Annotated in this window: 51 protein-coding genes and 2 pseudogenes; 41 read left to right on the top strand and 12 right to left on the bottom strand. The window is 66.6% G+C overall.

The window, feature by feature from the left end; genetic code table 11:
- Window positions 1-89: 89 nt before the first annotated feature.
- Genes A5707_RS13130 through A5707_RS13120 form a run of 3 tightly spaced genes read right to left on the bottom strand, consistent with a single transcriptional unit; the run spans window position 90 to window position 2,211 of the window.
- Complete coding sequence (locus A5707_RS13130) at window positions 90-1,055, bottom strand: alpha/beta fold hydrolase (protein WP_065014899.1); 966 nt, start codon at window positions 1,053-1,055, stop codon at window positions 90-92.
- Window positions 1,042-1,644, bottom strand: a complete 603-nt coding sequence (locus A5707_RS13125) for a DinB family protein (RefSeq protein WP_065014907.1) — start codon at window positions 1,642-1,644, stop codon at window positions 1,042-1,044. The genes A5707_RS13130 and A5707_RS13125 overlap by 14 nt, the downstream gene beginning before the upstream one ends.
- 12 nt (window positions 1,645-1,656) lie before the next feature.
- On the bottom strand, window positions 1,657-2,211 hold the full coding sequence (locus tag A5707_RS13120; protein WP_065014898.1) for a nucleotidyltransferase: 555 nt from the start codon (window positions 2,209-2,211) through the stop codon (window positions 1,657-1,659).
- Between the two features lie 18 nt (window positions 2,212-2,229).
- Here A5707_RS13120 and A5707_RS13115 point away from each other — a divergent pair, with 18 nt between their 5' ends.
- The 4 genes from A5707_RS13115 to rplL all read left to right on the top strand — a co-directional run bounded on the left by A5707_RS13115 (window position 2,230) and on the right by rplL (window position 5,324).
- Window positions 2,230-3,006, top strand: a complete 777-nt coding sequence (locus A5707_RS13115; protein ID WP_065014897.1) for an endonuclease/exonuclease/phosphatase family protein — start codon at window positions 2,230-2,232, stop codon at window positions 3,004-3,006.
- 7 nt (window positions 3,007-3,013) lie between these two features.
- Window positions 3,014-3,928 carry an ROK family protein gene (locus A5707_RS13110; RefSeq protein WP_065014896.1) on the top strand — a complete coding sequence of 305 codons (915 nt, stop codon included), beginning with the start codon at window positions 3,014-3,016 and terminating at the stop codon, window positions 3,926-3,928.
- A 370-nt stretch (window positions 3,929-4,298) separates the two neighbouring features.
- A complete protein-coding gene (gene rplJ / locus A5707_RS13105) occupies window positions 4,299-4,895 on the top strand; it encodes a 50S ribosomal protein L10 (RefSeq protein ID WP_065014895.1) in 597 nt (198 codons plus the stop codon).
- A gap of 33 nt (window positions 4,896-4,928) precedes the next feature.
- Complete coding sequence (gene rplL / locus A5707_RS13100) at window positions 4,929-5,324, top strand: 50S ribosomal protein L7/L12 (protein WP_065014894.1); 396 nt, start codon at window positions 4,929-4,931, stop codon at window positions 5,322-5,324.
- A 27-nt stretch (window positions 5,325-5,351) separates the two neighbouring features.
- Here rplL and A5707_RS13095 read toward each other — a convergent pair whose 3' ends face one another.
- On the bottom strand, window positions 5,352-6,047 hold the full coding sequence (locus A5707_RS13095) for a TetR/AcrR family transcriptional regulator (protein WP_065014893.1): 696 nt from the start codon (window positions 6,045-6,047) through the stop codon (window positions 5,352-5,354).
- A gap of 69 nt (window positions 6,048-6,116) precedes the next feature.
- On the opposite strand from A5707_RS13095, the gene A5707_RS13090 reads away from it, so the two are divergent.
- From A5707_RS13090 to A5707_RS13050, 9 genes are all read left to right on the top strand, one after another.
- On the top strand, window positions 6,117-7,622 hold the full coding sequence (locus A5707_RS13090; protein WP_065014892.1) for a carotenoid oxygenase family protein: 1,506 nt from the start codon (window positions 6,117-6,119) through the stop codon (window positions 7,620-7,622).
- A 124-nt stretch (window positions 7,623-7,746) separates the two neighbouring features.
- A complete protein-coding gene (locus A5707_RS13085; protein WP_065014891.1) occupies window positions 7,747-8,817 on the top strand; it encodes an ABC transporter ATP-binding protein in 1,071 nt (356 codons plus the stop codon).
- A gap of 400 nt (window positions 8,818-9,217) precedes the next feature.
- The gene (locus A5707_RS13080; protein ID WP_082969439.1) at window positions 9,218-12,718 is read left to right on the top strand and encodes a DNA-directed RNA polymerase subunit beta; all 3,501 of its coding nucleotides are present in this window, start codon (window positions 9,218-9,220) and stop codon (window positions 12,716-12,718) included.
- Between the two features lie 39 nt (window positions 12,719-12,757).
- A complete protein-coding gene (locus A5707_RS13075) occupies window positions 12,758-16,708 on the top strand; it encodes a DNA-directed RNA polymerase subunit beta' (protein WP_065014890.1) in 3,951 nt (1,316 codons plus the stop codon).
- Between the two features lie 162 nt (window positions 16,709-16,870).
- Entirely contained in the window at window positions 16,871-17,623 is a 753-nt protein-coding gene (locus tag A5707_RS13070) for a deoxyribonuclease IV (RefSeq protein ID WP_065014889.1), read from the top strand.
- Window positions 17,624-17,687: 64 nt separating this feature from the next.
- Window positions 17,688-19,316 carry an acyl-CoA dehydrogenase family protein gene (locus tag A5707_RS13065; RefSeq protein WP_065014888.1) on the top strand — a complete coding sequence of 543 codons (1,629 nt, stop codon included), beginning with the start codon at window positions 17,688-17,690 and terminating at the stop codon, window positions 19,314-19,316.
- On the top strand, window positions 19,313-20,251 hold the full coding sequence (locus tag A5707_RS13060; protein ID WP_065014887.1) for a crotonase/enoyl-CoA hydratase family protein: 939 nt from the start codon (window positions 19,313-19,315) through the stop codon (window positions 20,249-20,251). Before A5707_RS13065 ends, A5707_RS13060 begins: the two co-directional genes overlap by 4 nt.
- 14 nt (window positions 20,252-20,265) lie before the next feature.
- The gene (locus A5707_RS13055; RefSeq protein ID WP_156657873.1) at window positions 20,266-20,988 is read left to right on the top strand and encodes a PaaX family transcriptional regulator C-terminal domain-containing protein; all 723 of its coding nucleotides are present in this window, start codon (window positions 20,266-20,268) and stop codon (window positions 20,986-20,988) included.
- Complete coding sequence (locus tag A5707_RS13050; RefSeq protein ID WP_065014885.1) at window positions 20,985-21,749, top strand: crotonase/enoyl-CoA hydratase family protein; 765 nt, start codon at window positions 20,985-20,987, stop codon at window positions 21,747-21,749. The genes A5707_RS13055 and A5707_RS13050 overlap by 4 nt, the downstream gene beginning before the upstream one ends.
- Here A5707_RS13050 and A5707_RS13045 read toward each other — a convergent pair.
- Window positions 21,746-22,177 (bottom strand): DUF3060 domain-containing protein, encoded by a 432-nt coding sequence (locus A5707_RS13045; protein ID WP_065014884.1) that lies wholly within the window; start codon window positions 22,175-22,177, stop codon window positions 21,746-21,748. The genes A5707_RS13050 and A5707_RS13045 overlap by 4 nt on opposite strands.
- Window positions 22,178-22,204: 27 nt before the next feature.
- The gene (locus tag A5707_RS13040; protein ID WP_065014883.1) at window positions 22,205-22,582 is read right to left on the bottom strand and encodes a DUF3060 domain-containing protein; all 378 of its coding nucleotides are present in this window, start codon (window positions 22,580-22,582) and stop codon (window positions 22,205-22,207) included.
- 247 nt (window positions 22,583-22,829) lie between these two features.
- Here A5707_RS13040 and A5707_RS13035 point away from each other — a divergent pair, with 247 nt between their 5' ends.
- The 7 genes from A5707_RS13035 to A5707_RS13005 all read left to right on the top strand — a co-directional run bounded on the left by A5707_RS13035 (window position 22,830) and on the right by A5707_RS13005 (window position 30,325).
- Window positions 22,830-23,465, top strand: coding sequence for a TetR/AcrR family transcriptional regulator (locus A5707_RS13035; protein ID WP_065014882.1), 636 nt, complete (start codon window positions 22,830-22,832; stop codon window positions 23,463-23,465).
- A gap of 247 nt (window positions 23,466-23,712) precedes the next feature.
- Window positions 23,713-24,087: a 30S ribosomal protein S12 gene (rpsL, locus tag A5707_RS13030; RefSeq protein ID WP_003923350.1), complete on the top strand. Its 375-nt coding sequence runs from the start codon at window positions 23,713-23,715 to the stop codon at window positions 24,085-24,087.
- Window positions 24,087-24,557, top strand: coding sequence for a 30S ribosomal protein S7 (gene rpsG, locus A5707_RS13025; RefSeq protein ID WP_036352615.1), 471 nt, complete (start codon window positions 24,087-24,089; stop codon window positions 24,555-24,557). Before rpsL ends, rpsG begins: the two co-directional genes overlap by 1 nt.
- Before the next feature lie 85 nt (window positions 24,558-24,642).
- Entirely contained in the window at window positions 24,643-26,751 is a 2,109-nt protein-coding gene (gene fusA / locus A5707_RS13020; RefSeq protein WP_082969435.1) for an elongation factor G, read from the top strand.
- Window positions 26,752-26,857: 106 nt separating this feature from the next.
- On the top strand, window positions 26,858-28,048 hold the full coding sequence (gene tuf, locus A5707_RS13015; RefSeq protein WP_065014881.1) for an elongation factor Tu: 1,191 nt from the start codon (window positions 26,858-26,860) through the stop codon (window positions 28,046-28,048).
- A 205-nt stretch (window positions 28,049-28,253) separates the two neighbouring features.
- Window positions 28,254-29,081, top strand: a complete 828-nt coding sequence (locus tag A5707_RS13010; protein ID WP_065014904.1) for a mycofactocin-coupled SDR family oxidoreductase — start codon at window positions 28,254-28,256, stop codon at window positions 29,079-29,081.
- A gap of 32 nt (window positions 29,082-29,113) precedes the next feature.
- On the top strand, window positions 29,114-30,325 hold the full coding sequence (locus tag A5707_RS13005; protein WP_065014903.1) for an NAD(P)/FAD-dependent oxidoreductase: 1,212 nt from the start codon (window positions 29,114-29,116) through the stop codon (window positions 30,323-30,325).
- A gap of 82 nt (window positions 30,326-30,407) precedes the next feature.
- On the opposite strand, the gene A5707_RS13000 is transcribed toward A5707_RS13005, so the two are convergent.
- Together A5707_RS13000 and mftR are read right to left on the bottom strand one after the other, a co-directional pair.
- Entirely contained in the window at window positions 30,408-31,457 is a 1,050-nt protein-coding gene (locus tag A5707_RS13000; RefSeq protein WP_065014880.1) for a DUF2332 domain-containing protein, read from the bottom strand.
- Window positions 31,454-32,050, bottom strand: a complete 597-nt coding sequence (gene mftR, locus A5707_RS12995; RefSeq protein WP_197495321.1) for a mycofactocin system transcriptional regulator — start codon at window positions 32,048-32,050, stop codon at window positions 31,454-31,456. Before mftR ends, A5707_RS13000 begins: the two co-directional genes overlap by 4 nt.
- Before the next feature lie 115 nt (window positions 32,051-32,165).
- Between mftR and mftA the strand changes: the two genes are divergently transcribed.
- The 7 genes from mftA to mftG all read left to right on the top strand — a co-directional run bounded on the left by mftA (window position 32,166) and on the right by mftG (window position 38,667).
- A complete protein-coding gene (gene mftA, locus A5707_RS12990) occupies window positions 32,166-32,261 on the top strand; it encodes a mycofactocin precursor MftA (protein ID WP_082969434.1) in 96 nt (31 codons plus the stop codon).
- A complete protein-coding gene (mftB, locus tag A5707_RS12985; RefSeq protein ID WP_065014878.1) occupies window positions 32,246-32,560 on the top strand; it encodes a mycofactocin biosynthesis chaperone MftB in 315 nt (104 codons plus the stop codon). Before mftA ends, mftB begins: the two co-directional genes overlap by 16 nt.
- Entirely contained in the window at window positions 32,557-33,723 is a 1,167-nt protein-coding gene (gene mftC / locus A5707_RS12980; RefSeq protein ID WP_065014877.1) for a mycofactocin radical SAM maturase, read from the top strand. The genes mftB and mftC overlap by 4 nt, the downstream gene beginning before the upstream one ends.
- Window positions 33,724-33,725: 2 nt before the next feature.
- On the top strand, window positions 33,726-34,919 hold the full coding sequence (gene mftD, locus A5707_RS12975; RefSeq protein WP_065014876.1) for a pre-mycofactocin synthase MftD: 1,194 nt from the start codon (window positions 33,726-33,728) through the stop codon (window positions 34,917-34,919).
- A gap of 133 nt (window positions 34,920-35,052) precedes the next feature.
- Entirely contained in the window at window positions 35,053-35,811 is a 759-nt protein-coding gene (gene mftE, locus A5707_RS12970; RefSeq protein WP_065014901.1) for a mycofactocin biosynthesis peptidyl-dipeptidase MftE, read from the top strand.
- Window positions 35,808-37,220 (top strand): mycofactocin biosynthesis glycosyltransferase MftF, encoded by a 1,413-nt coding sequence (gene mftF / locus A5707_RS12965; RefSeq protein ID WP_065014875.1) that lies wholly within the window; start codon window positions 35,808-35,810, stop codon window positions 37,218-37,220. Before mftE ends, mftF begins: the two co-directional genes overlap by 4 nt.
- Window positions 37,221-37,227: 7 nt before the next feature.
- Window positions 37,228-38,667, top strand: coding sequence for a mycofactocin system GMC family oxidoreductase MftG (mftG, locus tag A5707_RS12960; protein ID WP_065014874.1), 1,440 nt, complete (start codon window positions 37,228-37,230; stop codon window positions 38,665-38,667).
- On the opposite strand, the gene A5707_RS12955 is transcribed toward mftG, so the two are convergent.
- Window positions 38,590-40,248 (bottom strand): MFS transporter, encoded by a 1,659-nt coding sequence (locus tag A5707_RS12955; RefSeq protein WP_065014873.1) that lies wholly within the window; start codon window positions 40,246-40,248, stop codon window positions 38,590-38,592. The genes mftG and A5707_RS12955 overlap by 78 nt on opposite strands.
- Before the next feature lie 84 nt (window positions 40,249-40,332).
- On the opposite strand from A5707_RS12955, the gene A5707_RS12950 reads away from it, so the two are divergent.
- The gene (locus A5707_RS12950; protein ID WP_065014872.1) at window positions 40,333-41,004 is read left to right on the top strand and encodes a TetR/AcrR family transcriptional regulator; all 672 of its coding nucleotides are present in this window, start codon (window positions 40,333-40,335) and stop codon (window positions 41,002-41,004) included.
- Here the strand turns inward: A5707_RS12950 and A5707_RS12945 are convergent.
- Window positions 40,970-42,220 carry a cytochrome P450 gene (locus A5707_RS12945; RefSeq protein WP_065014871.1) on the bottom strand — a complete coding sequence of 417 codons (1,251 nt, stop codon included), beginning with the start codon at window positions 42,218-42,220 and terminating at the stop codon, window positions 40,970-40,972. The genes A5707_RS12950 and A5707_RS12945 overlap by 35 nt on opposite strands.
- A 222-nt stretch (window positions 42,221-42,442) precedes the next feature.
- On the opposite strand from A5707_RS12945, the gene A5707_RS12940 reads away from it, so the two are divergent.
- Complete coding sequence (locus A5707_RS12940; protein WP_065014900.1) at window positions 42,443-44,002, top strand: carboxylesterase/lipase family protein; 1,560 nt, start codon at window positions 42,443-42,445, stop codon at window positions 44,000-44,002.
- 26 nt (window positions 44,003-44,028) lie between these two features.
- On the opposite strand, the gene A5707_RS12935 is transcribed toward A5707_RS12940, so the two are convergent.
- Complete coding sequence (locus tag A5707_RS12935) at window positions 44,029-44,505, bottom strand: hotdog fold domain-containing protein (RefSeq protein WP_065014870.1); 477 nt, start codon at window positions 44,503-44,505, stop codon at window positions 44,029-44,031.
- 417 nt (window positions 44,506-44,922) lie between these two features.
- On the opposite strand from A5707_RS12935, the gene rpsJ reads away from it, so the two are divergent.
- From rpsJ to A5707_RS12875, 12 genes and pseudogenes are all read left to right on the top strand, one after another.
- Window positions 44,923-45,228 carry a 30S ribosomal protein S10 gene (rpsJ, locus tag A5707_RS12930; RefSeq protein WP_003873519.1) on the top strand — a complete coding sequence of 102 codons (306 nt, stop codon included), beginning with the start codon at window positions 44,923-44,925 and terminating at the stop codon, window positions 45,226-45,228.
- Between the two features lie 14 nt (window positions 45,229-45,242).
- Complete coding sequence (gene rplC, locus A5707_RS12925) at window positions 45,243-45,896, top strand: 50S ribosomal protein L3 (RefSeq protein WP_065014869.1); 654 nt, start codon at window positions 45,243-45,245, stop codon at window positions 45,894-45,896.
- Window positions 45,896-46,546 carry a 50S ribosomal protein L4 gene (gene rplD / locus A5707_RS12920; RefSeq protein WP_065014868.1) on the top strand — a complete coding sequence of 217 codons (651 nt, stop codon included), beginning with the start codon at window positions 45,896-45,898 and terminating at the stop codon, window positions 46,544-46,546. The genes rplC and rplD overlap by 1 nt, the downstream gene beginning before the upstream one ends.
- Window positions 46,546-46,848 carry a 50S ribosomal protein L23 gene (gene rplW, locus A5707_RS12915; protein WP_065014867.1) on the top strand — a complete coding sequence of 101 codons (303 nt, stop codon included), beginning with the start codon at window positions 46,546-46,548 and terminating at the stop codon, window positions 46,846-46,848. Before rplD ends, rplW begins: the two co-directional genes overlap by 1 nt.
- Before the next feature lie 25 nt (window positions 46,849-46,873).
- A complete protein-coding gene (rplB, locus tag A5707_RS12910; RefSeq protein ID WP_065014866.1) occupies window positions 46,874-47,713 on the top strand; it encodes a 50S ribosomal protein L2 in 840 nt (279 codons plus the stop codon).
- Between the two features lie 9 nt (window positions 47,714-47,722).
- Complete coding sequence (gene rpsS / locus A5707_RS12905; protein WP_045373356.1) at window positions 47,723-48,004, top strand: 30S ribosomal protein S19; 282 nt, start codon at window positions 47,723-47,725, stop codon at window positions 48,002-48,004.
- A complete protein-coding gene (gene rplV / locus A5707_RS12900) occupies window positions 48,001-48,576 on the top strand; it encodes a 50S ribosomal protein L22 (protein ID WP_065014865.1) in 576 nt (191 codons plus the stop codon). The genes rpsS and rplV overlap by 4 nt, the downstream gene beginning before the upstream one ends.
- Window positions 48,576-49,412 (top strand): 30S ribosomal protein S3, encoded by an 837-nt coding sequence (rpsC, locus tag A5707_RS12895; protein WP_065014864.1) that lies wholly within the window; start codon window positions 48,576-48,578, stop codon window positions 49,410-49,412. The genes rplV and rpsC overlap by 1 nt, the downstream gene beginning before the upstream one ends.
- Before the next feature lie 3 nt (window positions 49,413-49,415).
- Window positions 49,416-49,832, top strand: a complete 417-nt coding sequence (gene rplP, locus A5707_RS12890; RefSeq protein ID WP_065014863.1) for a 50S ribosomal protein L16 — start codon at window positions 49,416-49,418, stop codon at window positions 49,830-49,832.
- Window positions 49,832-50,074 carry a 50S ribosomal protein L29 gene (gene rpmC, locus A5707_RS12885; protein WP_065014862.1) on the top strand — a complete coding sequence of 81 codons (243 nt, stop codon included), beginning with the start codon at window positions 49,832-49,834 and terminating at the stop codon, window positions 50,072-50,074. The genes rplP and rpmC overlap by 1 nt, the downstream gene beginning before the upstream one ends.
- A complete protein-coding gene (gene rpsQ, locus A5707_RS12880) occupies window positions 50,074-50,454 on the top strand; it encodes a 30S ribosomal protein S17 (RefSeq protein ID WP_065014861.1) in 381 nt (126 codons plus the stop codon). Before rpmC ends, rpsQ begins: the two co-directional genes overlap by 1 nt.
- A gap of 84 nt (window positions 50,455-50,538) precedes the next feature.
- Window positions 50,539-50,757 (top strand): annotated as a pseudogene (locus A5707_RS12875) (hypothetical protein); the annotation flags it as partial.
- Here A5707_RS12875 and A5707_RS23330 read toward each other — a convergent pair.
- Window positions 50,736-50,939 (bottom strand): annotated as a pseudogene (locus tag A5707_RS23330) (sulfatase-like hydrolase/transferase); the annotation flags it as partial. The pseudogenes A5707_RS12875 and A5707_RS23330 sit on opposite strands and share 22 nt — an antisense overlap.

The raw sequence follows: 50,939 nt of genomic DNA, 5'->3' as shown, positions 1-50,939 counted from the left end.
TCCGGAACCAACCACCGCGAAGCGGCCCTGTCACGCCGACACACCGCAACGCAGCACCATCACCCTGACACTGAGCGCAAACCCGGGAATTATGTCGGCGTGTCGCCCGGGGACGCGCACGCTCGCGGCAACACGGTGGGTGCCTGCGCGAAGTTCTCCGTGAGCGTCTCGACGATCGGCCGCCACACCGGTTCGGGCAGGTCGTGGCCCATGCCGTCGACCACCACGAACCGCGCGCCGGGAATGGCCGCGGCCACCGCCTGCCCGTTGCGCGGCCGCAGCATCGGATCCGCCGATCCGTGCAGCACCACTGTCGGCGCGGTGATCGCCTTGCTGTAGGCCAGCAGGCTGCCGGTGCCCAGCACCGCGTCGACATGGCGTCGCATGCCCGCCGGATAGCTGCCCCGTTCGGCCAACCGCTGGACCCGCTTGCGCAGGTCTGCATGCGAGGGCAGGAAGTTGGGGCCGTTGAGCGCTGCGATGTTGCGCACCTCGAACGCCAGTCGCTGCTCGGCGGATGCCTGCTTACCCGGCGCGTCGAACGCCAGCTTGAGCACCGACCAGGCCGGCGGCGCCGCGAAGAACCGCTTGCCGGTGGTCGACATGATGATGCCCAGCGACGCCACCCGGTCCGGCTCGGTGGCCGCCAGGATCTGGGCGATCATCCCGCCCATCGACGCGCCGACGACGTGCGTGCGGCTGATGTCGAGGTGGTCGAGCAGCGCGACGGCGTCCTCGGACATGTCGCCCAGCGTGTAGGGCACCGCGCTGGTCTTGCCGACCAGGTAGCGCCAAGCCCGCCGGTAGGACGTGCCGTCGGCCCGCCGGCCGTGCAGCTTGGCCGACAGCCCCGTATCGCGGTTGTCGAACCGCACCACGCGGCAGCCGGCGTCGAGCAACTGCGCGCAAAATCCGTCGGGCCACATCGGCAGCTGCGCGCCCAGGCCCATGATCAGCAGCACCGGCGGATCGGTGGGGTCGCCGAGGTCTTCGTAGTAGATCTCGATCACACCGTCCGGAGTTTCGCGGCGCGCGACGCCGCTACGGGTCAGCACGCTTCTGCCACGGTGTCACCCACGGGCGTGGTTCCCACTTCTCCAGGCCGGCGATCAGTTCGTACATGGTGGCGCCGTCGATGCTTTCCCGGATGATGTCGGCGTGCCCTGCGTGCCGGGCCAACTCGTTGATCACGTGCAGGATCACCCAGCGCACCGACCAGGCCTGCAGGTTCTTGGGGAACCACGGAATGTCTTGCGGAACCGGCACTGGGGCGTCGAGGTCGGCGGTGTCGACGAGCCGCAGCGATTCCGCGTTCTGCGCCTGGAAACCGTCCAGCAGCCCGGCCAGTGTCTCGTCGGGTTGCATCACGTGCTGATCGCCGAACTCCTTGGCGATCTCCTCGAACGGCCGTGTGTCTTTGGGCGGGGCGCCCGGCGCGGCAGCGACCCGAGCCATCCAGGACCGCTGCAGACCGGTGGCGTGCTTGACCAGCCCGCCGATCGACAGCGCGCTCACCGACGGCGTGGCTCGCGCCTGCTCGTCGGACAGACCGTAGGACACCGCGAAGTAGGCGCTTTGGTGATAGGCCAAATATTCGCGCAGCGCGCTGCGCTCGTCAGCGACCGGTGGAGCCAGGGCGGGCATGGGTAGTCCCTATCACGTCGTGACGCCCAGGCGGTCCACGAGGACCAGAAACGCGACCGCGAAGTCGTTGCCGACGGTGTCTGCGCGCACCCGGTCCCAGTCCAGCTGCTCACGAACGGCGCGGACGGCGGGCAGCAGCGACGCGAAATCGCAATGGTGTTCGGTCAGCGCGCAGAGCTTTTGGATCATGACCTGCGTCGGTGACAACACCGGCATCCGGAGTGCCAACACGTCGCGGCTGGCGGCCGAATCGATCAGGTCCCCGTTGACCGGCACCCCGTTGATCCGGTGCAGCACATCGACGACCGCGCCGTCGAGGCAGGCCTTGAACAGCCAGTCCTCGGGTGTGCGGTCGACGGCGAACCCCGCGTCGGCCAGGGTCTGCGCGGCGGCGTCGGCGTCGGACTCCGCGACGGCGAAATCGACGTCGTGCACGGGTTCCGGTGCGCCGTAGACCCACAGCGCGTAGCTGCCGGCGAGCGCGAACCGCGGTCCGTGCGCCTTGAGCGCCGACGCCGCGCGGCGCAGTGCCTCGCGCAACTGTTCATTGGATGCGAACGCGGTCATGTTGGGTAGGTACTACCCATGCGGATGGCTACCTTCAACATCCTGCACGGTCGCAGCATCCACGACGGCGAAGTCGACGTGGACCGGCTCGCCGACTGCGTGCGCCGGCTCGAGGCCGACATCCTGGCCCTGCAAGAAGTCGATTGCGACCAGCCCCGCTCGGCGATGGCCGATCTGACCGCGGTGGCCGCCGAGGCGATGGGTGCGGTCAGTCATCGATTCGTCGCCGCGATCTCCGGCACGCCCGGCGCGACGTGGATGGCCGCCACCGGCGACGAGCAGCCGGGCACCGCGGCCTACGGCATCGCGCTGCTGTCCCGGTTTCCGGCGCTGAGCTGGCAGGTGCTGCGGCTGCCGCGGATCCCGGTGAAGTTTCCGATGTATCTGCCGGCGCCGCGACGGGTGCAGGTGATCGACGAAGAACCCCGCGCGGCGGTGATCGCCCGCCTCGACACCGACCTGGGCGAGCTGACCGTGGCCAATACGCACTTGTCGTTCGTGCCCGGCTGGAACCGGCTGCAGTTGCGGCGGCTGATCCGGGATCTCCGCGGCTTCGAGGGCCCGCGGGTGCTGATGGGTGACCTGAACATGGGCCCGGCCACGCCGCAGCGCCGCACCCGGCTGCGCCCGCTGGCCTCGGTGCTGACGTTTCCCGTCGATGCCCCCGATCGCCAGCTCGACCACATCCTGACCGACGACAGCCAACTGGTGGTCCAGGCGTGTTCGACGCCCGCATTGCCGATCTCGGATCACCGGCCGCTTGTCGTCGACGTCTCGCGCCGCAACCGGCAATGATCGCGTCATGCTCACACTGTCCCTCGACATCGGTGGTACGAAGATCGCCGCCGGGCTCGTCGACCCCGATGGCGCGCTGGTCCACGCCGACAGTCGGCCTACTCCGAATGGCCAACGCGCAGAAGATGTTTGGGCTCTGGTTCAAACGCTGATCAGCGAGGCGGTCGAGGTCGCCGACGGCGCCGTCGGGGCGGTCGGCATCGGGTCGGCCGGCCCGATCAGCCTGGCCGGCGGCACGGTGAGCCCGGTCAACATTGGCTGCTGGCGTGATTTTCCGCTGCGCGACCGGGTCGCGGCCGCGGTGCCGGGCGTGCCGGTGCACCTGGCCGGCGACGGACTGTGCATGGCGCTCGGCGAGCAGTGGCGCGGCGCCGGGCAGGGCGCCCGCTTTCTGCTTGGCATCGTCGTCTCCACCGGCGTGGGCGGGGGACTGGTACTCGACGGTGTCCCGTATCAGGGTCGCAGCGGCAACGCCGGGCATGTCGGACATATGGTCGTCGACACCGGCGGCATGCCGTGCTCGTGCGGGGGCCGCGGGTGCGCCGAGACCATCGCGGCCGGCCCGTCGATGACGCGGTGGGCCCGGGCCAATGGCTGGGCCGGCGACGACGCCATGGCGCTGGCCGAGGCGGCCGCCGCCGGTGAGCCGGTGGCGCTGCAGGCGTTCAGCCGCGCCGCGGACGCGCTGGCCGCGATGATCACCTCGGTGGCCGCGGTGTGCGACCTCGACCGCGTCGTGGTCGGCGGGGGAGTGGCCAAGGCCGGCGAGGTACTGTTCGCCCCGCTGCGGGCGGCGCTGCGTGATTACGCCGGCTTGGACTTCCTCACTGGGCTACGGGTGGTGCCCGCTGCGCTCGGCGGCGATGCCGGGCTGGTCGGGGCGGCCCGGCTGGTCAGGCTCGGCGCGAGTGGCCACTTATGACACGCTCCGAGGCTTTTCGCGTGACATAACTGGCCGCTCGACGCCGTGCCCGCGGTGCTGCTGGCGGCACGCTGGGACCGGCTGCACCGGCTGCGAGTGACGCTGCTGGGCGCGCTGTTCGTTCTGCTGACGGTCGGCTGTTTTGGCTGATGGCAGATGGCCACGCTATTGTGGTGGCCGATCCACCCAAGACCGTTGGTCACCGAGCAATCGGTTGAAGGTCCGGGAACTCCCCGGCGGCCCACGCAGGAGGACGAGGCAACCGTACGTCGGCGCGCGCCGACGCAATGTTCACGCCCCGACCGCATCCTGCGTCGGGGCGTTCGTGATTTCCGGGCCGTCGCGCGAAGGACCCTTCAAGGAGGCATGCATGGCCCGGGCTGACAAAGCCGCCGCCGTCACGGATATCGCCGAGCGCTTCAAGGCATCCACGGCGACCGTGATCACCGAGTATCGCGGTTTGACAGTGGCCCACCTGGCCGAGCTCCGCCGCTCGCTGGGCGACTCCGCCAGCTACCGCGTCGCCAAAAACACCCTGGTCAAGCAGGCTGCGTCGGAGGCAGGCGTCGAAGGACTCGACGAGCTGTTCGTCGGGCCGACCGCGATCGCGTTCGTCACCGGCGAAGCCGTCGACGCCGCCAAGGCCATCAAGACCTTCGCCAAGGAACACAAGGCGCTGGTCATCAAGGGTGGCTACATGGACGGTCACCCGCTGACCGTCGCCGAGGTCGAGCGGATCGCCGACCTGGAGTCCCGCGAGGTGCTGCTGGCCAAACTGGCCGGCGCGATGAAGGCCAACCTGGCCAAGGCCGCCGGGCTGTTCAATGCGCCGGCGTCGCAGGTGGCCCGGCTCGCTGCCGCGCTGCAAGAAAAGAAGGCGGCCGAGGCACCCGCCGAGGCTCCCGCCACCGAAGCCACCGAAACCACCGAGGCACCCGCCGCCGAGGCCACCGAAACCACCGAATAAGCCCCGTACCCACACCAAGGAAGGACACCCACTATGGCCAAGCTCTCAACCGACGAGTTGCTCGACGCGTTCAAAGACCTGACGCTGCTGGAGCTCTCGGAATTCGTGAAGAAGTTCGAGGAGACCTTCGAGGTCACCGCCGCTGCTCCGGTCGCCGTCGCGGCCGCGCCCGGCGGTGCGGCCCCGGCTGCCGGCGGCGAAGCCGCTGAGGAGCAGTCGGAGTTCGACGTCATCCTCGAGGCCGCCGGTGACAAGAAGATCGGTGTCATCAAGGTCGTGCGTGAGATCGTCTCGGGCCTGGGCCTCAAGGAGGCCAAGGACCTGGTCGACGGCGCGCCCAAGCCGCTGCTCGAGAAGGTCGCCAAGGAGGCCGCCGACGAGGCCAAGACCAAGCTCGAAGCCGCCGGCGCCACGGTCACCGTCAAGTAATTCGGTTCGCGACAGCCCCCGGAAGCGCTACGCTCCGGGGGCTTCGCGTATTGCCGAGCGCTGCGACTGCTCGACCAGTTCGGGCGAATCACCCAGCGCGACAAGAAGATTCTTCGTCATCGCGGCCAGCACCGGCCCGACGGCCGAGCCGTCGCTGCCGTAGTAGCCGGCGAGTTCAAGCATCACGAACCCGTGGATGGCCGCCCAGAACTGGGCGGCCACCGCCACCACGGCGGCGTCGTCGTCGGCCGATCCGGCCGAACCGCCGGTGATCCGGCCGGCCTGCATCGACCGGTGCACCGGTCCTACCACCCGCGCGAAGCTGGGATAGCGGTCGCTGATCTCGGCCACCGACAAGGTGACCACATTGTGTGCCGGGGCGTTGATCCCGTGCGCGCTGGTGCTGCCGAACATCAGCCGATACCGATGCGGGTGACTGATCGCATAACGGCGGTAGGCGATGCCGGTAGCCATCAGGTCGGCGACCGGATCATCGGTCGGCGGCACCGCCAGCGCATCGGCGAACTGCCGCAAACCCTCCTCGGCGACCGCCGTGATCAGCGCCTGCATGCCGCCGAAATGGGTGTACACCGCCATCGTCGAGGTGCCGGCCCCGCCGGCCACCTTGCGCGTCTGCAACGCGTCGGGCCCGTGCTCGTCGAGCAGACGCACGGCCGCGTGCACCAGCCCCGCACGCACGCTCGGTTCGGTCTGGAAAGTCATCGTTGCCAATCTTGGCACAGCAGGCGTACGCTCCATAACGTCGAAATAACATCGTTATAGGGAGTTGAGATGACCGCGACCACCAGCACCCAAACTCGCAACCCGTATCTCGAGGGTTTCCTCGCGCCGGTGGCCAGCGAGGTCACCGCGACCGACCTGCCGGTGACCGGTCATATCCCCGAGCACCTCGACGGGCGCTATCTGCGCAACGGCCCCAACCCGGCCGCCGAGGTCGACCCTGCCCTCTATCACTGGTTCTCCGGCGACGCGATGGTGCACGGAGTCGCCCTGCGCGACGGGAAGGCCTGCTGGTATCGCAACCGCTGGGTGCGGACTCCGGCGGTGTGCGCCGCGCTGGGCGAACCCGCACCCACCGGACTCAACCCGCGCGCCGGCATGCTTTCGGTCGGGCCCAACACCAACGTGCTGAGCCACGCCGGACAAACGCTGGCCTTGGTCGAGGGCGGCGGCGCCAACTACACGCTCACCGACGACCTCGACACGGTCGGGCCCTGTGACTTCGACGGCACCCTGGCCGGTGGCTACACCGCCCACCCGCACCGTGACCCGACCACCGGCGAATTGCACGCGGTGTCGTACTCGTTTGCGCGCGGACGAACCGTGCAGTACTCGGTGATCGACGCCCAGGGGCGAGCCCGCCGGACCGTAGACATCGCGGTGACCGGATCGCCGATGATGCATGACTTCTCGCTGACCGACAAATACGTGGTGATCTACGACCTGCCGGTGACGTTCAACCCGGTGGAGGTGCTGCCGGCGACGGTGCCGCGGTGGCTGAGCGCGCCGGCCCGGCTGGTGGCGCAGTCGGTGCTCGGGCGGGTCCGGATACCCAGCCCGATCACCGCGATGGTCAACCGCGACACCCGGCCCATCCACACGATGCCCTACAGCTGGGATCCCGACTATCCGGCGCGCATCGGCGTCATGCCCCGCGAGGGTGGCAACGATGACATCAAGTGGTTCGATGTCGAACCCTGCTACGTCTACCACCCGCTCAACGCCTACTCGGAAACCCGCGATGGCGCCGAGATGCTGGTGCTCGATGTCGTGCGCTACTCGCGGATGTTCGACAGCGACCGGCGTGGTCCCGGCGACAGCCGGCCCACCCTCGACCGCTGGACCATCAACCTGGCGTCGGGCTCGGTGACGACCGAACGCCGCGACGACCGGCCGCAGGAGTTTCCCCGCATCAACGAGAGCCTGTTGGGTGGCAAGCACCGATTCGGCTACACCGTCGGCATCGACGGCGGATTCCTGGACAACGGCGACAGCGACATGTCCAGCGCGCTGTACAAGCACGACTATGCGACCGGGTCGGCCACCGTGGCCGCGCTCGACCCCGAGCTGCTGCTCGGCGAGATGTCGTTCGTGCCCAATCCGGTGGCCGCTGCCGCCGAGGACGACGGCATCCTGCTCGGATACGGCTATCACCGCGGCCGCGACGAGGGCCAACTGGTCTTGGTCGATGCGCAAACCCTCGAGTCGGTGGCTACCGTTCACTTGCCGCAACGCGTGCCGATGGGTTTCCACGGCAACTGGGCGCCGCGCTGTTAAACGCGCGTGTCATTGCTGGCAGGCCGCCGCGACAGCGGGTCGATAGTCGTGCCGCTGGCCGCGCGCATGCGCTAAAGTGACTGAAACCACAGGCCAGGCCAGCAACGTCTTGAGAGGATTTCGCATGGGTATCGGCATCCAGGTCGAAGGGCTCACCAAGTCCTTCGGATCCCAGCGAATCTGGGAAGACGTCACCATGGACATCCCGGAGGGCGAGGTCAGTGTGCTGCTGGGGCCGTCCGGTACCGGCAAGTCAGTGTTCTTGAAGTCGCTGATCGGCCTGCTGCGTCCGGAGCGCGGATCGATCATCGTCGACGGCACCGACATCACCGAGTGCTCGGCCAAGGAGCTCTACGACATCCGCACGCTCTTCGGGGTGATGTTCCAGGACGGCGCGCTGTTCGGCTCGATGAACCTCTACGACAACACCGCGTTCCCGCTGCGCGAGCACACCAAGAAGAAGGAAAGCGAAATCCGTGACATCGTCATGGAGAAGCTGACTTTGGTCGGTCTGGGCGGCGACGAGAAGAAGTTCCCCGGTGAGATTTCCGGTGGTATGCGCAAGCGCGCCGGCCTGGCCCGCTCACTGGTGCTCGACCCGCAGATCATCCTCTGCGACGAGCCCGACTCGGGTCTGGACCCGGTCCGCACCGCTTACCTGAGCCAGCTGCTGATCGACATCAACGCTCAGATCGACGCCACGATCCTGATCGTCACGCACAACATCAACATCGCCCGTACGGTGCCCGACAACATGGGCATGTTGTTCCGCCGCAAGCTGGTCATGTTCGGTCCGCGCGAGGTGTTGCTGACCAGCGACGAGCCGGTCGTCCGCCAGTTCCTCAACGGCCGCCGGATCGGTCCGATCGGGATGTCCGAGGAAAAGGACGAGGCCACCATGGCCGAAGAGCAGGCGCACATGGACGCCGGCCACCACAGCGGCGGCGTCGAGGAGATCGAAGGTGTCCCGCCGCAGATCAACGTCACCCCGGGCATGCCCGAACGCAAAGCGGTCGGCCGGCGCCAGGCGCGGGTCCGGGAGAATCTGCACACTTTGCCCAAGAATGCGCAGCAAGCAATCCTGGATTCGCTCGAGGACTCGCGCGAGTACCCGTCCGGTGACGGTGACAGGGGCGGGGACCCTGGCCGCCATCGCGACTACGACGCACCCACCGAAACGATCCGTACTCAGTAAGTGCCAACCGCGCGCGGTATGTGGAAGGAGTTCTGCTAACAAGTTGGCGCGTCAACCCTTGACGGAAGGGCTCGAAGGGGCCAATCTGTTGGGCAGCATGTGTGCACGGGGAGGCGAAGACGGCGGCCAGCGCCAGATCGCCGGTATCCCCGAAGCACGGTAGTTGAGGAATGCGCCGTCCTGCGCTATCGTTGGACGTTGCGCTGGCTGCCTCCTGCCCACCTCACCCGCCACTTGACACCGTGGTCCTAGCCTGAGCCCGTTCCGGCTCAGCGATCTAGCTGCGTGCGTGAGTTTCGGACAGTTCGTTCGCCAGCCGAACCGACACAGTTATCGCGGCGAACAGGGTCCGGTGCCCGCCGGCTTTCGTTAGTCGCACGAGGTGCTGGAAGGATGCATCTTGGCAGTCTCCCGCCAGAGCAAGAAGAACCCCTCAGGTACTCAGATTTCGTCAAACGGCTCCGTTCCCGGAGCGCCTAACCGTATTTCTTTCGCCAAGTTGCGTGAACCGCTCGAGGTTCCCGGTCTGCTCGACGTGCAGACCGACTCCTTCGAGTGGCTGATCGGCGCGCCCCGCTGGCGCGAGGCCGCCGCTGCCCGCCCCGATGGCAGGGCCACCGGCGGTCTGGAAGAGGTGCTCGAGGAGCTCTCGCCGATCGAGGACTTCTCCGGCTCGATGTCGCTGTCCTTCTCCGATCCGCGGTTCGACGAGGTCAAGGCGCCTGTCGACGAGTGCAAAGACAAGGACATGACGTACGCGGCCCCGCTGTTCGTCACGGCCGAGTTCATCAACAACAACACCGGCGAGATCAAGAGCCAGACGGTGTTCATGGGTGACTTCCCGATGATGACCGAGAAGGGCACGTTCATCATCAACGGCACCGAGCGGGTGGTGGTCAGCCAGCTGGTCCGCTCGCCGGGCGTGTACTTCGACGAGACCATCGACAAGTCCACCGAAAAGACACTGCATTCGGTGAAGGTGATCCCGAGCCGCGGTGCGTGGCTGGAGTTCGACGTCGACAAGCGCGACACCGTCGGGGTGCGCATCGACCGCAAGCGCCGCCAGCCGGTGACCGTGCTGCTCAAGGCGCTGGGCTGGACCAGCGAGCAGATCACCGAGCGGTTCGGCTTCTCCGAGATCATGATGTCGACGCTGGAGAAGGACAACACCGCCGGCACCGACGAGGCGCTGCTGGACATCTACCGCAAGCTGCGCCCGGGTGAGCCACCCACCAAGGAATCCGCGCAGACCCTGCTGGAGAACCTGTTCTTCAAGGAGAAGCGCTACGACCTGGCTCGCGTCGGCCGCTACAAGGTCAACAAGAAGCTCGGGCTCGGGGGATCGCCCGAGCCAGGCTCTGCGACCACGCTGACCGAAGAGGACGTCGTCGCCACCATCGAGTACCTGGTGCGCCTGCACGAGGGCCAGCCCACGATGACCGTCCCGGGCGGCGTCGAGGTGCCGGTGGAAACCGACGACATCGACCACTTCGGCAACCGGCGGCTGCGCACCGTGGGTGAGCTGATCCAGAACCAGATCCGGGTCGGCATGTCCCGGATGGAGCGGGTGGTCCGCGAGCGGATGACCACTCAGGACGTCGAGGCGATCACGCCGCAGACCCTGATCAACATCCGCCCGGTGGTCGCCGCCATCAAGGAGTTCTTCGGCACCAGCCAGCTGTCGCAGTTCATGGACCAGAACAACCCGCTGTCGGGTCTGACCCACAAGCGCCGGCTGTCGGCGCTGGGCCCCGGCGGTCTGTCCCGGGAGCGCGCCGGCCTGGAGGTCCGCGACGTGCACTCCAGCCACTACGGCCGGATGTGCCCGATCGAGACGCCGGAAGGCCCCAACATCGGTCTGATCGGCTCGCTGTCGGTGTACGCCCGGGTCAACCCGTTCGGCTTCATCGAAACGCCCTACCGCAAGGTGCGCGACGGTGTGGTCACCGACGACATCGAGTACCTGACCGCCGACGAGGAAGACCGCCACGTGGTGGCGCAGGCCAACTCGCCGATCGACGACGACGGCCGGTTCACCGAGGCCCGCGTCCTGGTCCGCCGGAAGGGCGGCGAGGTCGAGTACGTGTCCTCGGCCGAGGTGGACTACATGGACGTCTCGCCGCGCCAGATGGTGTCGGTGGCCACCGCGATGATCCCGTTCCTCGAACACGACGACGCCAACCGCGCCCTGATGGGTGCCAACATGCAGCGCCAGGCGGTTCCGCTGGTGCGCAGCGAGGCGCCGCTGGTGGGCACCGGGATGGAGCTGCGCGCCGCGATCGACGCCGGCGACGTCGTCGTCGCCGACAAGAGCGGCGTCATCGAGGAGGTGTCGGCCGACTACATCACCGTGATGGCCGACGACGGCACCCGGCAGACCTACCGGATGCGCAAGTTCGCCCGCTCCAACCACGGCACCTGCGCCAACCAGCGTCCGATGGTCGACGCCGGGCAGCGGGTGGAGGCCGGCCAGGTGATCGCCGACGGTCCGTGTACCGACAACGGCGAGATGGCCCTGGGCAAGAACCTGCTCGTGGCGATCATGCCGTGGGAGGGGCACAACTACGAGGACGCGATCATCCTGTCCAACCGCCTCGTCGAGGAGGATGTGCTGACCTCGATCCACATCGAGGAGCACGAGATCGACGCCCGCGACACCAAGCTGGGCGCCGAGGAGATCACCCGGGACATCCCGAACGTCTCCGATGAGGTGCTGGCCGATCTCGACGAGCGCGGCATCGTGCGCATCGGCGCCGAGGTCCGCGACGGCGACATCCTGGTCGGCAAGGTCACCCCGAAGGGGGAGACCGAGCTGACCCCCGAGGAGCGGCTGCTGCGGGCAATCTTCGGCGAGAAGGCCCGCGAGGTCCGCGACACTTCACTGAAGGTGCCGCACGGCGAGTCCGGCAAGGTCATCGGCATCCGGGTGTTCTCCCGCGAGGACGACGACGAGCTGCCCGCCGGAGTCAACGAGCTGGTCCGCGTCTACGTCGCGCAGAAGCGCAAGATCTCCGACGGTGACAAGCTGGCCGGCCGGCACGGCAACAAGGGTGTGATCGGCAAGATCCTGCCGGTCGAGGACATGCCGTTCCTGCCGGACGGCACGCCGGTCGACATCATCCTCAACACCCACGGGGTGCCGCGACGGATGAACATCGGCCAGATCCTGGAGACTCACCTGGGCTGGTGCGCGCACAGCGGCTGGAAGGTCGACGGCGCACCGGACTGGGCGGCGCGACTGCCCGAGGAGCTGCTGGAGGCCGAGGCGAACCAGATCGTCTCGACGCCGGTGTTCGACGGAGCCCAGGAAGCCGAGCTGCAGGGACTGCTGTCCTCGACGCTGCCCAACCGCGACGGCGAGGTGCTGGTCAACGGCGACGGCAAGGCGGTGCTGTTCGACGGCCGCTCCGGTGAGCCGTTCCCGTACCCGGTGACCGTCGGCTTCATGTACATCATGAAGCTGCACCACCTGGTGGACGACAAGATCCACGCCCGCTCCACCGGCCCGTACTCGATGATCACCCAGCAGCCGCTGGGCGGTAAGGCGCAGTTCGGTGGCCAGCGGTTCGGTGAGATGGAGTGCTGGGCCATGCAGGCCTACGGCGCGGCCTACACCCTGCAGGAGCTGTTGACCATCAAGTCCGACGACACCGTCGGTCGGGTCAAGGTGTACGAGGCGATCGTCAAGGGCGAGAACATCCCCGAGCCGGGCATCCCCGAGTCGTTCAAGGTGCTGCTCAAGGAGCTGCAGTCGTTGTGCCTCAACGTCGAGGTGCTCTCCAGCGACGGGGCCGCGATCGAGATGCGCGACGGGGACGACGAGGACCTGGAGCGCGCTGCGGCGAACCTGGGAATCAACTTGTCCCGCAACGAATCTGCGTCGGTAGAAGATCTCGCTTAGTTACTAGTCACTAAATCCCGAAAGGGGAAAGGGAGTTACGTGTTAGACGTCAACTTCTTCGATGAACTCCGGATCGGCCTGGCCACCGCCGAGGACATCCGGCAGTGGTCCTACGGCGAAGTCAAGAAGCCGGAGACCATCAACTACCGCACCTTGAAGCCGGAGAAGGACGGCCTGTTCTGCGAGAAGATCTTCGGACCGACTCGCGACTGGGAGTGCTACTGCGGCAAATACAAGCGCGTGCGCTTCAAGGGCATCATCTGTGAGCGCTGTGGCGTCGAGGTGACCCGGGCCAAGGTGCGTCGCGAACGGATGGGCCACATCGAGCTGGCCGCGCCGGTGACGCACATCTGGTACTTCAAGGGCGTGCCGAGCCGGTTGGGCTACCTGCTGGACCTGGCGCCCAAGGACCTCGAGAAGATCATCTACTTCGCGGCCTACGTCATCACCGGCGTGGACGAGGAGTTGCGGCACAACGAGTTGTCCACCCTCGAGGCTGAGATGGTTGTCGAGAAGAAGGCCATCGAGGACCAGCGCGACGCCGACCTGGAGGCCCGCGCCCAGAAGCTGGAAGCCGACCTGGCCGAGTTGGAGGCCGAAGGCGCGAAAGCCGATGCGCGGCGCAAGGTTCGCGACGGCGGTGAGCGGGAGATGCGTCAGCTGCGCGACCGCGCGCAGCGCGAGCTGGACCGGCTGGAGGAGATCTGGACCACGTTCACCAAGCTGGCTCCCAAGCAGCTGATCGTCGACGAGAACCTCTACCGCGAGCTCGTCGACCGCTACGGCGAGTACTTCACCGGTGCGATGGGCGCGGAGTCGATCCAGAAGCTGATCGAGAACTTCGACATCGACGCCGAGGCCGAGTCGCTGCGCGACGTGATCAAGAACGGCAAGGGGCAGAAGAAGCTTCGCGCGTTGAAGCGCTTGAAGGTGGTGGCTGCGTTCCAGCAGTCGGGCAACTCGCCGATGGGCATGGTGCTCGACGCGGTGCCGGTGATCCCGCCGGAGCTGCGCCCGATGGTGCAGCTCGACGGTGGCCGGTTCGCCACGTCAGACCTCAATGACCTGTACCGCCGGGTGATCAACCGCAACAACCGGCTCAAGAGGCTGATCGATCTGGGTGCGCCCGAGATCATCGTCAACAACGAGAAGCGGATGCTGCAAGAGTCCGTCGACGCGTTGTTCGACAACGGCCGTCGCGGCCGGCCGGTCACGGGTCCGGGTAACCGTCCGCTGAAGTCGCTCTCGGATCTGCTCAAGGGTAAGCAGGGTCGGTTCCGGCAGAACCTGCTCGGTAAGCGTGTCGACTACTCGGGCCGTTCGGTCATCGTGGTCGGCCCGCAGCTCAAGCTGCACCAGTGCGGTCTGCCCAAACTGATGGCGCTGGAGCTGTTCAAGCCGTTCGTGATGAAGCGGCTGGTCGACCTCAACCACGCGCAGAACATCAAGAGCGCCAAGCGGATGGTGGAGCGTCAGCGTCCGCAGGTGTGGGACGTCCTCGAAGAGGTCATCGCCGAGCACCCGGTGCTGCTGAACCGCGCACCGACTCTGCACCGCCTGGGTATCCAGGCCTTCGAGCCGATGCTGGTGGAGGGCAAGGCCATTCAACTGCACCCGCTGGTGTGTGAGGCGTTCAACGCCGACTTCGACGGCGACCAGATGGCGGTGCACCTGCCGTTGAGCGCCGAGGCGCAGGCCGAGGCCCGGATCCTGATGCTGTCGTCGAACAACATCCTGTCGCCGGCGTCGGGTCGTCCACTGGCCATGCCGCGGCTGGACATGGTGACCGGGCTGTACTACCTGACCACCGAAGTCGACGGCGACACCGGCGCATACGTGGCCGCCGCCAAAGACCGCGCCGAAACCGGTGTGTACGCCTCGCCGGCCGAGGCGATCATGGCCGCCGACCGCGGCGTGTTGAGCGTGCGGGCCAAGATCAAGGTGCGGCTGGAGCAGCTGCGTCCGCCTGCTGAGGTCGAGGCCGAGTTGTTCGGCGCCAACGGCTGGCAGCCGGGCGATGCTTGGATCGCCGAAACCACGCTGGGTCGGGTGATGTTCAACGAGCTGCTGCCCACGGGCTACCCGTTCGTGAACAAGCAGATGCACAAGAAGGTGCAGGCCGCGATCATCAACGATCTGGCCGAGCGCTACCCGATGATCGTCGTCGCCCAAACCGTCGACAAGCTCAAGGACGCCGGTTTCTACTGGGCCACCCGTTCCGGTGTCACCGTGTCGATGGCCGACGTGTTGGTTCCGCCGCGCAAGCAGGAGATCCTCGACTCCTACGAGGAGCGCGCCGACAAGGTCGAAAAGCAGTTCCAGCGTGGTGCTTTGAACCACGACGAGCGCAACGAGGCGCTGGTGGAGATCTGGAAGGAAGCCACCGACGAGGTCGGCCAGGCGCTGCGCGAGCACTACCCTGACGACAACCCGATCATCACGATCGTCGACTCCGGTGCGACGGGTAACTTCACCCAGACCCGGACGCTGGCCGGCATGAAGGGACTGGTGACCAACCCGAAGGGTGAGTTCATCCCGCGGCCGATCAAGTCGTCGTTCCGTGAGGGCCTGACGGTGTTGGAGTACTTCATCAACACCCACGGCGCGCGAAAGGGCTTGGCCGACACCGCTTTGCGTACCGCCGACTCGGGGTATCTGACCCGTCGTCTGGTCGACGTGTCGCAAGACGTCATCGTGCGTGAGGCGGACTGCGGCACCGAGCGCGGTATCACCGTCGAACTGGCCGAGCGCCAGCCCGACGGCACGCTGATCCGCGACCCGTTCATCGAAACGTCGGCCTATGCCCGCACTTTGGGCACCGACGCGGCTGATGAGAAGGGCAACGTCGTGGTTGCTCGCGGTCACGATCTGGGCGATCCCGAGATCGAGGCCCTGCTGGCGGCCGGTATCACGCAGGTGAAGGTGCGGTCGGTGCTGACCTGCGCGACCGGCACCGGGGTGTGTGCGACTTGTTACGGCCGTTCGATGGCGACCGGCAAGCTGGTCGACATCGGTGAGGCCGTCGGTATTGTCGCGGCCCAGTCCATCGGTGAGCCCGGCACTCAGCTGACCATGCGTACCTTCCACCAGGGTGGTGTCGGTGAGGACATCACCGGTGGTCTGCCGCGGGTGCAGGAGCTCTTCGAGGCTCGGGTGCCGCGCGGTAAGGCGCCGATCGCCGACGTCACCGGACGGGTTCGGCTCGAGGAGGGTGAGCGCTTCTACAAGATCACGATCGTCCCCGACGACGGTGGCGAGGAAGTGGTCTACGACAAGCTCTCCAAGCGTCAGCGACTGCGGGTGTTCAAGCACGAGGACGGCACCGAGCGGCTGCTCGCCGACGGCGACCACGTCGAGGTCGGCCAGCAGTTGATGGAAGGCTCCGCCGACCCGCACGAGGTGCTGCGCGTGCAGGGCCCGCGCGAGGTGCAGATCCACCTGACCAAGGAGGTCCAGGAGGTCTACCGGGCGCAGGGTGTGTCGATCCACGACAAGCACATCGAGGTGATCGTCCGGCAGATGCTGCGCCGGGTGACCATCATCGACTCGGGCGCAACGGAATTCCTGCCCGGCTCGCTGATCGACCGTGCGGAGTTCGAGGCCGAGAACCGTCGGGTGGTGGCCGAAGGCGGCGAGCCCGCCGCCGGCCGTCCGGTGCTGATGGGTATCACCAAGGCGTCGCTGGCCACCGACTCGTGGCTGTCGGCGGCGTCGTTCCAGGAGACCACCCGAGTGCTGACCGATGCGGCGATCAACTGCCGCAGCGACCGGCTCAACGGTCTGAAGGAGAACGTGATCATCGGCAAGCTGATCCCGGCCGGTACCGGGATCAACCGCTACCGCAACATCCAGGTGCAGCCAACCGAGGAGGCCCGGGCCGCCGCGTACACGATCCCGTCCTACGAGGATCAGTACTACAGCCCGGACTTCGGCGCCGCCACCGGGGCGGCGGTCCCGCTGGACGACTACGGCTACAGCGACTACAGGTAACGAGCACGAGAAAGCCCCGGGTCCCATGCCCCGGGGCTTTCTCTTTACCCGTTCTCTGCGTCGAGGGTGAACCCTAACTTCACACTCGGCGTCGAGAGTGAACGTAGTTTCACGCTCGGTGTGGGTCAGCGGCTCGACCGGCGACCGCACTAGACTTGCCGCGTGCTCATCGGTTCGCATGTCAGCCCGCAGGATCCGCTCGCTGCCGCCGCAGCCGACAACGCCGACTTGGTGCAGATTTTCCTCGGCGATCCGCAGAGCTGGAAGAAACCGAAACCGCGTGACGACGCCGCCCAGCTGAAGGCGTCGTCCGTGCCGATCTACGTGCACGCGCCGTACCTGATCAACGTCGCATCGGCCAACAACCGGGTGCGGATCCCGTCGCGCAAGATCTTGCAGGACACCTGCGATGCGGCCACCGAGATCGCTGCCACCGCCGTGATCGTGCACGGCGGACATGCTGACGATGACGACATCGCGGCCGGGTGTGAACGCTGGCGCAAGGCGATGGACCGCCTGGAAACCGATGTGCCGGTGTATTTGGAGAACACCGCCGGCGGCGACCATGCGATGGCCCGCCACTTCGAGACCATCGCCAGGCTCTGGGACCAGATCGGCGACACCGGCATCGGGTTCTGCCTGGACACCTGCCACGCGTGGGCAGCAGGCGAGGCGCTGATCGACGCGGTCGATCGTATTAAGACGATTACCGGCCGGATCGATCTGGTGCACTGCAACGACTCCCGGGACGCGGCCGGGTCGGGCGCGGACCGGCACGCCAACATCGGTACCGGCCAGATCGATCCGCAGCTCTTGGTGGCCGTCGTCAAGTCCGCAGGCGCACCGGTCATCTGCGAAACCGCCGACCAAGGCCGCAAGGACGACATCGCCTTTCTGCGCGACCACCTCAGCTAACGGTCACCGATCGACGATTATTACACCTCTTGAACGGTTGTCGGAAAAATGTAACACTGGGTCCATGCCCGATACCCATGTCGTCACCAACCAGGTCCCGCCGCTGGAGGACTACAACCCCGCCTCGTCACCCGTTCTGACCGAGGCGCTGATCCGCGAAGGCGGGCAGTGGGGCCTCGACGAGGTCACCGAGGTCGGCGCGATCTCCGGCAGCGCCGAAACCCAGCGGTGGGGCGAGTTGGCCGACCGCCACCGGCCGATCCTGCACACCCACGACCGCTACGGCCACCGCGTCGACGAGGTGGAGTACGACCCCGCCTACCACCAGCTGATGCGCACCGCTATCAAACACGGCCTGCACGCCGCGCCATGGGCAGACGAGCGCCCCGGCGCCCACGTTGTGCGTGCCGCCAAGACCGGCGTGTGGACCGCCGAACCCGGTCACATGTGCCCGATCTCGATGACCTACGCCGTCGTCCCGGCGCTGCGGTGTAACCCCGAACTCGCCGACATCTACGAGCCGTTGTTGACCAGCCGCGAATACGACCCGGACTTGACAGTTCCGACGACCAAAGCCGGTATCACCGCGGGCATGTCGATGACCGAAAAGCAGGGCGGCTCCGATGTGCGTGCGGGCACCACCCAGGCGGTCCGCAACGCCGACGGTAGCTACAGCTTGACCGGTCACAAGTGGTTCACCTCGGCGCCGATGTGTGACATCTTCCTGGTGCTCGCGCAGGCACCCGATGGCTTGTCATGCTTCCTGCTGCCAAGGGTGCTGCCCGACGGCAGCCGCAACCGCATGTTCTTGCAGCGGCTCAAGGACAAGCTGGGCAACCACGCAAACGCCTCCAGCGAAGTCGAGTACGACGGCGCCACCGCCTGGTTGGTCGGGGAGGAAGGCCGCGGGGTGTCGACCATCATCGAGATGGTCAACCTGACTCGGCTCGATTGCGCGCTGGGCAGCGCCACCAGCATGCGCAGCGGACTGACCCGCGCCGTCCATCATGCCCAGCACCGCAAGGCTTTCGGTGCCTACCTGATCGATCAGCCGCTGATGCGTAATGTGCTGGCGGACTTGGCTGTCGAGGCCGAAGCAGCCACCATGGTGGCGATGCGGATGGCCGGCGCCACCGACAACGCGGCACGCGGCGACGAGACCGAGACGCTGCTGCGTCGCATCGGATTGGCCGCGACCAAGTACTGGGTGTGCAAGCGCGCCACCCCGCACGCCGCTGAGGCGATGGAGTGCCTGGGCGGCAACGGCTACATCGAGGACTTCGGTATGCCACGGCTGTACCGGGAGGCGCCGCTGATGGGCATCTGGGAAGGCTCGGGCAACGTCAGCGCGCTGGATACCTTGCGCGCCATGGGAACTCGGTCGGAATGCGTCGACGTGCTGTTCGCCGAGCTGGCTAAGACACAAGGTCACGACCCACGGCTCGACGCCCATATCGAGCGCCTCAAACCGCAACTGAGTGACCTCGAGACGATCCAGTACCGGGCCCGCAAGATCGCCGAGGACATCTGCCTGGCGCTGCAGGGCTCGCTGTTGGTGCGGCACGGTCATCCCGCTGTCGCCGAGGCGTTCCTGGCGACCCGGCTCGGCGGTCAATGGGGCGGCGCCTACGGAACCATGCCCACCGGGCTGGATCTGGCGCCGATTCTCGAGCGTGCGATGGTCAAGGGATGACGCACGCGATCAGACCGGTCGACTTCGATAATCTCAAAACGATGACCTATGAGGTCACCGACCGGGTTGCCCGAATCACGTTCAACCGGCCCGAAAAGGGCAACGCGATCATCGCCGATACCCCGTTAGAGCTGTCAGCGCTGGTCGAGCGCGCCGACCTCGATCCCAACGTGCACGTGATCCTGATCTCTGGCAGAGGTGAAGGATTCTGCGCCGGTTTCGATCTCAGCGCCTACGCCGAAGGCTCATCCTCAGCCGGTGGCGGCAGCACCTACAAAGGCACCGTGCTCGACGGTAAAACCCAGGCCGTCAACCATCTGCCCAACCAGCCCTGGGACCCGATGATCGACTACCAGATGATGAGCCGGTTTGTGCGCGGCTTCTCGTCGCTGATGCACGCCGACAAGCCCACGGTGGTCAAGATCCACGGTTACTGCGTGGCCGGCGGCACCGATATCGCGCTGCACGCCGACCAGGTGATCGCTGCCTCCGACGCCAAGATCGGCTACCCGCCGACCCGGGTCTGGGGCGTGCCGGCCGCCGGGCTGTGGGCACACCGGCTGGGCGACCAGCGCGCCAAACGTCTTCTGCTGACCGGCGATTGCATCACCGGCGCACAAGCCGCCGAATGGGGGCTGGCGGTCGAGGCGCCCGACCCGAAAGACCTCGACGAGCGCACCGAGCGACTCGTCGAGCGCATCGCCGCAGTACCGGTCAACCAGCTCATCATGGTCAAGCTCGCCCTCAACACCGCACTGCTGCAACAAGGTGTGGCGACCAGCCGGATGGTCAGCACGGTGTTCGACGGAGTGGCCCGGCACACGCCCGAAGGCCACGCGTTCGTCGCCGATGCGGTCGAGCACGGCTTCCGCGACGCGGTCCGCCACCGCGACGAACCCTTCGGGGACTACGGCCGCAAAGCATCCGAGGTGTAGCGATGCCCAGAACGCTGGCGCGCATGACAGCCCGCTCGGTGGTGCTGTCGGTGCTGCTCGGCGCTCACCCCGCCTGGGCCAGCGCGGCCGAATTGATCCGACTCACCCACGATTTCGGCATCAAAGAAACAACGTTGCGAGTGGCGCTGACTCGGATGGTTGGCGCCGGAGACCTGATCAGATCGGCCGACGGCTACCGGCTCTCCGACCGGCTGCTGGCCCGCCAGCGTCGTCAGGACGAAGCGATCAGCCCGCGCGTGCGGCGCTGGCGCGGCGACTGGACCACGGTGATCGTCACCAGCATCGGTACCGACGCGCGCAGCCGCGCTGGGCTACGAAACACCCTGCACGACAAAAGGTTCAGCGAGCTGCGCGAAGGCGTATGGATGCGCCCCGACAACCTCGACCTCGAACTGGAACCAGACATCCGGGCCCGGGTACGGATCGTGAAGGCCCGCGACGACGCGCCCGCCGAGCTGGCCGGCCAGCTGTGGGACTTGCCGTCATGGGCGCGAGCCGGGTATCGCATGCTCGACGAGATGTGTTCTGCCGCCGACATCCCCGCGAGATTTACGGTGGCCGCCGCGATGGTGCGCCACCTGCTGAGCGACCCGATGCTGCCGCCCGAACTGCTACCCGCGGATTGGCCGGGCGAGAAACTGCGGGCCGCCTACAACGACTTCGCCGCCGAACTGACCACGCGGCGCGACGAGATCCGATTAGTGGAGGCGACATGAGCGATCCGGTGCGTGTCGAGCGCAGTGGGCCGGTTACCACGGTCATCTTGAATCGGCCGGAGGCCCGCAACGCCGTCAACGGCCCGACGGCCGCCGCCCTGTTCGCCGCCTTCGAGGAGTTCGACCGCGACGACAGCGCATCGGTGGCGGTGCTGTGGGGAGATCACGGAACCTTCTGCGCGGGCGCGGATTTGAAAGCATTCGGCACCCTTGAAGCCAACGCCGTGCACCGGACCGGACCCGGACCCATGGGCCCAACACGGATGGTGTTGTCCAAACCGGTGATCGCCGCAGTCAGCGGCTATGCAGTCGCAGGTGGGCTGGAGTTGGCGTTGTGGTGCGATCTGCGGGTCGCCGAGGAGGACGCCGTATTCGGCGTGTTCTGCCGTCGCTGGGGGGTGCCGCTGATCGACGGCGGCACCATCCGATTGCCCCGACTGATCGGGCACAGCCGGGCGATGGACATGATCCTGACCGGTCGCGGCGTCGACGCGACCGAAGCCCATGCGATCGGCCTGGCCAACCGCGTCGTGCCCAAAGGGCAGGCCCGCACCGCCGCCGAAGAGCTGGCAGCGCAGCTGGCCGCACTGCCGCAGCAATGCATGCGATCGGATCGGCTGTCGGCGCTGCATCAGTGGGGGATGGCCGAATCAGACGCGCTGGACTACGAATTCGCCAGCATCTCCCGCGTCAAAAGCGAGGCGATGGCAGGCGCGGGACGCTTCGCGGCCGGCGCCGGCCGGCACGGCGCCAGCAGCTAACTCTCGTTGACCTTGTTGCCCGAGCCGAGGTTCTCAACCGTCGGCTTGCCGGCCTTGTAGGTGATGACGTTGTTGAAGCCGACGATGTTGAGCTGCTTGTCGATCTTGTCGAAGGTGATCTTGTTGTCGGCGCCGCCGATGCTGACCGTTGAGCATGTGCCCTTGACCGTCAGGGTGTTGTTGGAGCCGCCCACGTTGAGCGATTTCCCGTCACCGCAATCGAGATCCGTTGTGGTGCCGAATGACCCGTAGTTGATCGTGTTCCCGACCTGGAACTCCGCGCCCGTGCTTGCGGTCGTGCTGGTCGTCGACGGTGTCGCGTTCTTGTCATTCGACCCGCAGCCGGCCAGCCCGAACGCCGCCAGTGCGGTGAGGGCGAGCGCGCCGGCTAGCGATGCGCGGGAGCGGGCGGCGGTGTAGGCGTGCATTTCTCCTCGATCCGTCGGGATATTCGTTCACACCGCGGCGCGATTGATGCGGTTGGTCATCCCCAATTCACGGCCGCGGTCCCAGATAACTGGGTCGCCGTTGTGGAAGTACACCGTCTCATCAGTGCCGTAAACGGTGATGTCGTTGACGACGGTGTCGGCGACGATGGTGTTGCTCGTACCCATCACTGTCACCGCCCAGCAGGTGCCCAGCGCGTTGATTGTGTTGAACGTGCCGTTGACGATCAGCGTGGCATTGTTGCAGTCCACCGTCGTCTCGAGGCCTTCTCCGGTGATGTGGGTGTCGCCGTTCTTGGCGTGCGCGGCCGGCGCTCCGACCGCCAATACGAGCGGGGTGGTGATCGCGCAGGCGACCAATACTCGGGCCAGGCTTGTCGATTTCACCGCAGGCTCCTCTCGCCATGGCGCGTGATTGCTCGACTGAGCCTACGTGCATTGTCTTAGGTGGTGGCCGGCTTCCTCCATTTGCCGTCGGGGTCCGCTAGTTCGGCTCGCCCCCTCGCCGCCGCGCGGCCGGGGGTACCCCCAACTCGGGCCGCCTCCCGCGGCCCGCATCGCCGCGGGACTAGAGTTCTTCGCTGACCCTGGTGCCTCGCAAAGACGGGTCGACGTGAACTGAAGGGCGATCGCCGTGGCAGCTGAACCGGAACCGCAGGGCGGTCGGTCGCGTGCCGGCGGCAAGTCTGCGGCCCGCCCGACCAAACTCAGCCGCGAGATCATCATCAACGCCGCGCTGACCTTCCTCGACCGGGAAGGTTGGGACGCGCTGACCATCAACGCGCTGGCCACCCAGCTCGGCACCAAGGGCCCGTCGCTGTACAACCACGTGCACAGCCTGGAAGATCTGCGCCGCACGGTGCGGACGCGGGTGATCGACGACATCATCACCATGCTGAATCGAGTCGGTGAGGGCCGCGCCCGCGACGATGCCGTCCTGGTCATGGCGGGCGCTTACCGCAGCTATGCCCATCACCACCCCGGCCGCTATTCGGCGTTCACCCGGATGCCGCTCGGTGGCGATGACCCCGAGTACGCCGCCGCCACCAGGAGTGCCGCCGCGCCGGTGATCGCCGTGTTGTCCTCGTATGGCCTCGACGGCGAAGAGGCTTTCTACGCGGCGCTGGAATTCTGGTCGGCCTTGCACGGTTTCGTGTTGCTGGAAATGACCGGCGTCATGGACGACATCGACACCGACGGGGTTTTTTCCGACATGGTGCTGCGGCTGGCTTCGGGAATGGAGCGCCGCAGCGAAAGCAGCGCCGGGTAGCTCGGCGAAGGCGCGTATCGGGGCTGCCGTCGCCGCTTTGACCTGCTCGACTGGCGGCGGGTATTGTGGATACTCGCGCCTGGCGGCGTAGGGCGCCTTGGGGACGTAAGGTGCGCACGCCGGGCCAATTCGCATGTCCATGACGCCACGGATTGAATCCGGGGCAGGCGCGTGCGACACACCCGGCCGCGGGGTACTGCGGCAGGGCATAACAGCAGGACAGAGACGAAAAACAGAAAGCCGGTAGATGCCAACCATTCAGCAGCTGGTCCGCAAAGGGCGCCGCGACAAGATCGGCAAGGTCAAGACCGCGGCCCTCAAGGGCAGCCCGCAGCGGCGCGGTGTGTGCACGCGCGTGTACACCACGACCCCGAAGAAGCCGAACTCGGCGCTTCGGAAGGTGGCGCGTGTCAAGCTGACCAGCCAGGTTGAGGTCACGGCCTACATCCCCGGCGAAGGCCACAACCTGCAGGAGCACTCGATGGTCCTGGTGCGCGGCGGCCGGGTGAAGGACCTGCCGGGTGTGCGCTACAAGATCATCCGCGGCTCGCTGGACACCCAGGGCGTCAAGAACCGCAAGCAGGCTCGCAGCCGTTACGGCGCCAAGAAGGAGAAGGGCTGATGCCGCGCAAGGGTCCCGCGCCGAAGCGTCCGCTGGTCAACGACCCCGTCTACGGGTCGCAGCTGGTCACCCAGCTGGTCAACAAAGTTCTCCTGAAGGGGAAGAAATCGCTGGCCGAACGCATTGTTTACGGTGCGCTCGAACAAGCCCGCGACAAGACCGGCACCGATCCCGTGATCACCCTGAAGCGGGCTCTGGACAACGTCAAACCGGCCCTGGAGGTCCGCAGCCGCCGCGTCGGTGGCGCTACCTATCAGGTGCCCGTCGAGGTGCGGCCGGACCGGTCGACCACGCTGGCGCTGCGCTGGCTGGTCAGCTTCTCGCGGCAACGCCGGGAGAAGACCATGGTCGAGCGGCTGGCCAACGAGATTTTGGATGCCAGCAACGGCCTCGGGGCCTCCGTCAAACGGCGTGAGGACACCCACAAGATGGCCGAGGCCAACCGCGCCTTCGCGCATTATCGCTGGTAGAGGGCCGCATCGGCGGCCGTCTGGCAGCGTCGCCGGAGGCGAGAACGACAGCTAACCAAGCAACCGAAAGAGTGGGAAGACTTCTGTGGCACAGAAGGACGTGCTGACCGACCTGAACAAGGTCCGCAACATCGGCATCATGGCGCATATCGACGCCGGGAAGACGACGACTACCGAGCGGATCCTGTACTACACCGGCGTCAACTACAAGATCGGTGAGACGCACGACGGCGCCTCCACCACCGACTGGATGGAGCAGGAGCAGGAGCGCGGCATCACCATCACCTCGGCGGCGGTGACCTGTTTCTGGAACAACAACCAGATCAACATCATTGACACCCCGGGACACGTCGACTTCACCGTCGAGGTGGAGCGCAGCCTGCGGGTGCTCGACGGCGCGGTGGCGGTGTTCGACGGCAAAGAGGGCGTGGAGCCCCAGTCCGAGCAGGTCTGGCGCCAGGCCGACAAATACGACGTGCCGCGGATCTGCTTCGTCAACAAGATGGACAAGATCGGCGCCGACTTCTACTTCACCGTGCGCACCATCGAGGAGCGCCTGGGCGCCAAGCCGCTGGTCATCCAGTTGCCGATCGGCGCCGAGAGTGAGTTCGAGGGCATCGTCGACCTGGTCGAGATGAACGCCAAGGTGTGGCGCGGTGAGACCAAGCTCGGGGAGACCTACGAGACCATCGACATCCCCGCGGACCTGGCCGACAAGGCCGAGGAGTACCGCACCGCGCTGTTGGAGATTGTCGCCGAGACCGACGAAGAGCTGCTGGAGAAGTACCTGGGTGGCGAGGAACTGTCCGTCGACGAGATCAAGGGCGCGATCCGCAAGCTGACGGTGGCCTCCGAGATCTACCCGGTGCTGTGCGGCAGCGCGTTCAAGAACAAGGGCGTCCAGCCGATGCTGGACGCGGTCATCGACTACCTGCCGTCGCCGCTGGACGTCGAGTCGGTGCAGGGCCACGTACCCGGCGACGAGAGCGAGATCATCACCCGCAAGCCCAGCACCGAGGAGCCGTTCTCCGCGCTGGCGTTCAAGATCGCGGTGCACCCGTTCTTCGGCAAGCTGACTTACGTGCGGGTGTACTCCGGGAAGGTGGAGTCGGGCTCACAGGTCATCAACGCCACCAAGGGCAAGAAGGAGCGGCTGGGCAAGCTGTTCCAGATGCACGCCAATAAGGAGAACCCGGTCGACACCGCGTCCGCCGGCCACATCTACGCCGTCATCGGACTCAAGGACACCACCACCGGTGACACGTTGAGCGACGCCAACCAGCAGATCGTGCTGGAGTCGATGACGTTCCCCGACCCGGTCATCGAGGTGGCCATCGAGCCCAAGACCAAGAGCGACCAGGAAAAGCTGAGCCTCTCGATCCAGAAGCTGGCCGAAGAGGACCCGACGTTCAAGGTGCACCTGGACCAGGAGACCGGCCAGACCGTGATCGGCGGCATGGGCGAGCTGCACCTGGACATCCTGGTCGACCGGATGCGCCGCGAGTTCAAGGTCGAGGCCAACGTCGGCAAGCCGCAGGTGGCCTACAAGGAGACCATCCGCCGCAAAGTGGAGAGCGTCGAGTACACCCACAAGAAGCAGACCGGTGGCTCGGGTCAGTTCGCGAAGGTCATCATCACGCTGGAGCCGCTCGTCGACGGCGAAGAGGGCGCGACCTACGAGTTCGAGAACAAGGTCACCGGTGGCCGTATCCCGCGCGAGTACATCCCGTCGGTGGATGCCGGCGCCCAGGACGCCATGCAATACGGTGTGCTGGCCGGCTACCCGCTGGTGAACCTGAAGGTCACCTTGCTCGACGGCCAGTACCACGACGTCGACTCGTCGGAGATGGCCTTCAAGATCGCCGGTTCGCAGGCGCTGAAGAAGGCGGCCGGTCAGGCGCAGCCGGTGATCCTGGAACCGATCATGGCCGTCGAGGTCACCACCCCTGAGGATTACATGGGCGACGTGATCGGCGACCTGAACTCCCGCCGTGGTCAGATCCAGGCCATGGACGAACGCAGCGGTGCCCGCGTGGTCAAGGCGCATGTGCCGCTGTCGGAGATGTTCGGCTACGTCGGCGACCTGCGGTCGAAGACACAGGGCCGGGCAAACTACTCCATGGTGTTCGACTCCTACGCCGAGGTTCCGGCTCAGGTGTCGAAGGAGATCATCGCGAAGGCGACGGGCGAGTAAACAACCAGCATTGGCGCGGAGTAACCTTGCCCGGTCACTACCGCGGCACAAGTGAAGAAACCAACACTGCTTTAACGAGCACCAACAAGTCCAGGAGGACACAGAAGTGGCGAAGGCGAAGTTCGAGCGGACGAAGCCGCACGTCAACATCGGGACCATCGGTCACGTTGACCACGGCAAGACCACGCTGACCGCGGCTATTACCAAGGTCCTGCATGACAAGTACCCGGAGTTGAACGAGTCGCGGGCATTCGACCAGATCGACAACGCGCCCGAGGAACGTCAGCGCGGTATCACGATCAACATCTCCCACGTGGAGTACCAGACCGAAAAGCGTCACTACGCACACGTCGACGCCCCGGGCCACGCTGACTACATCAAGAACATGATCACCGGCGCCGCCCAGATGGACGGCGCGATCCTGGTGGTCGCCGCCACCGACGGCCCGATGCCGCAGACCCGCGAGCACGTGCTGCTCGCGCGTCAGGTCGGCGTGCCCTACATCCTGGTCGCGTTGAACAAGGCCGACATGGTCGACGACGAGGAGCTGCTCGAGCTCGTCGAGCTGGAGGTCCGCGAGCTGCTTGCCGCCCAGGAGTTCGACGAGGACGCTCCGGTGGTCAAGGTATCGGCGCTGAAGGCGCTCGAGGGCGACCCGCAGTGGGTCGAGGGCATCGTCGAGCTGATGAACGCCGTCGACGAGTCGATCCCGGACCCGGTCCGCGACACCGACAAGCCGTTCCTGATGCCCGTCGAGGACGTCTTCACGATCACCGGCCGTGGCACCGTCGTCACCGGCCGTGTGGAGCGCGGCGTGATCAACGTCAACGAGGAAGTCGAGATCGTCGGCATCAAGCCGACCAGCACCAAGACCACGGTCACCGGTGTGGAGATGTTCCGCAAGCTGCTCGACCAAGGACAGGCCGGTGACAACGTCGGTCTGCTGCTGCGTGGTATCAAGCGGGAAGACGTCGAACGCGGCCAGGTCGTCACCAAGCCCGGCACCACCACGCCGCACACCGAGTTCGAGGGCCAGGTCTACATCCTGTCCAAGGACGAGGGCGGCCGGCACACGCCGTTCTTCAACAACTACCGCCCGCAGTTCTACTTCCGCACCACCGACGTGACCGGTGTGGTGACGCTGCCGGAGGGCACCGAGATGGTGATGCCCGGTGACAACACCGACATCGCGGTCAAGCTGATCCAGCCCGTCGCCATGGACGAGGGTCTGCGGTTCGCGATCCGCGAGGGTGGCCGCACCGTCGGCGCCGGCCGGGTCACCAAGATCGTCAAGTAGTTTCGACCGCCAAGCGGCGCTCATCCGAAAGGGTGGGCGCCGCTTTGCGATGAGGGATATTGTCACGACCCGCGCCCGGATCAACGACCAACCACTGGTCACATTGCAGTTGCACATCGCAGCGGCGGTTGTGCCGGCTGGGCCTGTCTAGAACACGTTTCAGTTCCGCTGCTAGCCTGACCGGCAGTCGGTGAAAGGGGTGTCCGTGTCTACAGCAGCCGGGTCTTTGCAAGGACGCGTCGCGTTCATCACCGGCGCTGCCCGGGGGCAGGGCCGTGCTCACGCCGTCCGGTTGGCGCGGGAGGGCGCCGACGTCATCGCTTTGGACATCTGTGCGCCGGTATCCGAGAGCATCACCTACACGCCAGCCACTCCCGAGGATCTCGCCGAGACCGTCCGGGCGGTGGAGGCCGAGGGGCGGAAAGTGCTGGCGCGTGAGGTGGACATCCGAGACAGCGTGGCGCTGCAGCAGTTGGTGGCCGATGGTGTCGAGCAGTTCGGCCGGCTCGACATTCTGGTGGCCAACGCGGGTGTGCTGAGCTGGGGCCGGGTTTGGGAGATCACCGAGGAGCAATGGGACACCGTCATCGGTGTCAACCTCTCGGGTACCTGGCGGACGGTCCGCGCGGCGGTGCCGGCAATGATCGAGGCCGGCAACGGCGGGTCCATCGTGGTGGTCAGCTCGTCAGCCGGGCTGAAGGCCACCCCCGGCAACGCCCACTATTCGGCGTCCAAGCATGGCCTCGTCGGGCTGGCCAATGCGTTGGCCATCGAGTTGGGCGAGTTCGGCATCCGAGTCAACACGATCCATCCGTATTCGGTCGACACCCCGATGATCGAGCCGGAGATGATGATGAAGGTCTTCGCCGAGCACGGGCACTATGTACACAGTTTCCCCCCGATGCCCGTGCAGCCCAAGGGGTTTATGACCGCCGACGAGGTGGCTGACGTCGTCGCCTGGCTGGCCGGTGACGGGTCAGGGACATTGTCGGGAGCGCAAATTCCGGTCGACAAGGGTGCTTTGAAGTATTAACCCAGGGTGCTCCACCGTTCGTGGCCGCGATCGTGTATGAACTCCACGTGACTAGTAGCGAGGGGGGCAAGGGCCCCGGAAACGGAATCGTGGTCGTCGGCGGGGGGCTCGCTGCGGCTCGGCTGGCTGAACAGCTTCGCCGGGCGGAGTACACCGGCCCGATCACCATCGTCAGCGACGAAGCGCATTTGCCCTACGATCGGCCCCCGCTGTCAAAGGAGGTATTGCGCAGCGAGGTCGACGACGTGACGCTCAAACCGCGTGAGTTCTACGACGAGCGCGACATCACGCTGCGTCTCGGGTCGGGGGCCACCAGTCTGGACACCGCGGCACAAACCGTGACGCTGGACGACGGAACGGTGCTGGGCTACGACGAGCTCGTCATTGCGACCGGCCTGGTGCCGCGGCGCATTCCGGCGTTTCCCGATCTGGACGGCATCCGGGTGTTGCGTTCGTTCGACGAGTGCCTGGCGTTGCGCAGCCACGCATCCGCCGCACGCCGTGCCGTCGTCGTCGGCGCCGGGTTCATCGGCTGTGAGGTCGCGGCGAGCCTGCGTGGCCTGGGGGTCGAGGTGGTGCTGGTGGAGCCGCAGCCGGCGCCGCTGGCGTCGGTGCTCGGCTCGCAGATCGGCGAGTTGGTGGCGCGGCTGCACCGCGCGGAGGGGGTCGACGTGCGCACTGGCCTCGGGGTCGCCGAGGTTCGCGGTAGCGGTCACGTCGACACGGTCGAGCTGACCGACGGAAGCGAGGTGGCGGCCGATCTGGTCGTCGTCGGAATCGGCTCCCGGCCGGCCACCGAGTGGCTGGAGGGCAGCGGCATCGAGGTCGACAACGGCGTGCTCTGCGACATGGCCGGGCGCACCAGCGTGGCCAACGTGTGGGCGCTCGGCGACGTGGCCTCGTGGCGTAACCCGTCCGGACACCAAGTGCGAGTAGAACATTGGAGCAATGTCGCCGAGCAGGCGAGGGTCGTGGTGCCCTCGATGCTGGGCCAAGATGTCCCGTCGAACGTCGTGGTCCCGTACTTCTGGAGCGACCAATACGACGTCAAGATCCAGTGCCTGGGCGAGCCGCACGCCACCGACACCGTGCACCTCGTCGAGGACGACGGCCGCAAGTTTTTGGCGTATTACGAGCGCGACGGTGTCTTGGTCGGCGTCGTCGGTGGTGGCATGCCCGGCAAGGTGATGAAGACCCGGGCCAAAGTCGCCGCAGGCGCACCGATCTCAGAAGTGTTGGGCTGAGCGACGTTCGCCGCGAGCGTGCGTGTCCCCGGCCGACACGCCGAGCGTGTCGCCGGGAATGCGCACGCTCGCGGGAGGGGAATCACGCCCAGGTGACCGGCGGACCATGTGGCGAGCAGTCGGCTAGTATCCGATCCTCACCGCTGGGCCAGCGGCGAGCGCGCAACAGAAACTCCACCGGGGAGTCCGGTGTTCGCCGCTGCGGCTCCAGCGTGAGGTGAACAAACGGCGAAGCGCTTCCGGCGCGGGCTGCCAACGCGTCGACGCCGGCGTCGACGGCTGTCTGCTCGTCGCGGGACAGGTACTGCCGCGTGATGGAGTGCCACAGCACGGTCGTCGCGCCCGCCGCCACGGTGAGCCCGGCGACGGCCTCACCGGCCCGGCGGGTTTCCAGCGGGGCGGCGACGCGGCGCGCGACGCTGATCGCGCCGCGCAGCCGCTGCAGCCGGACGGGCATATCGGGCCAGATATAGCTCAGCAACGTCAACTCGCCGTCGCGACTGGTGGCATCCACCGGTGCCAGGTCGTAGCCGCGGCGCTCGACGATCCGCAACCCCGCGGCCGGAGGCAGTTGACCCCGCCACGCGTCGTCGATGGTCACCGGCGAGTCGCCCGGGCCCCATTGCCCGGCCGGGTAGCGATACCGGTAGTAGTCGGCCCGCAGGTTCAGCCCGGCGCTGCAGCCGATCTCGAAAAGCCTTACCGGCAAGTCAAATTCGCTAGCCAGCAGCAACAGCGCCCCGATCAGCGCGGCCGAGCGGCCCACTTCGTTGGTCTGCGGCGGCTGCTCGAGCGCGCCGCGCAGCGCGCCAGCGTGGTCGGTGGCGGCCCGCACGATGTCGGGCCAGGCTGCCTCGGCATCCCAGTGACCGCCGGTGCTCGGATACCAGCGCCGCAGCGCCGGCGCGCGACCGTCGAGCACCAGCCGGTGCAGCCCGCCGAGCAGTCGTAGCGGCAGGGCCAGCCGCCCCGGCTCATGCTCGTGCCCTGAAAGGATGCCGGCGAAAACCCCGCCGGCGTCGACGTCGCTACCCACCCGACTGAGCAGTTCGCCGTACATCGGTGAGCCCAGTTCGGCGCAGGCCTGGCCCTGCGCCCGCAGGGACCGCACGAGCGCGGTGTCGCTGTTCACGGCGTCAGCCGGTCCAGTCCGGCGCGGACCACGTCGAATGCGCCGCCGAGCGCCTGCGGTAATGACACCGACTCGTCGTCGAGCCAGTGCTCATAGGCGCTCAGCGCCACTCCGAGCATCATCCACGCAACGGTCTGCGGCAACAGGTCGGCCGGCTTGGCCCCGGACCTGCGTGCCACAAATTCCGAAATGACTTCTCGCCAGCCGGCGTACATCGTCATCGAATAGGCTTGTAGCTCCGCAGTTTGCAGGATCACCCGCATACGCTGACGGTGCCGGACGGTCTCCGAGTCGTCAAAAGTGTTGAACGCCAACAGGGCTGTGCGCAGCGCTTCACCCAGCGGCACATCCACATCGACGTCGTCGAGCAGTTCGCGCAGGTGCTGCAGGTGAGCGTCGAAGTCGCCCCAGGGAATCGCGTTCTTGGAGGCGTAGTAGCGGAACAGCGTGCGCCGGGCGATACCCGCTGCCTGCGCGACATCGTCGACGCTCACCTCGTCGAACCCGCGGGCCGCGAACAGTCCGAGGGCCACGTCGGTGATGTGGTGCGGGGTCGTCGAGCGGCGCCGGCCCACCCGCGCTTGAGGCATCATGACATCCCCTTTCTGGGGGCCCTCTTCCGTTCTGGCACTCGATGCCATATTCTGGCCAAGATTGTGACCGGGCTGACACCCACTTGTCGAGCCCCTGACAACGAAAGGCCACACCATGGAGCCCAACCAGCAGATCGACACCGACACCGAGCTCGTCACCGAGACCCTGGTCGAAGAGGTGTCCATCGACGGGATGTGCGGGGTCTACTGAGCGTGCCCGCGGGCGAATTCAGCCCGGATGCCGGCTGGCGGTTGCACCCGCAGGTCGCCGTGCGGCCCGAGCCGTTCGGTGCGCTGTTGTATCACTTCGGCACTCGCAAGCTGTCGTTTTTGAAGAACCGCACGATCTTTGAGGTCGTGCAGTCGCTGGACGACCACGCCGACGTGCGAACCGCCTGCCGTGCCGCAGGTATCGACGACGCGCAGCAGCAGCCCTATGTGCACGCACTGAGTGTGTTGGCCGCCTCCAACATGCTGGTGCCCAGGGAGACAAGGGAAGTGAGCCAATGACAGCGGTCGTACCCCGGCTGGTGGAGCAGTTCGAGCGCGGCCTGGACGCACCGATCTGCCTGACGTGGGAACTGACCTACGCCTGCAATCTGGCGTGTGTGCACTGCCTGTCCTCGTCGGGTAAGCGCGATCCGCGTGAATTGTCCACGCGGGATTGCCAAAACATCATCGACGAGCTGGAACGCATGCAGGTGTTCTACGTCAACATCGGCGGCGGTGAGCCGACGGTGCGACCGGACTTCTGGGAGCTGGTCGACTACGCCACGGCACACCACGTGGGGGTGAAGTTCTCGACCAACGGGGTGCGGATCACCCCCGAGGTCTCGGCGCGGCTGGCGGCCAGCGACTACGTCGATGTGCAGATCTCCCTGGACGGCGCAACCGCGGAGGTCAACGACGCCGTCCGAGGTGCCGGGTCGTACGCCATGGCGGTGCGGGCACTGGAGAACCTGGCCGCAGCAGGGTTCTCCGACGCCAAGATCTCGGTGGTCGTGACTCGCCACAACGTGGACCAGCTCGACGAATTCGCAACGCTGGCAAGCCGTTACGGTGCTACTCTGCGAATCACGCGGTTGCGCCCATCCGGTCGCGGCGCAGACGTCTGGGACGACCTGCACCCAACGGCGGACCAACAGATCCAGCTCTACGACTGGCTGGTCGCCAATGGCGAGCGGGTGCTGACCGGCGACTCGTTCTTCCACCTGTCGGCGCTCGGCGAACCCGGGGCGCTGGCCGGGCTGAACATGTGCGGGGCCGGCCGGGTGGTCTGTCTGATCGACCCCGTCGGCGACGTGTACGCCTGCCCATTCGCCATCCACGATCGCTTCTTGGCCGGAAATGTGTTGTCCGACGGCGGATTCGACAACGTGTGGAAGAACGCTCCGCTGTTCCGTGAGTTGCGTGAGCCGCAGTCGGCCGGGGCCTGCGGCAGCTGCGGCCACTACGACAGCTGCCGGGGCGGTTGCATGGCGGCCAAGTTCTTCACCGGTCTGCCGCTCGACGGGCCGGACCCTGAATGCGTGCAGGGCTACGGCGCGCCTGCGCTGGCCCGCGAGCGCGACAAGCCGCGCCCGGCCGGCGACCACTCCCGTCGCAGCGGGCCGGTGCCGTTGACGCTGTCGACGCGCCCGCCGCAGCGCCTCTGCAATGAAAGCCCGGTGTAGCCGTGGCGCGTGATGCGTGGTTCGAGACCGTTGCAATCGCTCAGCAGCGGGCGAAGCGGCGGCTGCCGAAGTCGGTGTACGCCGCGCTGATCGCCGCCAGCGAGAAGGGCATCACGGTATCGGACAATGTCGAGGCGTTCGGCGAACTGGGCTTCGCGCCGCACGTCGTCGGTGCGATCGCCAACCGAGACTTGTCGACTACCGTTATGGGACAAGATATCTCGCTGCCAGTGATCATCTCGCCCACGGGCGTGCAGGCGGTGCACCCCGACGGTGAGGTGGCCGTCGCGCGAGCGGCGGCGGCGCGGGGCACCGCGATGGGGCTCTCCTCGTTCGCCAGTAAGCCGATCGAAGAAGTCATCGCAGCCAACGACAAGCTGTTCTTCCAGGTCTACTGGCTCGGCGACCGCACCGCGATCGCCGAACGGGTCGAACGGGCCCGCGAGGCCGGCGCGGCCGGCCTGATCGTCACCACCGACTGGACGTTCTCGCACGGCCGCGACTGGGGCAGCCCCAAGATCCCCGAACAGATGAATTTCCGCACCGCGGCCCGCATGATGCCGGAAGGCCTGACCCGGCCGGGCTGGCTGCTGCAATGGGCGAAGACGATGCGCCCGCCGAGCTTGCAGGTACCCAACCAGGCCCGGCGCGGCGAACCGGGACCGCCGTTCTTCGCCGCCTACGGTGAATGGATGGCCACCCCGCCGCCGACGTGGGAGGACATCGCGTGGCTGCGCGAACTCTGGGGTGGGCCGTTCATGCTCAAGGGCGTGATTCGGGTGGATGACGCCAAAAGAGCTGTGGATGCCGGAGTTTCGGCGATTTCGGTGTCCAACCACGGTGGCAACAACTTGGATGGCACACCGGCGGCAATCCGCGCACTGCCCGCCGTCGCCGACGCGGTCGGTGATCAGATCGAGGTATTGCTCGACGGTGGTATCCGCCGCGGCAGCGATGTCGTCAAGGCGCTGGCGTTGGGGGCGCGTGCGGTGATGATCGGCCGCGCGTATCTGTGGGGCTTGGCGGCCGCCGGGCAGGGCGGGGTCGAGAATGTGCTCGACATCTTCCGCAGTGGCATCGACTGTGCGCTGACCGGCCTGGGGCACGCGTCGGTGCACGACCTCAGCGCCGACGACGTCGTGGTTCCTCCCGGGTTTGCTCGCGCGCTCGGCGTGCCCACCGGCGAGCTGGGCTAGGCGGGCCCGCGGCGACACCAGCGGGAGCGCTGATACTCGCGTGGCAGACGTGGCACAGGTGGACGAGGGTGACAAAACCACCAGGATGGTGGAAAAAATTTCATCTGGACAACCAACAACCAATGCACGACAGGTGAATTCGTCCTACCATCGGCGGGTGGCCGTCCTCGGCGAACTCAGCAGCTCGACGTCGGGCCAGCTACGCGGCATGTCCTCGGCGGTGTTGATCCCGGTCGGATCCACCGAACAGCATGGCCCGCACCTCCCGCTGGACACCGACACGCGGATCGCGACTGCGGTCGCCACTGCGGTCGCCGCACGGCTCGCCGAACAGCCAGGGCAACGCGCGCAGGGCCAGCAGTGGCTGGTCGCACCGGCCATCGGCTACGGCGACAGCGGCGAGCACCAAAGCTTTCCCGGAACCATTTCCATCGGCACGGACGCCCTGGCCATGCTGCTGGTGGAGTTCGGCAGGTCGGCGACCTGCTGGGCCCAACGCCTGCTGTTCGTCAACGGCCACGGCGGCAACGTCGCTGCCCTGGACCGCGCGGTGCGCCTCCTGCGATCCGAGGGACGCGACGCCGCGTGGTCGGCATGCACGGCCTCGGGTGCCGATGCTCATGCCGGCCACACCGAAACATCCGTGTTGCTGCACATTTCACCCGCAGATGTATTGACCGACCGGTGGTGCTCGGGTAACGGCGCCCCGCTGTCCGAGCTGCTGCCGACGATGCGCAGCGGGGGAGTCGCGGCGGTCAGCGCGGTCGGGGTGCTGGGAGACCCGACGACGGCGACCGCGGCCGAGGGGCGCCGGATCTTCACCGAGATGGTCGACGGTTGCGCGCGCGCAGTCCTGCGCTGGGCGCCGCGCGCCGACGGGATGCTGACATGACCCAGACCCGGCTGCCGGACGGGTTTGCTGTCCAGGTCGACCGACGCGTCCGGGTGATCGGGCGGGGGTCGGCTCTCCTGGGTGGCTCGCCCACCCGTTTGCTGCGACTGGCGCCGGCCGCGCAGGACATGCTGGCCGACGGCCGGCTCAAGGTGCACGACGCCCTCAGCGCCGAGCTGGCACGCACCCTGCTGGACGCGACGGTGGCGCACCCCCGGCCAGCTGGAGGACCTTCACACCGCGACGTCACCGTGGTAATTCCCGTGCACGACAACGCATGTGGGCTGCGTCGGCTGCTGGCCTCCCTGCGTGGTTTGCGCGTGATCATCGTCGACGACGGCTCGGCAGAGCCGATCGAGCGCGACGACGTCGCGGGCGCGCACTGTGACGTCGAGGTGCTGCACCATCCCCGCAACCGGGGACCCGCGGCCGCCCGCAACACCGGGCTCAACGCATGCAAAACCGACTTCGTGGCGTTTCTGGACTCCGACGTGGTGCCGCGCCGCGGCTGGTTGGAGGCGCTGCTCGGTCATTTCTGCGACCCCACCGTCGCCCTGGTGGCGCCCCGCATCGTCGGCCTGACCCAAAGCGACCACCTGGTGGCCCGCTACGAGGCGGTGCGCTCGTCGCTGGACCTCGGGCAGCACGAGGCCCCGGTCATTCCCTACACGAACGTGGCGTATGTCCCCAGCGCGGCCATCATCTGCCGCACTTCCATGCTGCGCGACGTCGGCGGGTTCGACGACACGCTGCAGGCCGGTGAAGACGTCGACCTCTGCTGGCGGCTCGTCGAAGCCGGTGCTCGACTGCGCTATGAACCGATCGCGTTGGTCGCACACGACCACCGCACCGAACTGCGGGATTGGATTGCGCGCAAAGCGTTTTACGGCGGATCGGCGGCGCCGTTGTCGGTGCGCCACCCCGACAAGACGGCGCCGCTGGTGATCTCCGGTTGGGCATTGGCGGCCTGGATCATGATGGCGGTCGGCTCCGGGTTGGGATATCTGGCGTCACTGCTGCTGGCCGCGGCAACGGGTCGCCGCATCGCCAAGTCCATGGAGGGGCCCGACACCCAGGTCTGGGACGTCGTAGCGGTCGCAGCCCGGGGCCTGTGGTCGGCGGCGCTGCAGTTGGCGTCGGCGATCTGCCGGCACTATTGGCCGGTGGCGCTGTTGGCCGCAATGCTGTCCCGACATTGTCGGCGTGCGGTGGTGATCGCCGCCGTCGTCGACGGGGTAGTCGACTGGTTGCGTCGCCGGGGGGCTACCGAAGACGAAGCCAGACCCATCGGGCTGCTGACATACCTGCTGCTGAAGCGCCTCGACGACCTGGCATACGGACTCGGATTATGGTGCGGCGTGGTACGGGAACGCAATATCCGACCACTCAAGCCGCAGATCCGGATCTGACCACCAGTTGAGCGCAGCCACCCTGCACAGCGATGTGCTGATCATCGGCGCAGGAAGTGCTGGATCAGTTGTGGCTGAGCGGCTTTCCGTCAACCCCGAGTGTGCGGTGACGGTGCTGGAGGCCGGGCTCGGTCTCACCGATCCGCAGCTGCTGGCGCTGACCACCAACGGCCTGCAGCTGCCGATCGGGGCGGCCAGCCCGCTGGTGTTGCGCTATCAAGCGCAACTGACCGAACGCCCGCCCCAACGCATGCTGATCATGCGCGGTGCGACCATCGGAGGTTCCGGCGCCGTCAACGGCGGTTATTTCTGTCGTGGGCTGCCCCGTGATTTCGACGACTATGGGCTTCCCGGGTGGATGTGGTCAGACGTGCTCGACCATTTCCGGGCCATCGAGACGGACTTGGATTTCGACGGTCCCGCTCACGGGAACCAGGGTCCGATCCCAGTGCGCCGTACAACCGAAATCGTCGGCAGCACTGCTGCTTTCATGACAGCGGCGCAGCAGGCCGGTTTCGACTGGCTCGCCGATTTGAACGACACTGGCCATGAGATGCCGACCGGTATAGGTGCCGTCCCGCTCAACATCGTCGACGGCATCCGAACAGGCTCGGGCAGAGGTTATCTCACGCCCGCGCTACGACGGCCCAACCTCACGCTGCTGGCGCAGACGCGCGCCATGCGGTTGCGTTTCGCAGGTACCCGCGCTGTCGGCGTCGACGCCGCCGGCCCGGGCAGCGCGATGACGCTGACCGCTGATCGAATTGTGCTGTGCGCCGGTGCGATCGAATCGGCCCATCTGCTGATGCTGTCCGGGGTCGGCGACGAGGTGATGTTGCGCGGGGCCGGGGTCGACGTAGTGGCGCCGCTACCGGTCGGCATGGCCTGCAGCGACCACCCGGAATGGGTGCTGCCGACGAACTGGCCGATCGCCGCCCGTCGGCCGGTGCTGGAAGTGGTGCTGAGCACGTCGGACAATCTCGAAATACGCCCGTACACAGGCGGGTTCGTCGCCATGGCCGGTGACGGCACCGCGGGCCACCCGGATTGGCCGCACATCGGTGTGGCGCTCATGCAGCCACGCTCTCGCGGGCGGATCACACTGGTGGCCGCTGATCCCGCGGTGCCGCCGCGAATCGAGCACCGCTACGACACAGAGCCCGATGACATCGCCACCCTAGAGCGAGGCGCCGAGTTGGCACGCGAATTGGTCGGGGCGGCAACACCCGTCGGGCCCCCCGCCTGGTCGACGTCGCAGCATCTGTGCGGCAGCGTCCCGATGGGCACCGACGACGACCCTCGCGCCGTCGTCGACCCGCAGTGCCGGGTACGCGGTATCGAGGGCCTGTGGGTGATCGACGGTTCGGTCCTACCGACGGTCACCAGTCGCGGCCCGCACGCCAGCATCGTCATGCTCGGCCACCGGGCTGCGGAGTTCGTCATCTGAGTTGCGCCGGCGGGACACGATTTGCCGCACCAAACGCAGCTGTTGGCCGTCTCGGCCCGGCGCCCATGCGGCGATGAGCAGCGCGGCGACGGCGATGATCACCCCGAGCACCAGAACCGACGACTGCGTCGCCGCCAGGAACGCGCTACGGCTGATGTCGGCGAGCTGAGCGCCTTGCGGCCCAAGCCTTTCCGAAAGCTCCAGTGCCTGGGCCAGCGAATGGGAGGCCGGTCCGCGCACCGGTTCGGGGAAGGGTGTCAGGTGCGGAGCGATGACGTGACCGTACCGCGCTGCCAGGATGGATCCGGCCAGCGCAATCCCGAGGGCCGCCCCAACCTCGCGGGTGGTGTCGTTGACCGCCGAGGCGACCCCCTGCTTCTCGTCGGGCACTGCCGCCATGATCACTGAAGTCGTTGGGGCCGTGCATAACCCGATTCCGGTACTGACCACCAGCAGCGGCCACATCATGTCCCAGTACGGCGAATTCACGTCGAGCACGCGCAGCCACAGGAAACCGGCCGAGATCAGCAGCAAGCCGACGAAGATCACCAGCCGCAGTCCCAATCGTGGCAGGTACCACCGGGACAGAATTGAGAACGTCAGCATGGGCAGCATCAGCGGGCTGAAGGCGATCGCCGTGCCAATCGGGCTGTAGCCCATCACCAATTGAACGAACTGCATCATGACGAAGAAGAACCCGAACATCGCCACGAAGAAGACGGTGATGGTGGCCGAGCCGGTGGCGAAGTCGGGTCGGCGGAACAACCGGACATCCAGCAGCGGATGGCGGCGTCGCAACTCGACGAATCCGAACAGCGCCGCCAGCACCACGCCCGCTGCCAGCGACCCGTACACCAGCGGGTTACTCCACCCCTGCTGGGGCGCCTCGACCACGCCGAAGACGAAAACCGCTACGGCGCCGCCGATTAACGCCGCGCCCACCCAGTCCAGCGGCGTCGCCTGGTCGTCGCGGGAGGACGACACTGTGCAGGCCAGCACGAAGATCAGCGCGGCGCCACCGGCGAAGGCCCAAAAGATCGACTGCCACGGCCAGAAGTACAGCAGCCCCCCGGACCCGAGCATCCCGATGACCCCGCCGCACCCGGCGACACCCGCCCAAATGCCGACGGCCTTCATGCGTTCGTCGGGGCGATACGCGGCGGTCAACAGCGACAGCGTGGCAGGCATGATGAAGGCGGCGCCGGCTCCGGCCACCCCTCTGGCCACGATGATGTGCAGTGGGCTGGTGAACACCGCGGCCGCCACCGACGCCAGCGCGAAAATCGCGAGGCCGATCAGCAGCGCGCCGCGCCGGCCATAACGATCGCCGACAGCGCCGGCAGGCAGCAGCAGGCAGGCCAGCACGACGGTGTAACCATCGACCACCCAGGTCAATTGGGACTGCGTGGCCGAGGTCGCCACCGCGATATCGCCCAACGCGGTGTTCAACGCGACCATCGAGGCGATCACCAGCGATACGCCCATACAGGCGACGGCCATCGTCCAGATTCGTGCGCGATTGGACCCGAGCGCGGTGCCGACATCAGTACGCTGGTCAGGCCGGACGAGGGTTTCGGCCACAGCGGGCGCCCCCTTTCGGTGGCGAAGATATTTTTGAGACTACCAGTCTCGTAGGTAGACCGATAGTCTCGGTTTTAAACGGAGGTGGTCCTCATCACCGGCAGCAGTACCGATCCCCGGCCGGCGCGGTCCCGGGCCCGACTACTCGAGGCTGCTACCGCGCTCCTGCGCTCGGGGGGACCGAGCGCGGTGACCGTCGATGCGGTCACTCGAGGCGCCAACGTAGCCCGGGCCACGTTGTATCGCCACTTCCCGAGCGGAAACGATTTGCTGGCAGCAGCTTTCAACAGTTTGATCCCACCGGCGCCCATGCCCTCCGAAGACGGCAGCCTGCGTGAGCGACTCATCGCGGTGGTGCTGGGCTTCGGTCAATCGATCGCCGAAGCGCCCGGCATGCTGACCGCGATGTCGTGGCTGGCGCTCGGCCGCGACTTGGAGCAGATGCCAGAAGCCCGGGGCGCTCACGCCGCGGACAGTGCTGCGATCAACACGCTGCGCGAACACATCGCTGCGCAGTACGCAGCCCCGTTTGACGCGATTTTCGACAGCCCGGAGGCTGCCGAGCTAGGCGACATCGACCGCTCCCGTGCGATCGCTCTGCTGATCGGCCCGCTGGCATTGGGTCGGCTGTCGACGCTGCCGGACTTCGACTACCGGGAATGCGCCCGAGCCGCCGTCGACGGTTTCCTTCATGTGCAGCGCACGCAGCGGCAAACGCGGGTCAGCGCAGCGAGTACCGAATCGGCAGGTGCTTGAGTCCGCCGACGAACACCGTGGAAATCAGCTCCGGGTTCCCGTTTAGCTCAATGGAATTCAGTCGGGGCAGCAATTCGGTGAAGAAGCTGTTCACCTCCATGCGGGCCAGCGCGGCGCCCAGGCAGAAATGCACGCCATAACCGAATGCCAGGTGCTTGTTCGGGTCACGGCCGACGTCGAAGCGGAACGGATCCTCGAACACCTCCTCGTCCCGGTTGGCCGAGACATAGGACAGATACACCGATTCGCCTTCAGCGATCGGGATCCCGCGCACGCTGGTGTCGGCGGTGGCGGTGCGCATGAACTCCTTGACCGGAGTCACCCAACGGATCATTTCCTCGGTGGCCAACGGCATCAGATCCAGGTTCTCGGTCAGCCGCTGCCGTTGATCGGGGTTCTCGATCAGCGCCTGCAGGCCGCCGGCGATCGTCGCGCTGGTGGTGTCGTGCCCGGCGGTCGCGATGATCACGTAGTAGGAGGCGGTGTCGATATCGGAGAGCGGTTGGCCGTCGACGCGGGCGTTGGCGATAGCCGAGGCCAGGTCCTCGGTTGGATGTTCGCGGCGGGACGCGGTGATGGCATTGAAGTACCCGAAGAAATCGAGCAGGATTTGGAGCTGTTCTTCGGGGGTGTTGCCGCGCTTGAATTCCTCGTCGTCGCCGCCGAAAAGCTCCTGCGTGAGCTTGAGCATGCGCGGGAAGTCCGACTCGGGCAGACCCAATAGCGACATGATCACGTACAGCGGGTAATTCACCGCCACTTCTTGCACGAAGTCGCACTCGGTGCCGGCTGCCATCATCTTGTCGACGTAGATCTTGGCCAGCTCGTCGACGCGGACCTTGAGCGCCCGCATCGCTTTGGGGCGGAACCAGTCGGCGCCGATCGCCCGCACCACCCGGTGTTGCGGGTCGTCCATGTGGATCAGAGTGCGCAGCCCCATTCCAGAGTCCAGCTGCGCCCGCGCAAAGTCGTCTTGCTCGGCCGTCGCCAGCAGCGGACGCGGCTCGTTGATCCACAAATTGTTGTCCCGCTCGATGTCCATGATGTCGGCATGCTTGGTGATCGCCCAGAACGGCCGATAGGGCGGGCAGTCGACCAGCGACACCGGCGCATGGGCGCGCAGATGGCTCAGCGCCGCATGCAGCCGCGGCTCGTCGGCGTAGGAGGTCGGGTCGGCGAAGACCTTGGCGGCCTCGTCAATGATCGGTGTGCTCATCGGCTTCCTCACCTGCTGGCGTGATCTCTCGACGGGTGCGCCCGGCGGCGCTGCGAGCCGCAAGCGGCCCGAAAAGCAGCCAGGCAACAAGACTCCGGGATTTTTAGTGTCCGTCATCCCAAAATCTGCGGGAGTGGTTTTGAGAGATCCGTAGGCTGAACTCTTGTGTCGAGCCGATTGCTTCGTCGTGGCCGCGTCCGCGCCGCACTGCTGGTGGCGGCGATGGTCGTGGCCGGCTGCGGCCATGGCGGTAGCGCGGTGCCGAACGGGTCGGCGCCCGCGTATGCCGGGCCGCTAGATGCTGCCGTTGTGCGCACCCCGGTGGGTTCGATGCGTGGGCTTGTTGCTGCCGATTACCGGCTATTCCAAGGCATTCCATATGCGGCACCGCCGGTTGGTGCGCTGAGGTGGCAGCCGCCGCAGCCGGCGGCGCGCTGGCCCGGGACGCTGAACGCCACCAAACCTGGCCCGCAATGCATTCAGGAGACCCGCTCGGGGAAGACCAACGAAAGCTGCCTCACCCTCAACGTGTGGACGCCCACAGGGGGCCGAGCCGACAAGCGCCCAGTGATGGTGTGGATTCACGGGGGCGGCTTCGTCAACGGCAGTGGCGACATCTACAACGCGCGGTGGTTGGCCGCCAAGGGCCACATCGTCGTCGTCACGCTCAACTACCGGCTGGGGGCACTCGGATTCCTCGCCCACCCGTCGCTGGGCGCCCCCGCCGACGTGGGCAACTACGGGCTCGCCGACCAGCAGGCCGCGCTGCGCTGGGTTCGAGACAACATCACCGCCTTTGGTGGCGATCCGGCCAAGGTGACCATTGCCGGCGAGTCTGCAGGCGGCATGTCGGTGTGCGATCACTTGGCGGCACCTGGATCGGCGGGCCTGTTCCGCGCGGCGATCATCCAAAGCGCGCCGTGTCAGGCACAGCCCGACCTGGCGACCGCCCAACGCATCAGCCTGGATTACGCGGCGTCGGTGGGCTGCCCCGATCCGGCCGCCGCTGCGCAGTGTCTGGGAGCGCTGCCTGCGACGGCGCTGTCTCGACCGCCCTGGTACACCCACATCGGCGACGCCAACGCGTTGAGCGGGCCGGTCGTCGGCACCGGGGTGCTACCGGTCGGTCCCATTGCGGCGTTCGGCGGCGGGCGGGCCGCCCGGGTCCCGGTGTTGATCGGCGTCAACCATGACGAGTTCACCATGTTCGCCGCGCTGCGGTACGCGCGCCGGAACCACGGCGTCACCAGCGCCGAATATCCTGCTGTGCTGGCCGACATTTTCGGCGCCGACGGTCGTGGCGTGCTGGCGCACTATCCACCGGATCGCTATGGCGGGGACGTGTCGCTTGCCTACTCCGCGGCGGTCACCGACGGCGTCTTCTCATGCGTCGCCGACCGAATGGCGGTCGCATTGAGCCGTAACGCGCCGGTCTATGCCTACGAGTTCGACGATCCGCATGCGCCGGCGCCGGACTCGTTGCGGCACGCGCCTTTTCCGGTCGGTGCCAGCCACTCGCTAGAGTTGCGGTACCTGTTCAATGTCGGGGGCGCCCCGCCCCTGAATCCGGCTCAGCGTGCGCTGTCCGACCAGATGATCGCCTACTGGAGCCAGTTCGTGAGCACGGGCACGCCAAAGGCCGTCGGTCAACCCGAGTGGCCCAAGCTAAGTGGCGATCACGCCCCATGGATGTCGTTGCGTCCCGACGGCAGCAGGATCACCACCACCTTCGAGGGCGACCACCAATGCGCGTTCTGGGCGACGCTGAAAGGCAGATCATGAGCCCGCCCCCAGTGGAGTAGGTGGCATCAGCGCGCGGGCGTCACCCAGGTGGTGATGTCGGCGTGCACGACCTCGACGCCGCTGCGGTCGGTGACGCTGACGGGCACCACGAGCTCGACGCCGTCGGTGATCTGGTCGAAGGCCGGCGGATCAAGCCGGGCCACCGCCCGCAGCGACGTCGTCGCCTTCTCCAGGTACTGCACACTCATCGACTTGGGGATCCAGCGATGGCTGCGCGGCACGGTGGCTTCCATCAGCATCCCCATCGCAACCTCGGCGGCGTTGCAGCACGCGATCGCATGCACGGTGTGCAGATGGTTGTAGACGAATACCCACTTGGGCACCCGCACCTCGGCCAGGCCCGGCTGCATGCGCACCACATGTGGCAGCACCGAGACGAAGTAGGGGACTCGCGCCATCGCGGCCGCCGAGAACAACCGAGTGCCACCCGGTCGCCCCGACAGCCGCTTCCACGCCTGGTAGGTGCTGGTCGAAGCTGCCATGACCGGCTACCTTACTCTTCAGTAAGATGGCTGCGTCGGTGACTCTGCGTCCACCAGGCGGGGCACTCGCACTTTGCCGTGGTACGCGCAGAGTCAAGCCGCCCCGGAGGTCACCGCCGAGGATTTGGCCACCAACCCGATCTGGGGCATACTGTTCAGGTTGCCTTGGGCCGGGTTCGCGCCTGGCCGGGCATACGACCGGCGCCCAGACGGGCGCGTCCGGTCCCATCCTCGGAACGCGACCAATTTCGGCCGCGGACCAGGCTGCGTGCGGGCGACACACCCGACCGCGGGGGCCGGTGGACCACGACAGGTAAACAGCGGCGCAACATCCGGCGCGACGCCAGATCGATCACGGATCGATCGACGCGCTGCGGGACACCGGGTCCGGACATTGGAGAGTGAGGTAGGAGAAGCGTGGCGGGACAGAAGATCCGCATCAGGCTCAAGGCCTACGACCACGAGGCCATTGACGCCTCGGCGCGCAAAATTGTCGAGACGGTCGTCCGGACCGGCGCCAGCGTGGTCGGACCGGTGCCGCTGCCGACTGAGAAGAACGTGTACTGCGTCATTCGCTCTCCGCACAAATACAAGGACTCGCGGGAGCACTTCGAAATGCGCACGCACAAACGGTTGATCGACATCCTCGATCCGACGCCGAAGACCGTTGATGCGCTGATGCGTATCGATCTGCCGGCCAGCGTCGACGTCAACATCCAGTAGGAGATCGGCGAGCAATGGCGAGAAGAGGCATTCTGGGCACCAAGCTGGGCATGACGCAGGTGTTCGACGACAACAACCGAGTTGTTCCGGTGACGGTGGTCAAGGCCGGACCCAACGTGGTGACTCGAATCCGCACACCGGAGCGTGACGGCTACAGCGCAGTGCAGTTGGCCTACGGCGAAATCAGTCCTCGGAAGGTCAACAAGCCGCTGACCGGTCAGTACGCTGCCGCCGGGGTCAACCCGCGTCGGCACCTGGCCGAGTTGCGGCTCGACGACGCCGACGGGACAGCGGAATACGAAGTCGGCCAGGAGTTGACCGCCGAGATCTTTTCCGCCGGCAGCTATGTCGACGTGACCGGCACCTCCAAGGGCAAGGGCTTTGCCGGGACCATGAAGCGGCACGGTTTCCGCGGGCAGGGCGCCAGCCACGGCGCTCAGGCGGTGCACCGCCGGCCGGGCTCGATCGGTGGCTGCGCCACGCCGGCACGGGTGTTCAAGGGCACCCGGATGGCCGGGCGGATGGGTAACGATCGGGTCACCACCCAGAACCTGTTGGTGCACAAGGTCGATGCCGAGAACGGCGTGCTGCTGATCAAAGGTGCGGTCCCAGGCCGCAACGGCGGACTCGTCGTGGTCCGCAGCGCGATCAAACGAGGTGAGAAGTAATGGCTGGCATCAAGATTGACGTCAAGACCCCGGACGGCAAGAAGGGCGGCTCCGTCGAGTTGCCTGCCGAGTTGTTCGATGCGCCGGCGAATATCGCGTTGATGCACCAGGTAGTCACCGCCCAGCGGGCGGCGGCGCGGCAGGGCACGCACTCGACCAAGACGCGCGGCGAGGTACGCGGTGGTGGTCGTAAGCCGTACCGGCAGAAGGGCACCGGGCGGGCTCGCCAGGGCTCGACACGTGCTCCGCAGTTCACCGGCGGTGGCGTTGTGCACGGCCCCAAGCCGCGCGACTACAGCCAGCGCACCCCGAAGAAGATGATCGCCGCCGCGCTGCGCGGCGCGTTGTCCGACCGGGCCCGCAACGACCGCATCCACGCGATCAGTGAGCTGGTGACGGGGCAGACGCCGTCGACCAAGAGCGCCAAGGCTTTTCTGGCCACGCTCACCGATCGCAAGCAAGTGCTGCTGGTGATCGGACGTACCGACGAGACCGGTGCCAAGAGCGTGCGCAACCTGCCGGGTGTGCACGTGCTGGCACCCGATCAGCTCAACACCTATGACGTGTTGCGCGCCGACGACGTGGTGTTTTCGGTGGAGGCCCTCAACGCCTACATCGCGGCCAACACTCCCGAGGAGGTTTCGGCCTGATGGCGACTATCACTGATCCCCGCGACATCATCTTGGCGCCGGTCATCTCGGAGAAGTCCTACGGGCTGATCGACGACAACGTCTACACGTTTCTGGTGCATCCTGATTCGAACAAGACGCAAATCAAGATCGCGATCGAGAAGATCTTCTCGGTCAAGGTGGCCGCGGTGAACACCGCGAACCGGCAAGGTAAGCGCAAGCGCACCCGGACCGGATACGGCAAACGTAAGGACACCAAGCGCGCCATCGTCACGCTGGTGCCGGGCAGCAAGCCGATCGACCTGTTCGGGGCACCGGCGTAGTCGAGGATAGAGAGACTTAACAGACATGGGAATTCGCAAGTACAAGCCGACGACTCCGGGTCGTCGCGGTGCCAGCGTCTCCGATTTCTCCGAGATCACTCGTTCGACTCCGGAGAAGTCGTTGGTGCGCCCGCTGCACGGACGCGGCGGGCGCAACGCGCACGGCCGAATCACCACTCGCCACAAGGGCGGCGGGCACAAACGTGCCTACCGGGTGATCGACTTTCGCCGCAACGACAAGGACGGTGTCAACGCAAAGGTCGCGCACATCGAATACGACCCGAACCGCACCGCGAGGATTGCACTGCTTCATTATCTCGACGGTGAGAAGCGTTACATCATTGCACCGCAGGGACTCTCGCAGGGCGATGTGGTGGAGTCGGGCGCCAACGCCGACATCAAGCCGGGCAATAACCTTCCGCTGCGCAACATCCCGGCCGGTACGTTGATCCACGCCGTGGAGCTGCGACCGGGCGGAGGTGCCAAGCTGGCCCGCTCGGCGGGGTCGAGCATCCAGTTGCTCGGCAAAGAGGGCACCTACGCGTCGCTGCGGATGCCCAGCGGCGAGATCCGCCGGGTCGACGTGCGCTGCCGCGCCACCGTCGGCGAGGTAGGCAACGCCGAACAGGCCAACATCAACTGGGGTAAAGCCGGCCGGATGCGCTGGAAGGGCAAGCGCCCGTCGGTGCGCGGTGTGGTGATGAACCCCGTCGACCACCCGCACGGCGGTGGTGAGGGTAAGACGTCCGGTGGGCGTCACCCGGTCAGCCCGTGGGGCAGGCCCGAGGGACGTACCCGCAAGCCGCACAAGCCCAGTGACAAGCTCATCGTCCGACGCCGGCGCACCGGCAAGAAGCACCGCTAGGAGTAGCCGATGCCACGCAGCCTGAAGAAGGGTCCGTTCGTCGACGATCACCTACTGAAAAAGGTCGACGCGCAGAACGAGAAGAACACCAAGCAGGTCATCAAGACCTGGTCGCGGCGGTCGACCATCATCCCGGACTTCATCGGCCACACGTTCGCCGTGCACGACGGACGTAAGCATGTGCCGGTGTTCATCACCGAGGCGATGGTGGGGCACAAACTCGGCGAGTTCGCACCGACACGCACCTTCAAGGGACACATCAAAGACGACCGGAAAGCCAAGCGGCGATGACCAGCACGACTACCGAATTTCCTTCTGCGGTGGCCAAGGCGCGCTTCGTGCGTGTCTCACCGACCAAAGCACGCCGGGTGATCAACTTGGTGCGCGGCAAGTCCGTGTCCGAGGCACTCGACATTCTGAGGTGGGCGCCGCAGGCGGCCAGCGCCCCGGTGGCCAAGGTCATTGCCAGTGCGGCGGCCAACGCCCAGAACAACGATGGGCTCGACCCGTCAACTCTGGTGGTGGCCAGCGTCTTCGCCGACGACGGCCCGACTGCCAAGCGGATCCGTCCGCGCGCTCAAGGCCGTGCCTTCCGGATCCGTCGTCGTACCAGCCACATCACCGTGGTGGTGGAGAGTCGGCCGGTGAAGGACGAGCGTTCGCAGTCAGCGCGGGCGCGGCGTGCGCAGGCCAGCAAGGCGGCCGCCAAGAAGGCGCCGGCCAAGAAGGCACCGGCCACGAAGGCGCCCGCCGACAAGGCGCCCGCGAAGAAGGCATCCGCCAAGAAGGCGCCGGCCAAGAAGTCCACGGAAACTTCCAAGAAGACTTCTGAGACTTCCGAAGCGAAGGGAGGCTCGCAGTAGTGGGCCAGAAGATCAATCCGCACGGCTTCCGGCTGGGGATCACCACCGACTGGAAGTCACGCTGGTACGCCGACAAGCAGTACGCCGACTACGTCAAGGAAGACGTGGCGATCCGCCGGCTGCTCTCCAGCGGGCTGGAGCGCGCCGGAATCGCCGACGTAGAGATTGAGCGCACCCGCGACCGGGTCCGGGTCGACATCCACACCGCCCGACCGGGCATCGTCATCGGCCGCCGCGGCACCGAAGCTGACCGCATCCGCGCCGACCTGGAGAAGCTGACCGGCAAGCAGGTCCAGCTCAACATCCTCGAGGTGAAAAACCCTGAATCCCAAGCACAATTGGTGGCACAGGGGGTAGCCGAACAGTTGAGCAACCGGGTCGCGTTCCGCCGCGCCATGCGCAAGGCGATCCAGTCGGCCATGCGTCAGCCCAACGTCAAAGGCATCCGGGTGCAGTGCTCCGGCCGTCTCGGCGGCGCCGAGATGAGCCGCTCGGAGTTCTACCGCGAAGGCCGAGTCCCGCTGCACACGCTGCGCGCCGACATCGACTACGGCTTATATGAAGCCAAGACCACCTTCGGCCGCATCGGCGTCAAGGTGTGGATTTACAAGGGCGACATCGTCGGTGGGAAGCGTGAGCTGGTTGCTCCCACGGGTGGCGCCGACCGTCCGCGCCGCGAGCGGCCGTCGGGCACCCGTCCGCGCCGCAGCGGTGCTGCCGGTACCACGGCCACCAGCACCGACGCCGGACGTGCCGCCTCGGGTGCTGAAGAAGGCGCTGCGCCGGCTGCCGTCGCCGCGGAGCCGACCGCCGAAACGCAGAGCACGGAGAGCTGAATCATGTTGATTCCCCGTAAGGTCAAGCACCGCAAGCAGCACCACCCCCGCCAGCGTGGCATCGCCAGCGGCGGCACCACGGTGAGCTTCGGCGACTACGGCATCCAGGCCCTTGAGCACGCCTACATCACCAACCGGCAGATCGAGTCCGCTCGTATCGCCATCAACCGGCACATCAAGCGTGGCGGCAAGGTGTGGATCAACATTTTCCCGGACCGGCCGCTGACCAAGAAGCCCGCCGAGACCCGAATGGGCTCGGGTAAGGGCTCGCCGGAATGGTGGATCGCCAACGTCAAGCCAGGCCGGGTGCTCTTCGAGCTCAGCTACCCGAACGAGTCGATCGCCCGGGCCGCGCTTACCCGGGCAATTCACAAGTTGCCGATCAAGGCACGCATCGTCACCCGAGAGGAGCAGTTCTGATGGCAGTGGGAGTTTCCGCTGGCGAACTGCGCGAGCTCACCGAGGAAGAGTTGATCGAGCGGTTGCGCGAATCGAAGGAAGAGCTGTTCAACTTGCGCTTCCAGATGGCGACCGGACAGCTCACCAACAACCGTCGGCTCCGCACGGTGCGTCATGAAATCGCGCGGATCTACACCGTGCTCCGCGAACGTGAACTCGGCCTGGCATCGGGCCCCGATGGTGCTGAAGATGAGGAATCGTAATGGCAGAGGCGAAAACCGGCGCCAAGGCTGCGCCGAAGAAGGCCGCTAAGTCCGCTCCGAAAAGTGCCGCATCCAACGATGCTGCCCAGAAGGAAAAGGGCCCCAAGCACACTCCGCGCACCCCGAAGCCGCGGGGCAGGCGGAAGACCCGCATCGGCTACGTGGTGAGCGACAAGATGCAGAAGACCATCGTGGTCGAGTTGGAAGATCGGGTGCGCCACCCGCTCTACGGCAAGATCATCCGCACCACCACAAAGGTCAAGGCGCACGACGAGAACGGTATCGCCGGCATCGGCGACCGGGTCTCGCTGATGGAGACACGCCCGTTGTCGGCTACCAAGCGCTGGCGGCTGGTGGACATCCTGGAGAAGGCCAAGTAGCCGTCCCGCAACCGCATCCAAAGCCCTCAATTCCCATGCGGAATGGGGGCTTTTGGGTATGCGCCTCGGCGTATAGTCACAGCGATGTCGAGTGAGTTCAACGGCAAAATCGCCCTGGATATTCGTGACTCGGAGCCGGATTGGGGACCGTTCGCCGCGCCGACCGCACAGGAAAACGCCCCGAACGTCCTGTATTTGGTGTGGGACGACGTCGGCATCGCCACCTGGGACTGCTTCGGTGGACTGGTCGACATGCCGAACATGACCCGCATCGCCGACCGCGGGGTGCGACTGTCGCAGTTGGGGAACCCGTCGGTGAATTCCTCGATGGTGGCCATGCCCACCGTGGTGGCGTTGCGACCAGTCAGCAGCGCCGCTCGCGTCGGCGAGCACAGCGCCGTGGTGTGGAACTGCGACAGTCGCACCCCGCGGTCGGCGATGCGGGTCATGTTCGGCATGTCGACCAGTCCACCGAAGCAGTCCCA

This window comes from Mycobacterium kyorinense (genome assembly GCF_001672775.1).
In the GTDB taxonomy this organism is placed as follows: Bacteria; Actinomycetota; Actinomycetes; order Mycobacteriales; family Mycobacteriaceae; genus Mycobacterium; species Mycobacterium kyorinense_A.
Note: the sequence above shows the minus strand (reverse complement) of the source record. Positions and strands in the feature narration are given on the sequence as shown.

What these genes read in the sequence shown, in the direction of transcription:
- rpsS (WP_045373356.1), top strand. Translation starts at nt 47,723, where the DNA reads ATGCCACGCAGCCTGAAGAAGGGTCCGTTCGTCGACGATCACCTACTG.
- A5707_RS13110 (WP_065014896.1), top strand. Translation starts at nt 3,014, where the DNA reads ATGCTCACACTGTCCCTCGACATCGGTGGTACGAAGATCGCCGCCGGG.
- rplL (WP_065014894.1), top strand. Translation starts at nt 4,929, where the DNA reads ATGGCCAAGCTCTCAACCGACGAGTTGCTCGACGCGTTCAAAGACCTG.
- A5707_RS13090 (WP_065014892.1), top strand. Translation starts at nt 6,117, where the DNA reads ATGACCGCGACCACCAGCACCCAAACTCGCAACCCGTATCTCGAGGGT.
- rpsQ (WP_065014861.1), top strand. Translation starts at nt 50,074, where the DNA reads ATGGCAGAGGCGAAAACCGGCGCCAAGGCTGCGCCGAAGAAGGCCGCT.
- A5707_RS13060 (WP_065014887.1), top strand. Translation starts at nt 19,313, where the DNA reads ATGACGCACGCGATCAGACCGGTCGACTTCGATAATCTCAAAACGATG.
- A5707_RS13045 (WP_065014884.1), bottom strand. Translation starts at nt 22,177, where the DNA reads ATGCACGCCTACACCGCCGCCCGCTCCCGCGCATCGCTAGCCGGCGCG.
- rplP (WP_065014863.1), top strand. Translation starts at nt 49,416, where the DNA reads ATGTTGATTCCCCGTAAGGTCAAGCACCGCAAGCAGCACCACCCCCGC.
- rpsG (WP_036352615.1), top strand. Translation starts at nt 24,087, where the DNA reads ATGCCGCGCAAGGGTCCCGCGCCGAAGCGTCCGCTGGTCAACGACCCC.
- mftR (WP_197495321.1), bottom strand. Translation starts at nt 32,050, where the DNA reads ATGATGCCTCAAGCGCGGGTGGGCCGGCGCCGCTCGACGACCCCGCAC.
- rplD (WP_065014868.1), top strand. Translation starts at nt 45,896, where the DNA reads ATGGCTGGCATCAAGATTGACGTCAAGACCCCGGACGGCAAGAAGGGC.
- rpsL (WP_003923350.1), top strand. Translation starts at nt 23,713, where the DNA reads ATGCCAACCATTCAGCAGCTGGTCCGCAAAGGGCGCCGCGACAAGATC.
- rpmC (WP_065014862.1), top strand. Translation starts at nt 49,832, where the DNA reads ATGGCAGTGGGAGTTTCCGCTGGCGAACTGCGCGAGCTCACCGAGGAA.
- A5707_RS13120 (WP_065014898.1), bottom strand. Translation starts at nt 2,211, where the DNA reads ATGACCGCGTTCGCATCCAATGAACAGTTGCGCGAGGCACTGCGCCGC.
- A5707_RS13065 (WP_065014888.1), top strand. Translation starts at nt 17,688, where the DNA reads ATGCCCGATACCCATGTCGTCACCAACCAGGTCCCGCCGCTGGAGGAC.
- A5707_RS12935 (WP_065014870.1), bottom strand. Translation starts at nt 44,505, where the DNA reads ATGGCAGCTTCGACCAGCACCTACCAGGCGTGGAAGCGGCTGTCGGGG.
- rplC (WP_065014869.1), top strand. Translation starts at nt 45,243, where the DNA reads ATGGCGAGAAGAGGCATTCTGGGCACCAAGCTGGGCATGACGCAGGTG.
- A5707_RS13095 (WP_065014893.1), bottom strand. Translation starts at nt 6,047, where the DNA reads ATGACTTTCCAGACCGAACCGAGCGTGCGTGCGGGGCTGGTGCACGCG.
- mftC (WP_065014877.1), top strand. Translation starts at nt 32,557, where the DNA reads ATGACAGCGGTCGTACCCCGGCTGGTGGAGCAGTTCGAGCGCGGCCTG.
- A5707_RS13115 (WP_065014897.1), top strand. Translation starts at nt 2,230, where the DNA reads ATGCGGATGGCTACCTTCAACATCCTGCACGGTCGCAGCATCCACGAC.
- mftA (WP_082969434.1), top strand. Translation starts at nt 32,166, where the DNA reads ATGGAGCCCAACCAGCAGATCGACACCGACACCGAGCTCGTCACCGAG.
- rplV (WP_065014865.1), top strand. Translation starts at nt 48,001, where the DNA reads ATGACCAGCACGACTACCGAATTTCCTTCTGCGGTGGCCAAGGCGCGC.
- mftF (WP_065014875.1), top strand. Translation starts at nt 35,808, where the DNA reads ATGACCCAGACCCGGCTGCCGGACGGGTTTGCTGTCCAGGTCGACCGA.
- A5707_RS13085 (WP_065014891.1), top strand. Translation starts at nt 7,747, where the DNA reads ATGGGTATCGGCATCCAGGTCGAAGGGCTCACCAAGTCCTTCGGATCC.
- A5707_RS12945 (WP_065014871.1), bottom strand. Translation starts at nt 42,220, where the DNA reads ATGAGCACACCGATCATTGACGAGGCCGCCAAGGTCTTCGCCGACCCG.
- A5707_RS13125 (WP_065014907.1), bottom strand. Translation starts at nt 1,644, where the DNA reads ATGCCCGCCCTGGCTCCACCGGTCGCTGACGAGCGCAGCGCGCTGCGC.
- rplJ (WP_065014895.1), top strand. Translation starts at nt 4,299, where the DNA reads ATGGCCCGGGCTGACAAAGCCGCCGCCGTCACGGATATCGCCGAGCGC.
- A5707_RS13050 (WP_065014885.1), top strand. Translation starts at nt 20,985, where the DNA reads ATGAGCGATCCGGTGCGTGTCGAGCGCAGTGGGCCGGTTACCACGGTC.
- rplW (WP_065014867.1), top strand. Translation starts at nt 46,546, where the DNA reads ATGGCGACTATCACTGATCCCCGCGACATCATCTTGGCGCCGGTCATC.
- rplB (WP_065014866.1), top strand. Translation starts at nt 46,874, where the DNA reads ATGGGAATTCGCAAGTACAAGCCGACGACTCCGGGTCGTCGCGGTGCC.
- A5707_RS12940 (WP_065014900.1), top strand. Translation starts at nt 42,443, where the DNA reads ATGGTCGTGGCCGGCTGCGGCCATGGCGGTAGCGCGGTGCCGAACGGG.